Below are 57671 nucleotides of genomic sequence, written 5' to 3' on the forward strand. Positions count from 1 at the left end.
CCTTCTTGTACTTTCATTCTCTATACGCAAGCACTGCTCGCACAGTGCGGCGAAAACAGCAATTGCTTATATTACGGCTTGAGCGCGGGAAAGGCAAGCGCCCATCCACGAACTATCCACGGACGGCGCCCGGAACGGCTGGCAACTCCACCACGCGGGTGACGAGGCGGGCGGCCAGGGCCGGGGAATGGGAGACGAAGATGAGGCCCATAGCGCGCGCCTCGGCCTCGGCGACGAGCGCCTGCCAGATCTGCGCCTGGGTCACGGCGTCCAGCATGGTGGAGACCTCGTCGGCGATGAGGTAGCTCGGGTGCGCGCCGAGGGCCCGGGCGATGCAGAAGCGCTGCAGCTCGCCGCCGGACAGCTCATGGGGATAGCGCGAAAGCCATGCGTCGCGGATGCCCAAAAGCTCCCGCAGACGGCCCAGCTCCTCCTCGCTTGCGCCGCATTCGTCGAGACTCGCCGCCATGCGCATGCGCGGATCCAACGTCAGCTCCGGATGCTGCCCGATGAGCTGCACCGGGCACGGGCCACGCTTCGGCAGCGGGGAGCCATCGACGAGCACCTCGCCCGTCCGGGGCGCCAGATAGCCCGCCAGCACGCGGCAGAGCGTCGTCTTGCCGGTGCCGGAAGGCGCGGCCAGCTGCACGCGCTCGCCGGGGGCAACGGCGAGGGAGACGTCATCGAGAACGGGACGACCGTCGAAGGCGACGGAGAGGTGCCGGCCTTCTAGCATAGCGGACCTCCTTCGGTGGGCACGACAAATCCGTGCTCGGGCAGGGCGTGCCAGAGTTGGCGGGTGAAGGGGTGGCCCAGGGTGTCGGGCGAGGCGAAGGCGGCGACCGAGGTCTCCTCCACCACGGTGCCGTCGCGGAAGACGGCGACGCGATCGGCCACGGTGAGCGCCAGCTCGATGTCGTGGGTGATGAGCATGACGCCGCCGCCGGCGTCGGCAAAGGCGCGGAAATCCGCGAGCGCCGCCTGGGCCAGCGACAGATCGAGGCCGGGCGTGGGCTCGTCGGCGATGATGAGCTTCGGCGCGTCCATGAGCGCGCAGCACAGAAGCACGCGCCGGGCCATGCCGCCGGAGAGCTCGTGGGGGTACAGGCGCGCGACCTCCTCGGCAAGGCCGTAGCGGGCGAACAACTCGGCGCGCCGGGCGCGGCGGCGGGCGGCATCGGCGCGACGGGCCGCACCGCGTCCCCGCGGCATGCCTTCCACTTGGCGCCCCACCCGCATGAGCGGATCGAGGCTTGCCACCGATTGGGGCACAAGGGCAATGCCGCGCCCGCGCTCGGCGGCCAGGGCCGCCGCGTCCATGGGACGGCCGTCGAACCAGATGCGCCCGCGCACGAGCGCGTTGGGCTCGAACAGGCCCAGCACCGCGTCGGCCAGAAGCGTCTTGCCCGAGCCCGAGGCGCCCACCACGGCGACGATCTCCCCCTCGTGCACGGAAAGGCTCAGGGAGCGGATGACCTCCACCTCCCGCTGGAGCGCGTCCAGATAGCGCCCCAGCCGTCCCCGATCTGCGCGCGAATCCCCTTGCGCCCTCGTCGCCGCCGCTTCCTCATCGTACATGAGAAACGACACGGAGAGGTCCTCCACCGTCAGCAGGTGATGGCCGTGCCCGTGGCGCGACGTGGCCGCGTGGGAGTGGTGATGATGCACCGGCTGAGCGCCGTGATCGACGGCCTCGTGGGCGATGGCAGGCTTCTCTTCCATACTCCCCTCCTATTCCTGGGCGTGGGCCGGATCGACGAGCTTGCGCAGGCTCGTTCCCACCACATCGAACAACATGACGCAGACGACAAGCGCCAGCCCCGGGAACACCGCGAGCCACCACAGCCCCGCCGACAGGTAGCCCATGGCCTCGGAGAGGATGATGCCGATGGCCGGCATCTCCGGCGGCAGCCCGAAGCCAAGAAAGGTGATGGCCGCCTCGTGAAGGATGGCGTGGGGAAACAGCAGCACGAGCCCCACGACGAACTGCGGCAGCACATAGGGCACCATGTGCCGTGCGGCGATGGCGAGCCGGCCCGCACCGAGACGGGCGGCGGCCGCGACGAAATCGGAGGATGCGCACTGGAGTATTTCCGCGCGCAGGATGCGGGCGAGGCTCGGCCAGTGCGTGAGGGCCACGCCGATGGTGACGCCCCAGAACCCCTTGCCCAAAGCGTAGGAGATGAGGATGAGCAGCACGATGTGGGGAATGCCCATCATGAGGTCGATGAGCCAGCTGACCGCATGGTCGGCCCAACGGGGGCCCAGCGCCGCCGCGGCCGCCAGCGCGAGCGCGATGAACGAGGAGGCCACAGCCGCCATGAGGCCCACGAGCACGCTGGTGGAAAGGCCGGCCAACGTGCGCAGGAGCATGTCGCGGCCCATCCAGTCGGTGCCGAACGGGTGCGAAAGCGAAGGGGGCAGGCTCTTGGCGGCGAAATCGGTCGCCTGGGCGGCCGGTCCCGCAACAAGGCCGGCCACCACAACGGCAGCCAGCAGCAGCGCCCCGCCCAGGGCGAGTGCGAAGGCACGGCGGCGATTGGGCAGCCGAAGGCGGCGCGGCGCCGAGAGCACGGGGGGTTGGTTGGCAAAAACCGCATCAGTCATCAGCGACCTCCTTCTGCCGACGCACCGGGCGCATACGGGGATCCACCAGGCCGTAGATAAGGTTCGCGGCCAAGTTCCCCGTGAACACGAGCGCCGCCGACACAAGGGCGATGCCGGCGAGCAGGGCCACGTCTCCCCCGAGGCCGGCCGTGACGGCGGCCTGGCCGAGGCCGGGATAGCTGAACACCTCTTCCACGAGCACCGAGCCGCCGAAGATCTCGGCGATCTGGGAGAACTGGAGCGTGATGGCCGGGAGCGCCAGATTGCGCAGGCCGTGGCGGATGAGCGCCTCGCGCCGCGTGAGGCCGCGGGCCCGGGCGAAGCGGACGTAGTCGCTGTTCAGCACATCGATGGCCTTGGCCCGGGTGTGCAGCGCCACGTTGGCCACCCCCACCACCGATAGCGTGATGGCCGGCAGCGCCATGTGATGCAGCGCATCGGCGAAGGTGACATCGGCGGCCGCCACTCCCACGGGCACCGAGAAGCCGAGGGGGAACCACCCGAGCCACACGGAGAACACCATGAGCAAAAGCAGCCCCACCCAAAACGTCGGCGAGGCGGCCAGAACGAAGCAGTAGCCGCGCACGAAGCGATCGAGCAGCCGCCCCTCGCGCAGGGCCGCCGCCACGCCCAGGACGAAACCGAGCACGCCGGAGGCGACCCAGGCGACCCCCATGAGGGCAAGCGAGTTGGCCGCTCGCGAGGCGATGACCTCGGCCACGGGCGCGTTGTAGCGCAGGGACATTCCCAAATCGCCATGCAGAAGGTCGCCGGCCCAAGCGAGGAAGCGCTCGAACATGGGCGTGTCGGCTCCCCAGTAGGCCGCCAGCGCCGCCCGCTTCTCCTCGCTCATGGACATGAGCGCCGCCTGCCCCACGTTGGCCTGCAGAGGATCCACCGGCGAGAGGCTGACCAGCGTGAACGTCACCACCGCCACCGCCACCATCAAAAGCAGGAACCGCCCAAGCTGCGACACGACGTACCTAGCCAAGGCACAACCCCATTACTCTCGCAGCAGCGAGCTTTGGGCGGTGCTCACCAAGCGAGTTCCGCAGATGGCATCGAAGGCGCAGCGAGTACGGGAAAAGGCAATCATGTCGCCTTCGATACCAGCGAGGACTGTCTGGGCGACTGAGCACTGCCCAAAGCTCGCGTCCGACGATGTTCAACATAGTTTTAGCTCCAAGACCACTGGTCGATATTGTTCACCAAAGACCACCCGTGCCCGTGGGGGTGCGGCTTCTGCTCGGCCACAATAAGCCCCTCGCGCTCGAAGTACAAGTGATCCACATTGGCGAGCCACACCCAGGTGGCCGCCCCCTCCGGCGCCACGCCGGTTTCCGTGGTCGCGTCCCATTGGGCTGCCTGGTAGAAGGGATAGGACTCCTCTACGGTACGAGCCGCCTGGGCCGCTTCCAAGTTCGCGTCCACCGTGTCGTTCACGTACTGGGCGTAGTTGCCCCAACCGGCGGAGTAAGTGAGCTCGAACAGCTCCACCGGCGAGTTGGAGCCCCAGCCCCACAGCACCGGGTCGGCGTACTGCCGCAGGTAGATGTCGTCCCAGCTGGCCCCCTTCGGCTCGACAGCGATGCCGAGGGCCGCCGCCTGGTCGGCGAAGTCGTAGGCCAAAGCCTGGCGCGTGGAATCGCCGGCGGCGTAGTACAGGTCGAAAGCGCAGGGCAGCCCGTCCCGGGCGCGCATCCCGTCGTCGCCTCGTGCCCAGCCGGCCGCATCCAGCAGGCGCTCGGCCGCCGCGACGTCGGTTTCCACGCGCATGGCCTCGCTCGACCAGGGCATGCCGTCGCCCACCGAGTAGGCCGCCCGGCCGAAGCCGGCCAGCACGTGCTCGATCATGCGCACGCGATCGATGCCGTAGTTGAGCGCCCGCCGCACGGCGATATCGCTCGTGACGTCGTTGCCGCCAGCGTAGACCATGTCGCCTTCCACGGTCACATCGGTGCCAGCGGGGTTGCAGGGCAGCGAGATGCCGCGGGAGTCCACCGAAGCGCAGTTGAGCAGCGTGTAACCCGCGGGAACCGCCCCGGCCAGCGCCGCCGAGGTGTAGGCCACGTCCGCCGTGCCCGACTGGGCGGCGGCCAGCGACGCGTCCTCTTCCATGAACAGCACCACAACGCGATCCATGAGCGGCTTCTCGCCGTAGTAGTCGGGGTTGGCGCGCAGGATCACCTGCTGACCGCGATCCCACTGCTCCAGCATATAGCGGCCGCTGCCGATGGGATGCTCACCGTAATCGGGCCCGTAGGCATGGGCCGGCACGATGCCCACCACGGCGAGCGTGTACAGAAGCGCATTGTTCGGGCGCTTCATGGCGATCTCGCAGGTTGTGGCGTCAACGGCCCGCGCCTCGTCCACCATGGACAGATCCGCTTCGGCCGCTTCGCCGTTCACGATTCCGTTGATGGTGAAGGCCACGTCCTCGGCCGTGAGCGGCACGCCGTCGGTGAACATCACGTCCTCGCGAATATGGAACGTCCAGGTGAGGCCGTCCTCGGAGCAGCCGTAATCGGTGGCGAGATCGTTCACGAAGGCGAGGTTGTTGTCCGTGGCGATGAGCGTCGATTGGATGAGCGGCTCGTGCACGTGCTCGCCGGCCCCCCACCCCACGAGCGGATCGAAGCCGGCGGCCGGTTCCGAGGAGGGCGTCATGGTGATTACCACCTGGCTTACGCCGTCGGGACCGACACCGGCACCCGCCGCGCCGGCAGCCGCAGGTTCGTTCGCGCCCGAGTCTGCCGCTCCCCGTGCACACCCCGCTAAAAGCGCGACGCTCCCCGCCGCTCCGGCAAGTCCCGCTGCACGCACGAAGTTCCTTCTCGTCAGGGCCATGGCTTCTCCTCCTGTTGGTGTTACGTCTCTTCAATGCGTAACAATACCATAGGCGAGCCACCAGTGTTACGGAATTTCGATTCGTAAGACGAATGGCCGATGCAAAAGGTAAATAGCCGCCATCCCGCTAATGCAGGACGCTGTCGCGGGGCGGGGTTCCGCGCGCAGTTCAATGGAGTGCGCGCATCACCTTCCAAACCGCGGCGATACGGTGCACTCCATTGCTGTTTGAGCACGGAGCCCCGCCCCGCGACAGCGTCCGGAGGGGCGTCTCGGCCGTCAACAGCGGAGAAACTACTGTCCCATCATGTCCTGGATCTTCTTGAGGTCGCTCATGGACATGCCGCCCATGCCGGGAATTCCCAGGCCGCGGCGGCGCTTGCCCTTCTTCCCCTTCTTGCCCTTGCGCGAGGCCTGCTGCTCCATACCGGCGGTGGCCTGCTTCACCATCTTCTTCGTCTCATTGAACTTCTTCATCATCTGGTTCACGTCGGTGACGGTGACGCCAGCGCCCTTGGCAATGCGGGCGCGGCGGCTGCCATTCAGAAGCTCCGGTTTGGCGCGCTCGGCCTTGGTCATGGAGTTGATGATGACCTCCATGGCGTCGAGTGCCCCTTCATCAACCTGACCGGAGCCGAGTGCCTTGTCGCCGCCGGGCAGCGCGCTGATGAGCTTGGAAACGCCGCCCATCTTGCGCACCTGCTTGTTCATCATGAGGAAGTCGTCCAAGGTGAGCTGGCCGCGCATCATGCGCTCGGCCTCCAGCTCCTCCTCTTCGGCCTGCTGCACGCGCACGGCGTTCTCGATGAGCGAGACGACGTCGCCCATGCCGAGGATGCGCTTGGCCATGCGGTCGGGGTGGAAGACCTCCAGGGAATCGGGCTTCTCGCCCGAGGAGATGAACTTGATGGGTTTGCCGGTAACCTCGCGGATGGAAAGGGCGCCGCCGCCGCGGGCGTCGCCGTCCATCTTCGACATGATGACGCCGTCGAAGTCGACCGACTCGGCGAAGGCCTCCACAACGTTCACGACGTCCTGGCCGGTCATGGCATCCACCACCATGAGGATCTGATCGGGGTGCGTGGCGTCCTTGATGGCCTGGGCCTCCTCCATCATGTCGGCGTCCACGTGCAGACGGCCCGCCGTGTCGATGATGACCACGTCGCGCAGGTTGTCGATGGCGTCCTGGATGCCCTCGCGCGCGATGGCCACCGGATCGCGCCCGTCGCCGCGGTAGACCCGCACGCCGATCTCGTCGCCCAAGGTCTGCAGCTGGTCGGCCGCCGCGGGACGGTACACGTCGCCGGCGATGAGCAGCGGCGAGTGATTCTCCTGCTTCAGCCGGTAGGCGAGCTTGGCCGCCGCCGTGGTCTTGCCGGAGCCCTGCAGGCCCACGAGCATGATGACATTGGGGATGCGGCTTGAGAGCACGAGCCGGGAATCGGTGCGGCCGAGTAGCTCGGTCAGCTCGTCGAGCACGATCTTCACGACGTTCTGGGCCGGAGTGAGCGAGTCCAGCACGTCGGCGGACAGGCAGCGCTCCTTGGTGCGGGCGACGAAGTTCTTCACCACTTTGAAGTTGACGTCGGCCTCCAAGAGCGCCAGGCGGATCTCGCGCATGGCGGCGTTGATGTCGTCCTCAGTCAGGCGGCCCTTGCTGCGCAGGCCGGAGAAGATGCCCTGAAGGCGTTCGGAGAGGTTCTCGAGCATGGGGATTCCTTATCTATTCAAACAGGCGCTTCCAGAAGCTTTTCTTTTCGGGCTCGGGAGCCGGCTCGGACTCGGGCTCAGGCTCGCCCTCGGCGTTTTCATCGGCGGCGGCCATGGCGAGCTCGGCCAGCTCGTCGTCGGTGAAGGGGGCATCGTCGAAGACGCCTTCCTCGGCCGCCTCCGCAACGGCCTCGGCGTTGCGGTCGAGCTCCGTCAGCTCGGCGGCCTCAAGACCGGCGGAGGTATCCTCCTCGGTTTCCAGGACGAGGGTGTCGTGGGTGCGGCGGCCCAAAGCGGCTTCCAGCAGATCGGCATTGTCGGGCTCGGCTGCCGCCTCCTCCGCGGCATCGGCGAAGGCCTCTTCCGCATCGCCCTGCGCGTCCACCACGGGCGCTTCGCCATCCTCAATCTCCGCGAGGGCCTCCACGGTCGCGTCCTCGACCGTCTCCCCGGCAGACCCCTCGACCGTCTCCTCGGCCTCGGCCGCGCACGCCGGCGCGCCCTCCAGCACGTCCCGACGGCGCTCGCCGGCCGTGACGGCCGCCTCCTTGGCGTTCTCGCCGCGCAGGCCGTCCTCGTCCGCATCGAAGCGCTCGTCGAAAGTGCCGACGAGCGCCGAGGCGAACTCGCGGGCGTCGAAGTCGCGCAAGTCGTCGATGCCCTCGCCCACGCCGATCTTCACGATGGGCAGCCCCAGCTCGTGGCTCACGGCCAGCGCGATGCCGCCTTTGGCCGTGCCATCGAGCTTCGTGACGATAAGGGCGTCCAAATCGAGCGCGCGGTTGAACTCGCGGGCCTGCTGCAGGCCGTTCTGGCCCGTGGTGGCGTCGATGACGAGCACCGTGTACACCGGCAGCTTCGAGCGCTTGCGCACCACGTTCACTACTTTCTCCAACTCGCGCATCAGATCGGCGGAGGTGTGCAGGCGCCCGGCCGTGTCGATGAGCACGAGCTCGGCACCGGTCGCTTCGGCGCGCTCCAGCGTGTCGTAGCACACGCTCGCCGGATCGGCCCCGCGCTCTCGGGTGACCATCTCCACCCCGGCGCGGCGCGCCCACACCTCAAGCTGCTCGATGGCGGCGGCGCGGAAGGTGTCGGCCGAGCCCAGGATGACCGCGCGACCCGCATCGGTTTCCGCCTTGGCGAGCTTGCCCACGGTGGTGGTCTTGCCCGTGCCGTTGATGCCCACGAACAGCACCACGGCCTCATCGCCACCGAAGATGTCGGCCCCGGGCTCGGTGAAGGCACCGGCGATCTCGTCGTTCAAGAGGTCGAGCACCGCATAGGCGTCGGGCAGCGCCTTACGGGTGGCTTGGTCGCGCAGGTTCTCCACGATGTCGCTGGCCGCCGCCCCGCCCACATCCGACAGGATGAGCGTCTCTTCCAAGCCCTCCCAGAACTCCTCGTCCAAATCGGGTCCACGGTCCAAAAGGACGTTCATCGACTCCTTGAACTTGTCGCGCGAGCGGGAAAGCCCCTCGCTGATGCGATCGAAAAAGCCCATCGGGCACTCCTTCAAAAATCAAAATGACGTTTTCCCCAGTTTACCCCATCGGGGGCCGGGCGAGGCGCACGGCGGCCAGGCGACAAATCACAACCACGAGCTGACGATGGGCACCCAGCCCATGATGAGGATGATGACCACGAGCACCGGCACGCCGAAGCGCATCCACGGGCGCAGCCACCGGGGGAACTTGAGCCCTTCGCCCTCGTTGGCCTCGGCAAGGAAGTTCTTCCAGCCCCAGCCGCGCCGGGACACGCAGAACAGCACGTAGACCAGCGAACCCAAAGGCATGATGTTGCTGGACACAAGGAAGTCCTCCACCGTCTGGATGTCGCCCACTCCCGGCATGACCACATCCGAAAGCACGTTGAACCCGAGCGCACAGGGCAGCGACAGCAGCGGGATGGCAATGAGGTTCACCGTGACGGCCCGCTTGCGCGACCATCCCCATTGGTCCATCGAGAACCTCAGAATGCCCTCGAACACGGCGATGACCGTGGAAAGCGCCGCGAATGACATGAACACGAAGAACAGCGTGCCCCACACCTGTCCTCCCCACATCTGCTCGAACACGCTCGGCAGCGTGATGAACACAAGCCCGGGGCCCGAGTCCGGCGCCACGCCGAAGGCGAAGCAGGCCGGGAAGATGATGAGCCCCGTGGCCAGGGCAACGCCGGTGTCGAGCACGCCGATCGTGGCCGCCTCGCCCATGAGCGAGCGGTGCTTGTCGATGTAGCTGCCGAAAATGGTCATGGAGCCCATGCCGATGGACAGGGTGAAGAAGGCCTGGCCCATGGCCGCGTAGGCCGCCTCGAAGAACATATCCGGGCTGCCGAAGATCTTCGAGAAGTCCGGCAGCAGGTAGAAGGCCACGCCGTCGGCCGCCCCCGGAAGGGTGAGCGCGCGCACCACGAGCACCCCCAAGATGGCGAGCAGGGCGAGCATCATGGCCTTGGTGATGCGCTCCACGCCCTTTTGAACCCCCAGCGAGCAGATGAGGATGGAGACGACGCACACCACTACCATCCAGAAGACGCATTCCACCGGCGAGGCCAGCATGGCATCGAAGACGGCCGAGGTGGCCTGCGAGTCGGCCCCCACGAACTGCCCGGAGGCGAACTTCGGCACGTAGGCGAGCATCCAGCCGGCCACCGTGGTGTAGAACATCATGAGCAGATAACACCCGGCGATGCCCACCCACTTGTACTTGTGCCAGTGAGTGCCCGCCGGCTCCAGCACGTTGAAGGCGCGGGCGATGGAGCGCTGGGAACCGCGGCCCACAGCGAACTCCATGACCATGATGGGCAGGCCCAAGATCACCAGAAAGACCAGGTACATGACGAGGAAGGCCGCGCCTCCGTACTCGCCGGTGATGTAGGGGAAGCGCCAGACGTTGCCGAGGCCTATGGCGCAGCCGGCGGAGATGAGGATGAACCCCAGACGGCTGCCGAATCGCTCACGTTCCAATAACGTCTCCTTTAAACGAGTCGCGCCCCGACGAGCGCAACCGCTGATTTTTCACGAGAGATCATGCTAACAGAACAGAGAAGCCCGCTGCTCGGGGATTTCCAAGCAGCGGGCTTTCCCTTTTCCATCCAAGCGCCCCGAACACTGTGGCCCGGAGCGTCCGGCGCGTTACTTGTCCTCGGCGGCCTTCTTGGCGTCGTCAGCCTTGTCCTTGGCGGCATCGGCGGCATCGGCAGCCTTCTCCTTGGCGGTATCGGCCGCATCCTTGGCCTTTTCGGCGGCGTCGGCGGCGGCGTCCTTGGCCTTGGCGGCGGCATCGGCAGCGGCATCCTTCAGATCGCCGGCCTTCTCGGCGGCAGCATCCTTCAAGTCGGCGGCCTTCTCGGCAGCGGCGTCCTTCAGGTCGCCCGCCTTATCGGCCAAATCGTGGGCGCCGTCCTGGAACGCCTCCTTGATGTCCTCGCCGGCTTCCTTCATCTTATCGATGAAACTCATGGTGAATCTCCCTTCATCGGGTCTTGCGCGTGTATCCACCATACCGTGCCGCAGCCGTCGCCGCCTCGCGATGAGCCCATCCGACGATGACCCCTTGACGACCCGTTAATCTGCGGTCATCTGCGGCAGGCGCCCTACTCTCTCCCCCCCTTATTTGCAGATCGCTGAAAAAAGATGGCGTCCGCAAAGAACGGACGCCATCTGGGAGAGGTCAGTTAAGACGTGCTCCCTCTTGCTTATGCATTCACCTTCTTCGGCAGATACCACACCGACGGGTTCGTGCCCTCCTCGGGCAATAGCTGGAAGCCCTCGGCTGCCTCGGCCTGGGAGCGAAGATCGTCAAGTTCTCCGAATACGCGAGCGCCAGCGGGACAAGCGGCAACACAAGCCTGAACGCGCCCGTCGCCCGCATCGATGCGATCAGCGCAGAACGTGCACTTGTCAACGGTGCCCTTGGGCATCGTGGGATACATAACCTCCTCGTACTCGTTGAGCGTTTCACCAAAATACCCGTTCTCGTCCTCGCGGTAATAACGAGCTCCGTAAGGACAAGCGCTCATGCACGACTTGCAGCCGATGCACTCGTCCTTGTTGATCGCGACAATGCCGTCCTCGCGCTTGAACGAGGCCCCCGTTGGGCACACCTCAACACACGGAGCGTTCTCGCAATGCATGCACAGCATGGGATAGGCCGTCATGCGAACGTCGGGATAGTTGCCGACGTACTCGATCTCCACATGGGCGCGCGTTACCTTGGGCGGTGTCCCATGGGCCTCTTTGCACGCAACGGCGCAGGCATGGCAGCCAATGCACTTCTTAAGATCGATGAGCATTCCATACGTCATAGCTTATCCCTCCTTAGGAAATCTTCTCGACTTTGACGCGAACCGTCTGATCGAGCGCCGAGCAAATGTAGTCAAAACGCTTGGGATCATGGCCTGGCGCGAGGTGGGCGATAGGCGTTCCCTTGCCCTTGCTGCTCGGAATAAACTCCGAATGGGAGCCCCATGATCCGCAGATGACGGCCATGCATTCGGGATGGATCTTCTCCGAAGTCATGAGGATGCCCTCAACGGAGGAATCGTGCTGGCTGACGAGACGAATCTTATCGCCATCGGCAAGCCCCTTTTCCGAAGCCACGGCAGCGTTCATTTCCACAGCGTAAGCGTAAGGGTTGGACTCGTTAACCTCGTCGATATAGGGATTGCCGAGGCCCCACGAGTCGACATTGATGGAATCGGTGTAGTAAATGGGGAACAAGGTGAAATCGGGATCGGTCACCTCCCATTCCGTGCAAGGCTTCCAATCCGGGAACGGCTGATAGTCATCAGTTTCCCAATAGATACCGAGCTCCTCAACGGTCTTTTCAATCTTCTCCTTCGCTTCAAACATGAAATCCCAGTACAACGGAACTTTACCGGGCGCATTGTTAGCCCAAATGTACACCTCATCAACGTCGCGCGGATGCGTGTAGACGCCATGCTCTTTAAACCACTCGAAGTCATGCTCCTCGTCGACGAGACTCTTGGTAACGGAATTCGCGAACGCCTCGAGGTCGAAAGGCTGATCCATGGGAACAGAGTATTCATCCTTAACCCGGTACACCATGTTCATAAGCCCAACGTAATTCGCGGTCATGCCCCTGCGATCGGCAAGATCGCCCATTATCTCGAAAATGGACTTCACGCCGTCCTTCGGCTCGACAACCGGCTGCATGATCGGATATGCCCACGGCACATCCAAGCCGCAGATCACCCGGTGGTTGAAGAACATGTGAGGCAAAGGATCGATTCGCTCGAGATAGTTCGCCTCAGGAAGGAACACATCATACAAGTAGGAGGATTCGTTGAGGAACAGGTCGACGCCCACGATGAAATCGAGATTCTTCAGCATTTCGATCTGCTCGTCATGGTTGCCCCACCATTTGATGGGATTGCAGCCGTAAACAAGCGCGGCCTTGATAGGCTGAGTGCCGTACAAATCGGGATCGCACTGGGCCAGGTTGAAGAAATGCGCGTCCTCTCCGAGCGGCTGGAGGGCGAGCATACTCATATCGGTCGGCTTGTACTCCTCGATCGGCTTGCGCACGCGCTCGTAGTACGAGCCGGGATAGGCCATGAGCAGCGAAACGTCGTTCATGAAGCCGTCTTCCTCCCAAATTGAGGGACGGAATTGAACAACGTTCTCAGGGTCATCGGTAATGCCGTTGCAGGCGGGATCGAATCCGATAAGGCCTCCCACCGAGTTCGCGGCACCCACGATAACATTCAGCATGATGACAGCCCAGCAGGCATGGTAAGCATGCTTGTGCCGCGTCAGACCGGAGAACAGATCGACGCAAACGGGGCGGTAGGGCATAGTCACCCCGCCGACCTCGATGGTCTCGCCGATATGGGCAGCCTCGCCAAACTCTTTGGCGATCTGACGAATAGTAGCGGCGGGAACCGTAGTGATCTCTTCTTGATATTCAGGTGTATAGCGCGAAATATGGGCCTTGTAAAGGGTAAACGCCGTTGTGCAAGCAGCGCCATCAACCTCAAACGTGCCTTCCAGCACTGGCTGCACGCACTCGTCGTAGGGCTTGGCAGTATTGTCGGACGCATCCATGTAGAGCGCCTTGTTCGACTCGGGATGACGCAAGATGCGCTGCGTCTCATCGCTGACGAGAGCCGGGCCGTTCGTGCGGTTCGTTAGATACTCGGCATCGAAGATCCCCAGCTCGTTCACGAGGACGTTCGCCATTGCCAGCGCAGCAGCGGCGTCGGTGCTGGGACGTATCGGCACCCAAAGGTCAGCGGCTTCGGCGCCCGCCGACATATGAGGATCGAAGTTGACGAGACGCATCCCCTCCGCGCGACGCTTGGAGAAAAGCTCGGCCGTCATATTGAAGCCGTGACGCGTGGCAACGCCAGCATTGGTGCCGAACTGAATGAGGTAGTTGCAATACTCGTAATCGGGCTTCGCGTTGCCCGCCCCCGTATAGATGTAGCTTACCTGGTGAACACCGGTGCCGCACAAATCGGCAATGGCATTAGCCGGCTCATAGGCGCCGTAGAGCGCACCGAGCGCCATGCCCTTGACCAAGCTGCCCGTTTGGCTAGCGACCATGGACATGCTCCCAAGAGCTCCGGGATATTCCGCAACTGCCTTCGAGAACGCCTCATCGACAAGATCGTACGCTTCGTCCCAGCTGATCTCGACCCAGCCCGGATCGATGTCGATCCCCTTTTCGGGATTCGTGCGCTTCATGGGTTTGGTGATACGGTTCGGATCGTACTGCTGCATGATGCCTGCGGCGCCTTTTCCACAAATGTGGCCATAGCCGATAGGGCTATCCGGATTGCCCGTCAACTCCACGATCACGCCATCGATAACATGCGCCTTGATCGAGCAGTTGTTGAAGCACATGTTGCAAGTGGTGGGAATCCATTCGCCCGCGTTCGGATCGTAAGCCGTCTTCTCCGGCGAAGTGCTCGCCAGATCAGTCCCCTCCTTCTCTGCCGTGCCCGACGCACATCCCGCCAGTCCCGCAGTGAGAGCCGCAGCGCCGGCTCCTGCCACGAACCCTCGGCGACTGACGTTCAAGCCGTTCTCGCTCATGGTGTACCTCCCTCAAAATATAAGGGATTCCCCTGCCCTCTGCAGAGGACATTCCCCTGGCACCCTCAAATGCCTATTGTCAGGGTACACTACTCAACTATGACAATCAATAACTTAGACTATCCTATTTAGGAAATAATGCATTTCTTTTCGAGACGATGCGCCTTCTCGCAGTTGAATGCGAGAAACTGCGGTGTTTGCACACGCCGTAAATCAAACATCGCACAGGACGCATCCAGTCCGTAACTCTGACACCGACGAAATTAGATCGGAACTGAACAACCGTGAGTTATTTCAAGAAACCATCGATGTTGTTGAAAGCCTCGCCGAAGGCACTTGGGGCGATAACAAGGCCGCCCTTTTCTTTCACCGACTCGTAAATAAGGTTCATCGTACGCAACTGAAGCGCCTTGTCATTACGCTCGTAAACAGCCGCCGCCTCTACAAACATCTCAGAGATGTCCTTTTCCACCTCGGCGAGAAGCAAACGCGAGTTACGCTCTCGCTCAGCCTGGGCCTCTTTAGATAAAGCATCCTGTAATTCTGACGGAACAGCGATATCGCGAATCTCCACCGAAACAACCGTGATGCCCCACGCACGCGTTTTCTCCTCGAGAATCTCTTTCACTTCGTTGTCCAATTGCTCGCGGCGCGTCGCCACCTCGGCGAGATTGATGCGACCCACCGCATCGCGCAGGGCGGTTTGAGCAGCCCACCATACCGCTGATGAATAATCTTCCACCTCCACGCAGGCGTCTTTGGGATCCCAAACCATCCAGAACAGCACCGCATCGATGCCCAGCGGCACAAGGTCGGCCGTCACAGCCTCCTCGGCCGAAAACGGTGTGGTGATAATGCGCTGGTCAACTCGCGCAGCCACTGATTCGACAATAGGAACAACCACATATAATCCTGGTCCATCGATGCGATTGAACTTCCCTAGGCGCAGAACCACGACACGCTCCCACTGCGGAGCGATGCGAACGGTACTCGAGGCCACCAGGCCCACTGCTACGCCGCCCAAAAGGGCCACGGGCAGCGATGCGTTCCACACAAGGAACGCGAACAGACCGCCGGAAGTCAAGAAGAGCGCTATAGCGAACAGGTAAACGCTGTTACGCGACGTCTTTTTCGCCGTCGGCGCCGCCATAGACCCCGTCAATGCCTTAACGCGCGCAGGAACCTGCTCGGCCTCTCGCGCCTGCTTCGCCTTACTTCTCACCCTTCTCCCCCTTGAACTGGTGCTAGGCTACTCCACCGAGCAGAATGAGCTGCTCGGACACAAGATCATGGATATCCTCCGCCGACATCCCTGCCGTGAGCGCCTGCTGGACAAAATCAACGGCGAGCGCTTCCACGTCGCCATCAACAACCGAAAGATGAGCGTTCTTGAGGTCGGAGACGTATGTTCCGCGGCCACGTTGGGTGTAGATGTAGCCATCGCGCTCAAGATCCTGGTACACCTTGTTCACAGTATTGTAATTGACTCCCAGCTGCACTGATAGCTCTCGAACCGATGGCAGTCTCTCACCTCGCTCGAACTTGCCTGACGATATCAAGTACACCAACCGCTTGCGAATTTGAATCCAGATAGGGACGACGCTCTTCTCGTTAATGCGAAAGTCGCTAATAGGATCGGCTTCCGCCTGTGCTGATATATTCGATGCTGTCTCCGCCATGCTCATGGTATCGTCCTTCTCTAAGTGATAGCGTCATAGTATCACAGAGGACGACGACAGCAAAGCACCCTCTCGGCCTCTATGGCGCCGAAGGAGAAAGCCCCGCTAGTTCCAAAAGCCCAGTGCGCTCATGAACACAAGATTGAATCTTTCGGTAGCCATGAGAAGCGCCACTCGAAGGCACAAACCTCCCACCAACGCACAAGCACTCCCTAGCACCACAGCCACCGGCGCGGGCAGACGGCGACAGACAGCATCAACGGAGAAAGGCGCAACAAGCCCCATCATCACTACCCCAGCCCAAAACAGCGGTGCTATGTTCCCGCTCATCAGCGACTGAGCCGAGGTGCCCGCTGGCCCATCCGAGGCAAAGCAGCTGGCAAGAAAACCCGCTAAAACAAGTGCTTCGACGACGACGAAGACCATATCGAGCGGCAGCAGCGCATTGGTAGCCAGCTCCATGCCAGGCGAAGCCAAGCGGAAAAACGCCGTCACTATGAGCGCCGCGAGCCCGCACGCCAACGCTGAAGCCACGAAAAGCACGGGAACCCATCCTGTGTGAAGAAAGGGGAGCGAAGGATACATGGCGAGAAAGATGCCAGAATACACCACCACGAACAATGCCATTCCCATGGCCACCAAACTGCAGGCAAACTCGCACACACGCAGAACAACCTTCCCTGGAGCAAGCTCGTATTCATAGCCATCCCCTTCGCCGTCAGCAAGTGACCCCAGGACCAATGCGAGCGTGGCCATCACGCAAAATACCAGAATAGCCCACGCACCCATGGAAAGAAGACTGGAGGTCGAAGCAAGAAAGAGGTGAAACACCCGATCGGGCACACCCAAGTCGAGAAAAAGAAAAAGCGCGCTCACCGCCACAAGCACCGGACCGAGGATCAAACCGGCATCGGTAACAGCGCTCACACGCTCAAACCATCCTCCCGCTGCACGAGGACGAAAGCGCAGAACCATATCGACGACGGCACCGATAAGAAACGCGCCGGCCCCCGTGCCAGCGAGAAACAGATACAGCGCGATGTAAATGCTTACCATACTCGATTTCCCTTCCCCCTCGCAGCTCCCTCAACAACCCCATCCCTCAGCGTCTTCCGGCCAGCACGAACTCCAGGGAGGCGGTGGTCGCGTCGGCGCTCTTCAGCGTGACGGCGACGCGCTGACCCAGCCGGTAGACCTTCCCCGACTCGTCGCCCACAAGCGTGTAGCGCACCGGGTCGAAGACGAAGTACTCGTCGCCCAAGGCCCGCACGGGAAGGATGCCCTCGGCCGTGCAATCGAGGCGCACGTAGAGCCCCCAGGCCGCCACGCCGGAGATCACGGCCGAGAAGGACTGGCCCACGAACGCGGCCAGGTACTCGACCATCTTCAGCTCCTGGGACTCGCGAGCCGCCGCCTCGGCCACCCGCTCCATGGCCGAGGAGTGCTCGGCGATCCAGGGAAGCGCCGCCACCTCCTGGTCGAATTTCTCCGGACGGCGCTCGAGCGCGGCGCGCAGCATACGGTGCACCACCAAATCGGGGTAGCGGCGGATGGGGCTCGTGAAATGGCAGTACGCCTCGCTGGCAAGCCCGTAATGACCCTGGTTCTCGGGCCGGTAGTCGGCCCTTTTCATGGCCCGCAGCAGAAGCGAGCTGACGAGCTCCCCCTCGCTGCGGAGCGCGCTTGCCGCCAAAATCTCTTGGATGACCTTCGGATCCCCCGCCACCAGACGCGCCTCCATGGGCTTTTCGAACCAATCGAACTCCTGGAACACGGGTATGAGCGAGCCCAAGGCATCGGAGGCCGGAGGTTCGTGGACGCGGTACAGGCAGGGAAAGCCGCGCCGCTCCAGGTAGCCGGCCACCGTCTCGTTGGCCAGGATCATGGCCTCCTCCACCAGGCGCGTGGCTTCGGTCTTGCGGCGCAGCGCGATGTCGGTCGGCCGTCCCTCCGCATCGAGGACCACCTTGGCCTCGGTCGTGGCGAAGTCGATGCCGCCGGCCCGGGCGCGGGCCGCCTCCCGGGCGCGGGCGAGCCGCGAGCATTCCACGAGCCGCCAGGCAATATCGCCTCCGGCGGCGATGGCGGCCTTGTAGTCGATGAGGATGTCGTCGGCCTCGCCGTAGGAAAGGCGCGCGTCCGAGCGGATGAGAGCCGGGTACAGCGAGAAGCGCACGAGCTCTCCCTCATCGTTCAGGAACAGGTCGGCCGTCATGGAGCGCCGCTCGGCGCCGGGCGCGAGCGAGCACAGCTCGTCGGAAAGGGCCGGGGGCAGCATGGGGATGACGCGGTCGGCCAGATACACGCTCGTGGCACGCCGACGCGCGTCCAAATCGACCGAGGAGCCCCAGGGCACGTAGTGGCTCACGTCGGCGATGTGCACGCCGAGCCGCCACAGCCCCTCTTCCTCCAAATAATCCAAGGACAGCGCATCGTCGAAATCTTTGGCGTCGGCCGGATCGATGGTGAAGGTGAAGCGGTCGCGCAAGTCGCGGTAGCCGGCGGCCAGGGCCCCTCCCGCGTCCAAGGTCGCCGCGGACGCGTCGGCCAGGGCCCCTTCCGAGAACACCGTCTCCAGCTTGTGGCGGCCGACGATGAGGTCGATGCCGGCCCCCGGCGCGTCGGAGGTATCGGCGAGCACCTCTTCCACAAAGCCCGTGGCGGCGCTGCGGCGCGTCGGGAACTGGGCGATGCGCACCCGCACGAGCGCCCCGTCGGGCACCTCGGGCGACTCGGCGCGCATGGTGAACACGTCGTAGGGAATGCGCGGATCGGCGGGAACCACCACTCCGAAGGGCTCGGCCACCTCGTAGCGCCCCACCAGCGTGTCGTGGGCCCGATCGACGACCGAAAGTACCCGGGCGGCGGGACGACCCGTCATATCCCCGTCGTCATCCGCGACTCGCCGCCCCTTCGATGCCCCGGCCCGCAGAGGCGCGATTTCCACCAGATCGCCGTCGAACGCGCCGGCGAGGCCCGAGGCGGGGATGAAGTACTCCCCCTCGGCCGTCTGCACGAAACCGAAGCCGCCGGCGCTCACGGTGAGAACGCCCCGGGGATTCGCCTTGGGGCGGCGGCGCGTGTGCTTCCTGTTGCGGCTCACCCTATCTCCCTTCCCTTATGAGACGCGAAGGCGTCCGTGCGCGTTGCGCGGCCGATCCTAGGCCGCCGGAATGAGCGAGCGGGCGATGTCGATGCCGGTGGCCAGCTGGGAGTCCGCTCCATCCTCCCCCTCGCCGTTTACCACCCCCACCTGGGGCGCGATGCCCACGTTGTCGATGGGCTCGCCTTGGGGCGTGAGGTAGTAGGCGGCGGTGTAGCGCACGGCCCCGCCGAAGTCCAGCTCGCGCACCACCTGCACCGAGCCCTTGCCCATGCTCGTCTCCCCCACCACGTCGGCCCGCTCGTTGTCCTGCAGCGACGCGGCGAGCACCTCGGCGGCGGCGGCCGTGTAGCGGTTCACCACCACGACAAGCGGCACGTCCTTGTACGGCGCGTCGCCCGCGGCCGATTTGGTGGTGGCCGGCCCGTCGTTGCCCTGAATCTGCACGAGGACGCCGGAGTTCACGAACAGGCTCGCGATATCGACGGCCTGGGTGAGGTATCCGCCGGCGTTGTCCCGCAGATCGAGCACGATGGCCCCGGCCCCCTGCTCGACGAGCGATTTCGTCGCCTGATCCACCAATTCCGCGGCATTGCTCGAGATCTGGCGCACCTTCACGACGCCCACGCCGTCGGAAAGCGCGGTGGTGAGGTTCGCCTCCTCGTAGACCTTGCAGGTGAGCGTCGTGGTGAACTGCTCGCCGGTCTGGGCGTCCAGGCTCGCCGGGCGCATCCAGGTCACCGACACCGTCGCGCCCTCGTCTTTGGCCAGCGCGTTCACCACCTCGGTCATCGACCAGGCCGATACGTCCTCGCTGTCGATGGAGGTGAGGAAGTCGCCCTGTTGCACGCCTTTAGCCTCGGCCTCGGAGCCCTCGAAGACATCCGACACGTAGGCGCGCCCGTTGTAGTCGGCGAACACCACCCCGATGCCGGCGTAGCTGCGCTCGGTGGTCTCCTTGATGTAGGTGTTGTACAGATCGGGGTTGTAGTAGGTGGCATAGGGGTCGCCTGTGGACTTCATCAAGTCGTCGAGCATGGAATAGGTGGCCGATGTAAGGTCGATCTCGTCCATGGAGTACGTGGAGAGGATGTCCTCCACATCGCCCACCCGGGCCGAGACGGACTCGAAGGTGTTGTTGGCCGCCGCGGCCGCAAGCGCCTCCCGCTCGCCATCGGAAACCGGGATGCCCCAGCTCGCCACCAGTTCGGTCTGGCTGCGCAGGGCGAAGCCCCCGACGAAGGAGACGGCGACGAGGATGACCGCGAGGAACACGCGGAGCAGCCCGTGGCTCGTCGCCTGATCAACCCGCCGCTCGCTGCGGGCCCGGGGGTTGGGGGTGAGATGCCGCCCGTTGCGTTCTTTGGCCATGGCCGCTCCTTGCACGTGACTCCGTCAATCTGAAAAGCGCGACCCCCTCGGCTCATCAGTGCCGCGGGGGTCGCGCCGACGTTCCAAACCTTTAAGACAAGATTCTACACCTTCAGGTACCGCCTCATGGCGAAAGCGGAGCCGAGAAGGCCGATTACGAGACCGGCTACCACCAGCACGATGTAGATCATGATGTAGGTGTTGCCCGAGACGTCCAGCGAGAGGAAGGACAGGGCGCTTTGCAGCTTCGGGATGCCGTACATGCGCAGCACCTGCAGGACGCCCACGGCCAGAAGCGAGCCGATAAGGGCGTGCAGGGCGCCCTCCATGAGGAAGGGCCCGCGGATGAACCCGTTGGACGCGCCCACCAGGCGCATGATGGCGATCTCCTTGCGCCGGGCCATGATGGCCAGGCGGATGGTGTTGTTGATGAACACGAGCGCGATGAACACGAGCAGCAGCACCAGGGCCACGCCCAAATAGCGCACGTACTTGGTCACCGAGAACAGGCGGTCCACCGTCTTCTGGCCGTACTTCAGCGAATCGGCCGGGTTGTCGGGCTCGTCGCAGATGGAGCGGAACGTCTCGTCGGCCTCGATGGCGGCGGCGATCTCGTCGACCTTCTGCGGGTCGGCGAGGCTCACGTCGATGGAGGCGGGCAGCGGGTTCGTTCCGTCCAGCTGCTCGATGATCTCGGGGTTGGTGGTCATGGAGTTGCTGAAGTTCTCCAGCGCCTGCTCCTTGGTGGTGAAGCCGACGCTTTCCACGCCGTCCATGCCCTGGATCATCGCGGTGACGGCGTCGATGGACTCCTGCGGCGCATCGTCGGCCACGTAGGCGGTGATGGAGACCTCGTCCTCGATGGAGGACACAAGGCGCTCCACAATGGTGCCGCCCACGAGGAACACGCCGATGATGAGCAGCGACAGGAAGATGGTGATGATGGAGCCGAGCGTCGTGGAGAGGTTGCGCGCGAAGCCCTGGAGCGACTCCTTGAAGAAGTAGAAGAGACTAGACATCGAAGCCGTACACCCCCCGGTCCTGGTCGCGGGTGAGATGCCCGCGGTCGAGCGCGATGACGCGACGGCGCATGTTGTCGACCATCTCGCGGTCGTGAGTGGCCACGAGCACCGTGGTGCCCGTGCGGTTGATGCGCTCGAGCAGATCCATAATGCCGCGGGAGGTCTGCGGATCCAGATTTCCCGTGGGCTCGTCGCAGATGAGCAGAGGCGGCCGGTTCACGATGGCGCGCGCAATGGAGACGCGCTGCTGCTGGCCGCCGGAAAGCTGATCGGGATAGCTGTTCAGCTTGTCGGAGAGGCCCACGAGGCGCAGCACCTCGGGCACTTGCGTCTTGATGACGTGCCGGCTCTTGCCGATAACCTCCAGGGCGAAGGCGACGTTCTCGAAGACCGTCTTGTTCGGCAGGAGCTTGAAGTCCTGGAACACGCAGCCGATGTTGCGCCGCAGGTAGGGCACGCGCCAGTTGCGCATGGTGGTCAGATCCTCGTCAGCCACGTAGATCTTGCCCGAGGTGGGCTTGATCTCGCGGGTGAGCAGGCGGATGAAGGTGGATTTGCCAGATCCGGAGTGGCCCACGAGGAAGATGAACTCGCCGGCGAAGATCTGCAGGGTCACATCGCTTAAGGCGGGCTTCTTCGGCTGGGCCGGGTAGGTCTTGGTCACATGGTCGAAGGTGATGACCGGCGCGCCCATGGGGGCGGCCATCTCGTCCACTTCGAGCATGGGCAAAGCCTGGGACAGCTGGGAGGTCATCGACGCCTTCTGGGCGTGGCCGGGCTGGGGCGCCGCCGCGCGGGCGCGCGGGTTGTTGCCCTGGGCCGGCGCGCCGGCGTGACGGCCGGCATGACCAGGAATTCCCTGGTTCCGTTCGTTCGTCACAGCTTGCTCCGTTCAGGTTGTTCGTTACTGAGACTGAAGTATTTTAGCAAAGGCCCGCGCGCTCACGAACCTTTTTCACAGCTTCAACAATGGCCGTAGCGTCAATGTTGAAATAGTCGAGCAGTTCCTCGAACTCGCCGGACTTGCCGAAACGGTCGCGCACGGCCACGCATTCCACGCACACGGGGTCGGCGCCGGCCAGAAGCTCGCAGACCGCCGAGCCCAAGCCTCCGATGACGGAATGCTCCTCGGCCGTCACGACGCAACGGGTCTTCGCCACCGATTCGAGAATGGTCGCCCCATCGAGCGGCTTCACCGAGAACGCGTCGATGACCTCGGCGGAGATGCCGTCGGCGGCCAGCGCGTCGGCGGCGGCGAGCGCCTCGCGGATTTCCACGCCGTTGGCCACGATGGTGACATCGCTCCCCTCGCGCAGCACGTAGGCGCGCCCGATTTCCAGCTCCACCTCGTCGTCGTAGACGCAGGGCACGGCGGCGCGGCCCATGCGCACGTAGACGGGGCCCGGCGTGGCGGCAGCGAGGCGCAGGGCGGCGCGGGCGGCGGCGTAGTCGGCGGGCACGAGCACGCGCATGCCGGGAAGGCCGCGCATGAGGGAGACGTCCTCGAGCATCTGGTGCGAGCCGCCGTCGGGGCCCACGGAGATGCCCGCATGGGTGGGGGCGATCTTCACGTTCAGGTTCGAGTAGCACACGGTGTTGCGGATCTGGTCGTAGGCGCGCCCGGTGCCGAACACGGCGAAGGAGCCCGTGAACGCGATGTTGCCGGCCAGCGAGAGGCCCGCGGCCACGTCGATCATGTTCTGCTCGGCGATGCCGCAGTTGAACAGGCGCCCGGCGTATCCCGCGTCGGCGAGCTTCTTGGTGGTGGTCGAGCCGGTCAGGTCGGCGTCCACGGCCACGACGGGCACGCCCTCGGCGGCGAGCTCCGCGAGCGTGGCGCCGTACGCGGCACGCGTGGCCTTCTTCTGGGCAGCGGTCTCGGTGTTTGCGAGTTTCACCATGACGGGCCTCCTATTCCGCGTCGGCGGACAGCTCCGCCAGAGCCTTCTCAAGTTCCTCGGGCTTCGGCGCCTTGCCGTGCCAGCCGGCCTGGTTCTCCATGAAGGAGACGCCCTTGCCCTTCACCGTGCGCGCGATCACGCACACCGGACGGGCCGTATCAGCCGCCTCGGCCTTGATGCGGCCGAAAAGCTCGACGAGCGCGGGGATGTCGTGCCCGCAGACGCGCTGCACGTCCCAGCCGAAGGCGGCGAACTTCTCGCCCAAATCCCCCGGATCGCACACGTCGTGGATGCAGCCGTCGATCTGCAGCTCGTTGTTGTCGATGATGGCCACGAGGCGCCCGAGCTTCTGATGGGCGGCGAACATGGCCGCCTCCCACACCTGGCCCTCCTCGCACTCGCCGTCGCCGAGCACCGTGAAGACGAGGCCGTCCTCGCCGGTCAGGCGCAGCCCCGCCGCCAGGCCCGCGGCCACGGAAAGTCCCTGGCCGAGCGAGCCGGTGGACACCTCCACGCCGGGCAGCAGGTTGGAATCGGGATGCCCCTGCAGGCGCGTGCCGAGCTTGCGCAGGGTGTGCAGCTCGTCGGTCGGGAAGAAGCCGGCGTGGGCCAGCGTCGCGTAGAGCGCCGGCGCCGCATGCCCCTTGGCCAGGATGAACCGGTCGCGGCCGGGCTTGTGCGGGTCGGCCGGGTTGTAGTCCATGACGCCGCCGAAGTACAGCGCCGTGAGGATATCGGTGCAGGAGAGCGACCCGCCCGGGTGCCCGCTGCCCGCTTCCGTGATCATGGTCAGAATATCCTTGCGAATGTCGGTGGCCTTCGCCTGCAAGGCGGCAGTATCCATAAGCTTCCCTTTCCCGTCCGGCTTTCGACTGCCGCTATTGTAGCGCAAGCCAACGGGCCGTACCTCTGTCTGCCGCTTCTCGCACATTTTCCCCGCCGAGCGCGCAAGAATGGTTCACCTGTCAAGAACACAGCTTGCTTGTCAAAGACAGAGGCACTCCAGAGAGATGCTCCTACCAGTATTGGGCGCGACGACGGAACGCCCACAGCACTAAAAGCAGTACAAACAAAGCGAAAGAGTCGCAGAGCATCAGAGGAATCGCTCCCTGCACGACGAAATCCCCCGTTTGGGCCAACTTTTCATCACTCATGGCGCGTGCACTTCCTTTTGCCAAGCCATCGTCACTCGAGCTTGAGTCGCCTGTCCCCGAAGACGTTCCGGCGTTTTCTGGATTCCCGCCATCGACCTTGGCGTCATCGTCCCCGCTTCCGGAATCCCCCGGCTTCGATCCCGTATTCCCGTCAGACCCATTATCAGGATTGTCGGCGCCGCTTGGCGGGTTGTTGCCGGAGCTGCCAGGATTGTCGGGGTCATCGGGATCTTTCGGATTGTCGGGACTCTCCGGATCATCGGGATCATCCGGGTTATCGGGGTTGTCGGGATCATCCGGGTTGTCGGGGTTGTCAGGATCATCCGGATTGTCGGGGTTGTCGGGATCATCCGGATTGTCGGTAGTCGCAGCCAGCACCGTTAGATCGCACTGAGCCTTAACGCCCCCGACCTCAGCCGTAATGATGGCCCGCCCCGCATCATGCACGGTCACCTGACCATCGGAGTCAACTACGGCAACCGACGGATCCGACGAACTCCAAACGACTTTCTCCTCCGCCCACACTGCCGGCGTTACCGTTGCCTCAAGTCTAAAACGAGATGCGCCGACCGACAGCGTTTTAGTTGTCTCACTGAGCCGAATCTGCAAAGGATCCGCTGTAGTGACATAGGTTCCTGCGACACACAGTGGAATCGTGCTGGGAGAAAAGGCCTCCCCCGCCGCGTTGTACCACGTCTTATCGGGAAGCTGGCTCTGTACCGTGCACCTCTCCCCCACTCTCACCAAATTAAGCGAAGAACAATCATCGAACATTCCCGCCATCTTGGTATTAGGAATGCGGGTACTGTTGAAAGAAGACAGGTCAAGCGAGGCAAGTTTTGGACAGTTTGAGAACATGCTGGACATGTTGGCGACGCTCGACGTGTCGAGTCCCGACACGTCGAGGGAGGCGAGCGAGGAGCAGCCGGAGAACATTGAGGACATGTTGGCGACGCTCGACGTGTCGAGTCCCGACACGTCGAGGGAGGCGAGCGAGGAGCAGCCGGAGAACATTGAGGACATGTTGGCGACGCTCGACGTGTCGAGTCCCGACACGTCGAGGGAGGCGAGCGAGGAGCAGCCGGAGAACATTCCTGACATGTAGGTGACGCTCGACGTGTCGAGCCCCGAGACGTCGAGGGAGGCGAGCGAGGAGCAGCCGGAGAACATTCCTGACATGTAGGTGACGCTCGACGTGTCGAGCCCCGAGACGTCGAGGGAGGCGAGCGAGGAGCAGTAGGAGAACATGTCGGACATGTAGGTGACGCTCGACGTGTCGAGCCCCGAGACGTCGAGGGAGGCGAGCGAGCGGCAGCTGCTGAACATGCCGGACATGTCGGTGACGCTCGACGTGTCGAGCCCCGAGACGTCGAGGGAGGCGAGCGAGGAGCAGTAGGAGAACATGTCGGACATGTAGGTGACGCTCGACGTGTCGAGCCCCGAGACGTCGAGGGAGGCGAGCGAGGAGCAGTTGCGGAACATGCCGGACGTGTCGGTGACGCTCGACGTGTCGAGCCCCGAGACGTCGAGGGAGGCAAGCGAGAAGCAGTTGGAGAACATGCGGCGCACACTAGAGCCGCAAACTACGGTTCCCTCAACGGTAAAACTGAGGGGATCTGAATCAATCCACGGCCATTTAACATCACCGTACGGGTCCATCTCCAACTCGCTCGCAGAAGGCAAGTATCCTATGGACAAACCGTCCGCAGGACGCAACACGAAGTCGCTACCGTTCTCCGTTCCCCATTCGCAAGATCCAATCTCTTCCCAACCATCAGAGGCTCTCGCGGCATTTCCCACTTGAGACTCCGCCGACGTCTCCTCTATCGCAAACGACCTCTCTGTTTTTTCGAACCCCTCACCAGGTCCACTTTCGAGGCGCTCTTCTTCGGCCCAAGCTGCAGGCACAAGAGCACCCGCAAGCAAAATGGAAAGACCAAGCGACAAAAACATTTTCATCATACGCCTCATTTCGCATCCCCCGCCCAGCGTACATCGGCGTTCCACTCTGACCAATTCTCAAGGTCGTAGCGCAACCCCGAAACCTCCTGGTTGGCTTCAATCTCTTCCTGCGCCTCTTCGTATTCTTGCCTACTGAGCCTCGTCCATTTCATCTCTCGAAACCTTCCGCCCAGCTTTTCGAGGACTATGCTATCGAGGGGACAGTCGCACTCATCGGCCGAGATGATAGGCAGCCTTTCCAGATACTTGTCGCTTGCACCGAACAGCTGAAGCATCACCAGATACTTCAGGGTCATATTCACGAGCTTCTGGACAGAGCCGAACAGCTGCCCCTCATCGAGAACGACCTTCTGACCATTCCGCTCGACCCCAAGCAGAAGCTGATCGATAAGACTACGAGAGCCGAGAGGCTCCCCCTCAGGCCATTGGACAAGTATTTCGTAAAGGCGCGCGGCAATGACGTTAGGTTCCCTTTTCGCCGGAGACACCCAAGGCTCGTTCCCGTAGTTGCTGTACGGGACAACATGTTGTCGGGCCAGCACAACATCACGATGTGCGCGCCATACCGCATCCCATACCAAGTTGCTTGCCTTGAGGCCCTCTGGCAACTTGTTCTTCGCGCGCGGCAACGCCCCCTGCACAAGGAACTTCTCGAAATCGCTTTTCTCAATGGCCGACATACTTGCCTACGCCTCCTTTCGACGGAGGACGGTGCAGTTCAAGCCAGAAACGCAAGTCTTAGCGCAGGCCTCGTTTATTCGGTTGTAGTTGGAAAATGTCGAAAGCAGAAAGCCCGCTTCATTAGTTGCTTTTAGCGCAGCCGCATAGAGGAGAACCCCCCCCCCAGCAGCTTACAACTATGTAACAGATTCAACATAGTCTCAGAATACCACAATCCGCTCAGCTGAAAAGGCAAAATGTCGACTACTGCGCAAGCAAGATCGATTTGGAGTTGGCGGTTGATTCGCGAGCCGCCAGGGGTGATGCCCGACGACGAAAGAACCTATCTTCTAGTCTTCTCATAGGCCATTAGTATCTTATCCTATTGTGACGTCCATTTATCTTACCTCTTGCTTGCAAGCGTCTTCGATTCAATAGCAAGCCAGTAGGCAGCCTTACCGTCGATCACAGAAAAGCTCGTCAAAAGCCCTGCGCCTCTGAAACCCCAAAGCATCTGGTCGACGTCATCGATAGACACGGCTGCGATGGGCTACCTCAACAACAAGAACCAAAAGCTCCCCGTCGCGGATATCGCAGATGACGCGGTAATCGCCCACGCGATAGCGCCAAAGCCCCGATAGCGGCCCTGTGAGACCCTTCCCCTGAGAGCGCGGGTCGTCAAGGCAGGCCACCTCGTCCAGTGCATCGAAAATGCGATTGGCAATCTGCTTGTCGAGCTTTTTCAGACCCTTGACGGCACGAGGCAAGTACTCGACGCTATAGGCCACAAGCAGCCCTCGCCTCATCGGCGGTGAGCGCCTCCAGCCGACCGGCGCGGTACTCTTCCAAATCGTGAAGAACTCCGTAGACCTCCTCGAGCTCATCGATAGAGTCCTCGAGGGCCTTGTTCACATAAAAGGATCGCGATCGCCCCGTAGCGCGCGCCAAGGCCGCATAGCGATCCTGGATTTCCTGAGAGGGGCGAACCGTCATTGTCGCCGTCATGCCCGGCCTCCTTGTCGCGCCAAAACCATTGTGTTCATTGTGTTCATTGTGTTCAGTATAACACATGACAAACGGAGGCCGTACCGCAGACCAAAGCGCTACTGATTGGCTACTCTCCACGTATGATACCCGATGACGAAAGGCTCCAGGGCGCCGCCGAGGACGGCGTCCACATTTCCCGTCTCAACGCCGCTTCTCAGGTCCTTCACGAGCTGGTACGGGAAGAGCACGTAGTTGCGAATCTGGCTGCCGAAGGAGTTGTCCCGCCGCTCGCCGCGCAGCTCGTCCAGCTCCTCCTGCCGTTTGCGCTCCTCCAGCTCGTAGAGCTTGGCGCGCAGCACGCGGAAGGCCGCTTCCTTGTTCTGCAGCTGGCTCTTCTCGTTCTGGCAGGTGACCACGATGCCCGTGGGCTCGTGGGTGAGGCGCACGGCGGAATCGGTGGTGTTCACGCACTGGCCGCCGGGGCCGCTGGAGCGGTACACGTCCACCCGCACGTCGGCGGGGTTTAAGTCCACCTCGATGTCGTCGGCGATGACCGGCAGCACCTCCACCGAGGCGAAGGTGGTCTGGCGGCGCTTCTTGGCGTCGGTGGGGCTGATGCGCACGAGGCGGTGGATGCCGATCTCGCTGCGCAGCATGCCGTAGGCGTAGCGGCCCTCGATCTGGATCGTGGCCCGATCGAGCCCTATGCCCTCGCCGAGCACGAGATCGAGCACCGTCACCTTCCAGCCCTTGTCCTCGGCGTAGTGGACGTACATCTGGTAGAGCATGCGGGTCCAGTCCTGGGCCTCGAGGCCGCCCTGGCCGGGGTTCACCGTGAGGATGGCGTCGCCCTCGTCGAACTCGCCGGAGAACCAGGACTCGATCTCCAGCTGATCGAGCAGCGCCGCAAGCTCGGCGGCGGTGCGCTCGGCCTCCTCGGCGAAGGCCGCATCGTCGCCGGCCAGCTCGCACGCCGCCGACGCATCATCGAGAAGCCCGCAGGCCCGCTCGTAGTCCTCGATGGTGGCGCGAAGCCCCGCCGCCTTCTTCGAGACCGCCTGGGCCGCCGCCGCGTCGTTCCAAAAGTCCGGACGGGCCGTCTGCTCGTCCAGCGCGGCCAGCTCGTCGCGCTTCTCCTCGATACGCAAGAACGAGAAGGCATCGGACAGCCGACCCTGCGCCTTCTCGATCTCCTTCTGAATATCTCTCAGTTCCATGCCTTGATCTAAATCTCCTTGAAACTCACCGGGGGCGGGCTGCGGGATACCGCTCAGTCGCTCAGACAGTCCTCGCTGGTATCGAAGGCGTCAAGGCTACTGCTCCCCTTCGCTTACCGCCTTCGATACCATCTGCGGAACTCGCTTGGTGAGCGGCACCCCGCATCCCGCTTCGCTCAACCTTAGTTGAGTGTGCGTCAAAGGTTCTGGCCGTGGCACTTCTTGAACTTCTTGCCGGAACCGCAGGGGCAGGGATCGTTGCGCCCCACGTTGGCGTAGGGGTCTTCCTTGTCTTTGACGTAGGTCTGGGGCTTGCCGGCGGCAGGGCGCGGGGGCGCGGCGGGAACACCGGAGGCGGCGCGGGCCGCGGCGGCGTGGCGACCGCGGATGCTCGACTCCTCCAGAGCCTGTTCCGGCGCCGAGTAGCTCATCTTGCGGGCCAGCGGGTCCTCCTGCTCCGCCAGGGCCGCAGGGGCCGGGCGGCCGGCACCGGCGGGGGCGCCCTCCGGCGCGGGCTTCGCGGCGATCTCCAGGCGCAGCAACGTGCGCAGGTAGTCGTCGTACATCGAGCTCGTCAGATTCTGGAAGGCGTTGTAGGCCTCGTTCTTGTATTCCACGAGCGGGTCGCGCTGGCCGAAAGCGCGCAGACCGATACCGGTCTTCAGGTAGTCCATCTCCTGCAGATGCGCCATCCAGCGCGTGTCGATGATGCGCAGCATCACCTGGGCGGAGAGGTTCTCCATGAGGTCGTGGCCCAGCTGCTCGCTCTTCTGCTCGTAAATCCAGGTGAGGAAGTCGTTCAAAGCCTCGGCGACGTTTTCCGCCTCGTCCTCGTGATCGACCTTCGCCACGGAGAAATCGTTGCAGCCGGTCATGTTCGCGGCCCACAGGTCGATGGCGCGCACATCCCAATCGTCGCTGGCGGAATTCCCGGGGCAGCACTCCCCCACGATGGCGTCCACCGCGTCGCGGATGATGCCGGGAATGCGCTCGGTCATGGACTTGCCGTCCAGGATGGCGTTGCGCTCCTCGTAGATGGCCTTGCGCTGGAGGTTCATGACGTCGTCGTATTCCAGCACGTTCTTACGGGCGGCGAAGTGCATGGACTCCACCTGGCGCTGGGCGCTCTCGATGGATTTCGACACCATGCCGGCCTGGATGGGCATGTCGTCCTCTTGATTGGTCTTCTCCATCATATGCGCGATGGAGTCCATCTTCGAGCCGCCGAACAGACGCATCAGATCGTCTTCCAGGGAGAGGTAGAACTGGGTCACGCCCGGGTCGCCCTGACGGCCGGAACGGCCGCGCAGCTGGTTGTCGATGCGGCGGGATTCGTGGCGCTCGGTGCCGATGACGCAGAGTCCTCCGGCGGCGAGCACCTGCTCCTGCTCCGCGTCGCAGATCTCGCGGGCGCGGGTGAGGGCGTCGGCGCGGTCGGCCGCCGATGGGATGGGGCCGCGCGCCTCCTCGTCGCCCTCTTGGGCGTCCACGTCGAACCCGCGCTCGCGCAGCAGGTCCTCGGCGAGCATGTCCGGCTCGCCGCCCAAGCGGATGTCGGTACCGCGGCCGGCCATGTTGGTGGCGATGGTGACGGCGCCGAGACGGCCGGCCTGGGCCACGATATGCGCCTCGCGCTCGTGGTGCTTGGCGTTCAGCGTCTCGTGCTTGATACCGCGCTTGTCCAGAAGCCGCGAGAGCTTCTCGGAGTTCTCGATGGACACGGTGCCGATCAGGCACGGCTGGCCCTTCGCGTGGCGCGCGGCGATGTCGTCGGCCACGGCGTTGAACTTGCCGTCGATGGTGCGGTACACCAGATCGTTCTCGTCGACGCGGATGACCGGCCTATTGGGAGGAATGGCCATGACCGGCAGCTTGTAGATCTGGCGGAACTCCGCGTCCTCGGTCATGGCGGTACCGGTCATGCCGGAGAGCTTGTCGTAGAGGCGGAAGTAGTTCTGCAGCGTGATGGTGGCCAACGTCTGGTTCTCCTCGCGCACGAGCACGTGCTCTTTGGCCTCGAGCGCCTGGTGCAGGCCCTCGGAGTAGCGGCGCCCCTCCATGATGCGGCCGGTGAACTCGTCGACGATCTTCACCTCGCCGTCCATGACGACGTAGTCCACGTCGCGGTGGAAGAGGAACTGGGCCTTCAGCGCCTGCTGCAGGTGGTTCGCCAGCTGGCCGGACGGGTCGGCGTAGATGTTCTCGATACCGAGCATGACCTCGATCTTCTCAAGGCCGCTCTCCGTGGCGTTGATGGTACGCTTGGCCTCGTCCATGTCGAAGTCGACGCCCTCTTTGAGGCCGGGCATGACCCGGGCGAACTTCTTGTAGGTGTCGGCGGCCTGGGTGCCGGCGCCGGAGATGATGAGCGGGGTGCGGGCCTCATCGATCAGGATGGAGTCCACCTCGTCGACGATGGCGAAGTGGTGCCCGCGCTGCACCCGCGAGCTGCCGCGCGTGACCATGTTGTCGCGCAGGTAGTCGAAGCCGAACTCGGAGTTGGTACCGTAGGTGACGTCGGCCTCGTAGGCGGGCTTCTTCGCCGCCGGCGGCATGCCGTTCTGAATGAGGCCGGTCTTCATGCCGAGGAAGCGGTAGATCTGGCCCATCCACTCGCAGTCGCGCCGGGCCAGATAGTCGTTGACGGTCACGATGTGCACGTTGTGCCCGGGAATGGCGTTCAAATAGCCGGCCAGGGTGGACACGAGCGTCTTGCCCTCGCCGGTCTTCATCTCGGCGATCTGTCCCTCGTTCAGGGCCATGCCGCCGATGAGCTGCACGTCGAAGTGGCGAAGCCCGATGGTGCGCACGGAAGCCTCGCGTACGGCGGCGAAGGCCTCGGGGAGCAAATCGTCCAGGCTCTCGCCGGCGGCGTAGCGCTCGCGGAACTCCTGCGTCTTAGCGGCCAGCTCCTCATCGGAAAGCGCCTGGAACTCCGGTTCCAGCGCGTTGATCTTATCGACTTTGGCCTGGTAGCGCTTCAGCTGCTTGCCCTCGCCCATCGTGAGCAGTTTGGAGAGAAATCCCATAGGTTGCGTCTTCTTTCTGTGGTCGGCGAGCGGTCATGGGGTCGGCGATCGCCTCCCCTTCAACAACTCCCGTCGCCTTCGTTGGGCGGCCGCACGGGCCGCCTCGGTGCAAATCTGCTCCACTCTACCACAGAGCGCAGGTGGCGCGCCCAATTTCACAGGGTTTGCAAGGCGGCGAGACCCCCTTCTGTGCCCGGTTGCGCCCGGTTGCGCCCGCTTGCGCCCGGTTGCGCCCGGCTGCGCCCGGTTGCGCCCGGCTGCGCCCGCTTGCGCCCGGTTGTGCCGTCCAGTGCCGTCCCGCACCATCCTGCACCGTCCCGCACCGTCGCACCCGGCCCCTTTCGCGGCGCAGCCCCGTCGCACTCCAAGCCCCTTCGCACCCCAGCGCCATCGCACCCCAGCGCCATCGCACCCCGGCCCCTTCACACTCCAGTCCCTTCGCGCTCCAGCGCCATCGCACCCCGGCCCTTCGCACTCCTGCACCGTCACACCCCGGCCCTTCGCGTCACTTCTTCAATCGTTGCCACTGCTTTTCCCGACGGCATCTCCCTCGAAAGCCCACTCTCATACAGCCTTACAGTCTTCGCGGAAATCGCTGGAAATCGACCACCGGCCAATCTCTCCTAACCAGATGCTTCTTTTTTTCGAGTTGTTAGAGTTTAGAGCCAATTCACATCACTCTACCCCGTAGTGGTTTTGAGATTGATAGACGTGTTAAGATATTTTTTAAATACTTTAGCATATACAGTCGTTCAGATTTCAGATTTATGCGAGCGCCAGCTCCGCAAACGTCTAACAACTCAAAATTTTTTGCCTCAAACCAAACCAGACATTGTCTCAGGTATGGCAAATGAACAAAGTCATGGCGTTAGTGCATTTGGTTCAGCCCCGCATCTCGGCCTTTCGCCTCGGCCGTCCGCTTCGCCCCACCTCCTCACACGCACTTGCGTAGTTCGCTGCGAAGCCTCATATGGCGATCGAGTTGCTTTCCGTTCAGCCGCTTGAAATCACAACCAGCTGCGCGAAATGCATGCAGAATTGTCTCTTGGAATTCGAAAACATTCTCAAGCTGACTCGCCGTGATTGATCTTATCTCCAATCCCTGAGCAGCCAGCGCGCTCCTGCGACGCGAATCACGGGAAAGGCGCAAGCTGCTCCCATGGAACTGCGAGCTATCGTATTCAAGTGCCACACCGCGCTCGGGCCATAGCACATCGCACACCAACGACGAGCCATGGGCAATGCGCTCCGCCTCTCGCCTCAACTTGACCGGCTCATTAAGACGCGCACCCCTCATGCCGAATCCGCCGTAATTACGCGGCGCAGTCGCTATGATCGCCAAGGACGTCTCAGCTGGCGAAGCCGACTTTGCCAGAACGTATCGCGCAGCCGTCTTCGCCGCCGCCGACCCTTTGAAGCCACGCAAATGGCTGCAGAAGGCAACCAGCCGATTCGGCGAGCAGAGCGGATGTCGCACAAGATACTCGCTGGCCTCGACAGGATAGCAACCGCATAGCTCATAGCCCAATGACAGAAGCGCGCCAAAGGGAAGCAACGATGCCATCTGGGCAAAAACGAGCTCCGGAGCACAAACGTACACACCCCGCGCGATTTTCAAGAAAGACCCTTTCGGATATGTTGCCGAGCTGTGGTGATACGTCAACCCGTCCGCAGTACGCACCCCGGGCTTGCGATGTCCGAGCACATGGAGAACTTTTCCGGCACCACTCGAACTATCAGCGATTCCAGACTCTTCCGAGCGCTTCGACGAATGCGTCTCCGACAAGACAACGCGACAAGCGCCAAGCAGCTCAGCGAGTTCTTCCGGCACACCATCCTCTAGCGCACCATCAATGATTTCGACAACGGTGCGTTTTGCTGAGGACGAATCCACCAGAACGGCCGATGACGGAAAGATCCGAAAAGGCAGATCATCGGTCTGCATCGTCTTACGGCAATGGAAAAGATGCAAGGCAATGCCATTGCGAGCGGACCACAACCTCCAGAATTCCAAAGCAGTCTCATGACTTAAGCAGATGCACCGCATTTCCCCTCCTTTACTTAGTAGTGTATTACTGTATGCTATATCACAATCGAGCGAAATATACCAGAGGGAAATTCGTCTGCGAAAGATGCGGTAGTCGAGCAATTGGTCACAGAGGCAAACTCAGGACAAGGACAAACGGAGGCCCACTCCGTCCGGGATCAAAGCACACAAGGGCAAGCGGAAGCCCATGCCATCTGGGCTCAAAGCATTTCAATCAGTAAACTAAAATGGCGCAAGATTTTCGAGTTGTTAGAGTTTCGCAGACAGCAGCCCCACCCCCTACGGTATCTCATTTTCCACATCACATCTCTGACCTGGGGGTATTCACCATGCTCGAACGCATTGATGAACGTCATGGCGACCTACCTCGGCATAGCGCCGAACAAAAGCCTAACAACTCGAAATTATCGTCCGAGAATTTGGCAAAGGTTGGCAGGAGCAAGACCGCCAGAGGCAAAATAGCCAACAGCGGGATCGGGGAGGCCCGGGCGCGGGTTGCAGGCAGATAGGCCAGAAGGATCCGGGCGCAAGCTGCAGGCAGGAGAAACCGGGGAGACCCGGGCGCAAACTGCAGACTGAGGGGGCCAGGCCAAACGCAAGCTGCAGGCAAGTGCGAAGCAGCCCGGACAGAGCGGCGGAAAAACGGGGAGGGCCCGCCATAGCAGGTCCTCCCCGAAAGTACGTCAACAACGACGAAGCGTCCCGCGAGACCCAAGCATCATGGCGGCACCTCTCCCGACGAGACATCGCCGCCCACCAATGCGAGACTCACAAGGCCCGGGCATCGGGCCGCCCCCTCCCCCAGAAACATGATGGCGGAGACTTCGGCCCATGCAAGCGAGCACCCCGCAACGCCCCGGTAAATGCCGCGGAAGAGACTAGTACTCCTCCAGATCGGCGGGGTTCACGCGGCCGCGGAAGGTGCGGTAGATGACCACGTGGTACACGAGAACGAGCGGAAGCCCGATGCACAGGATGATGGTCATCCAGGTGAGCGACAGCTCCGACGATGCGGCGTTGGCCAAGGTGATGGCCGGCCCCACGGAATCGGCCGTGGCGTTCACGAGCACGGGGAACATGGAACAGGCCAGAAGCGCCACGAGCGCGATCATGGACGCGGACTGAGCCAGAAACGCCTTCAGGTCGTCCCCGGACGTCTTGCCCACGACGAGCGAGGCCAGCAGCCCCACCACCACCAGCGCCGCGAACAGCCACCGCAGGATGCCCAAGTTCGGATCCATCTCGGGCCCGACAAGAACGAGGGCGTACACGGACACCACGGCGAACAGAACAAGCGCGATCACTTGCAGGGGCAGGCGCAGCCGTGCGGCGCGGGCCTGAAGGCAAGAGGGCAGCGGCGCCTTCAGCGCGGCCCAGCAGGCGCCGGCGGCCAAAAACATCGCCAGGCCCAAAAGCCCCGTCAGCAGCGTGAAAGGCGTGATGAGGCCGATCAGAGGCACGCCGGCGTAATCGCCCGCGGCGTCCATGGGGATGCCGGCGAAGATGTTGCCCACCGCCACGCCGAGCAGCAGCGCCGGAAGCAGCGAGCCCACAAAGAAGCACGCGTCCCAGAGCTTTCCCCAGGACGGATCGCCAGCACGGAACTCGAAGGACACGGCGCGCACGATAAGGCCGAACAGCACCAGCATGACGGCCAGGTAGAACCCGGAGAACGTCGTGGCATAGGCGTCCGGGAAGGCGGCGAACAGCGCACCTCCCGCCGTGAGCAGCCACACCTCGTTGCCGTCCCACACAGGACCGATGGCCCGGCGCAGCACCGCGCGCTCCTCGTCGTTTTTCGCGATGAAGGGCGACAGCACGCCGATGCCCAGATCGAACCCGTCAAGCACGAAATAGCCCGCGATGAGCACGAAGATGAGGAAGAACCACAGCACGCTTAAGAACTCCATCATGGCTACTCACCTTCCTTCCCGCTATCGCCCGCGGCGGCGACGGCCTCCGCAACGACGACATCGCCCTCGGCGTCGGCAGCGACCACGACGACTGCGGCCGCATCGGCGGCAGCAGCGCCCTCGGCAACCGGCCCTTCCTTGATGAAGCGGCCGATGACCCGCGCCCACCCGATGAGCAGCACCAGATACACGAGCACGAACAGGCCCAGCGTCAGCCACAGCTCCGGCGCCGACACCGACATGGAGATGCCGTCGGCCGTCAGCAGCGACACGCCGTCGGGGCCGGTGACCGACGGGTACACCACCCAGGGCTGGCGCCCCACCTCGGCGGTGATCCAGCCCGTCTGAATGGCGATGAACGGCCAGATGGGCGAAAGCACCGCCGCCCACTGCAACCAGCGCATCTTCGCGATGCGGCCGCCCTTGAAGGTGAACACGAGCACGAGAATGCTCGTCAGCATGATGAGCCCGTACATGGCCACCATGAGGTGGTAGCTCTGGAACACGAGCCCCACGGGCATGTCCTCCACCACCATGTCGCCGTACTCCTCGGTTTGGGCGAGCTCGTTTAAGCCCGGATACTCCGTCTCGAAGTTGCCCGTGGCCAGAAAGCTCGTGCCGCCGGGAATGGCGAAGGGAGCGATGACCTCCTGGTTGTCCTCATCCACAATGCCCACGGCGTACAGCGGGGGCACCTCGGAATCGTACATGCCCTCCATCATGGCGAGCTTGGTGGGCTGCTCGTTCCACACCACCACGGCGGAGGAATGGGCGAACACGATCATGGCGCAGGAGGTCACGATGCCCACCACGGCGGCGATGCGCATGGTCTTCATGGCGAACTCGGCGTTGCGGCCCTTAAGCATATACCAGCCGGCCACGGCCATGGCCACGAACGCGCCCATGATGAGCAGCGCGTCCACGGTGTGGGTATAGCGGGCGAAGATGGACGGGTTGAAGGCCGCCGAGAAGAAGTCGGTGATGACGGCCTCGGTGCCGTCGGCGTTGAGCTCCGCGCCGGCCGGCGTCTGCATCCAGGAGTTCGCGATGAGGATCCACAGCGCCGACAGGCACGACCCGGCCCACACGAGCCACGAGGACACCATGTAGAACTTCGGGCTCACCCTCTCGCGCCCGAACAGGAGCACGCCCAGAAAGACCGACTCCAGGAAAAAGGCGAACAGCGCCTCGGCGGCCAAAGGAGCTCCGAAGATATCGCCCACGAACCGCGAGTAGTTCGCCCAATTGGTGCCGAAGGAGAACTCCATGGTGATGCCCGTGGCCACTCCGATGGCGAAAGTCGCGGTGAACACCTTCACCCAGAATTTCGTCGCCGCAGCGTCCTCGGGTTTGCGCGAGCGGTAATAGCGGGTCTCGTTGATGGCCAGAATGAGCCCGAGTCCGATGGACAGCGGCACGAACAGGAAGTGGTACGCCACCGTCAGCGCGAATTGAATGCGCGAGAGCACCGCCACATCAGCGAAAGCCTCCATTGCACACCCCCTTTCTCTGCGCGCCCGCGGCCGAGATGCGGCCGCCCCTGGGCGCAATCGAATACGTTCCCATCCCTAAGCGGAACGGTCAGGTTCCATAGTACTCCTTCTTTGAGGAAGGCAGCGTGTCAACCTGGTGTCACTTCCTGCTCGTTTCGCCGCCTCGCCCGCCTCACCCCTAGGCGAAAGACAACTCGCCTTCCAACAGCTGCCGGTAGAGCGCGGCCAGCGCCGGCGAGGGATCGAGTCCCAGCGTTCGCGACAAGCGGTCGCGGCAGGCGAAGAACGTCTGTACGGCGGCCGAGCGCTGATCGGTGGCCATCTGCGCGCGCATGAGAGCCGCCGCCGCGTCCTCGCGCCCCGCATCGCGCTGAAAGGCCTCCCGAGCGAGCCACAGCGCCCCCTGGAGCTCCCCCCGGACAAGAAGACGCCGCGAAGCCGCCACCAGGCCGTCCACGAACTCCGCGTCGAGGCGATCGCGGAAGACGACGATGGCCTCGCACTTGCGCTCGGTGGGCAGAAGCACGCTGCCGAAGGAGCCTTGGATCGTGGCTATGGCCCTCTCCCAGGCCATATCGTCGGCAGGGCCGAACAGCAGGCAGCGAATCAGCTCCTCGAACTCGTCTAGGTCGCTCTCGAACAAATCGGGATCGAGCCGGCAGCCATAGCGGCTGCGGATGAGGTAGGGGCACGACCCCTGCTGGGAAAGGAGGGATCGCAGATCTCCCCACACGCGGTAGAAGCTCTTCGCCCCCGTGCGCTTGTCGGCGGCGGGCCACAACATGGAGACGATCTGGTCGCGTCCCAGCTCGCGCCCGCGGTGCAGGGCGAGCAGCGCCAGCAGAAGACGGGTCTTCGGGCGGCCCTCGAACTGATAGGTGATGTCGCGCCGCCCCAAAGCGACTTCCATGGTGCCGAACAACTTCAGGCGCAGCGGCTCCACGGACACCTCGGGCGCGACGGCCATCGCCGTCCGGGGCGCGCTGGGCACCGGCAAACTGCGCCCGCGCTCGGGATCCTCGACGACAGGAGCTCCAGAAGACTTCTCGCGACGCGATCGGGCCGCCCCCTTCTCGACATGGGCCGCAAATAATGCGGCGGCCACAGGAGCGGACAGCCGCGGCAGGCCGAGGCCCTCGAGCACCTCCCCCGCCCGCTCCAGGGCGGCGGCCGCCCGGTAGGCTCCGAAGCCGAGGCTCCAGCCGCGCTCCACCAGCGCGTCCAGGGCGCGATGGCTGCAAGCGACGAGCCGCACCAGCTCGGGTCGGCCGGCAATGGCCGTATCGGCGCCGGCGCCCAGCGCCCCGGTCGCCTCCAGGCCCTCCAGCGCCGCCGCGGCGCCGAGCAGCCGGCGCTCCACGTCGATGCGCGAGCCGCTTCCCCAGTCCAGCGCTTCGCCGACCCGGGACGCCCAGACCGCCAGAACGTCGTCGCCGCGGCCCAGCGCCAGTACTCCATGCGCCACCACGACCAGCTCGGCCAGACCGTCCTCGCGCTCGACTCCCCCGGCGCCATCCAGTTCAGCCAGACAGGAGGCGACCGTCTCCTCCATGGCCCGGCGCGTAGCCGCGTTGCCCACCTCCCAGGCCGCCAATGCCGCGGAGAGGACCGTTCGCGGCGTGCTCCTCTCCGAGACAAGGCTGCGCTGGGCGAACTGAACGGCCCGCGCGCGATCGCCCCGCTGCGCCCAGGCCCAGGCGATCATGGCGTTGATGTCCGCACGGGCTGCCATTTGGGTGCGGGTCGCCGAGTCGTAGAGCTCGCACACCTCGACGGCCGCGCCGCCCCACAGGGCCGCCCAGCCGTTCGCCGCCAGCCACCGGCCGTGGGCCCGCCGGCGCGCCAGCAGCGTCATCGCGCTCACGGCGCGCCCGCATTCCCCACGCTCCATCAAGCGCTCCGCCAAAACTTCCATCGCCTCCTCCCTACCGGCGAACCCGCAGGTCTCGGCGAGCGCCTGAAGACGCGCCCGCCCGTGATCCCTCACCTCCCCAAGGGACACGGAAAGCGCGGCGAAGCTCTCTTCGCCAGCGGAAATGCCCACAAGAGGGCAACGCGCGGCGAGAGCATCCCAGGCCTTCTCGGCCCGGCGCGCCCCGAGCAGCGCGCGCACGTCGTCTATCGTGCCCCTTCCGAGCACCGTCATGGCCCACAGGGCAAGCTCCTCTTCCGGAGTGCATCCCGCCCGGCTCGCGCCGAGTACCAGCTGGATCGGCGTCGCAGACCCCCATCGCAGGGCGGCAATGCGCTCGGCCAACCCTAAGGGGCGCCGATCCGTCACCCCTTCGGGCTCCTCCTCCAAATCCTCCCGCGCTACCAGCATCTCCGCGGCCCCGATGACGACGCGCCTGCCGAACAGCTCCATCGGCGCATCGGCCCGCGTTGTCGTGGCGATCACCTCGCAGTTCGCATCCGCCAAGCGCTCCACAACCTCCGCAAAGGCCTCGGCGCGATCATCGGTAAGGAGCGGAAGATCGGTCACCACCATCAGCGCGGCGTGCTCGTCGGCTTCAAGCACCGCCTCGGCCAGCACCCCCGCATCCAAATCCCGCAAAAAGCAGGGCGACGAGCCGCGCAGCCAGAATACGTGCTCGAACTGGAACATCACAGATGCGTACTCAAATGCGAGCGTCGCCTTCCCGAACCCGGGCGGCGCAACGATAAGACGCAGGGCACCGCGATCCTCGAGGAGCCGCGACAGAAGGCGCGGTCGGCTCCTCAGACGGTCGGGAACCACTCCGTGGGGGCGCCTCCCCTCGCAAGCGCTCTGCTGGATGAAACGGGTCATGGGCATCTCCTTCTTCTTTCGGCCCTCGCTAACAACAGGTCGCACCGTACGAGGCCCCGACTGTCCGGGCAACCAGCAAGGAACATAAGGCCGCCGATCCCCTTCCATTGCCGCCCGGACAAATCGCCCGCAACATACAGGCAGCCTCGCAAAAGGCACCCGCAAGCACAAGGAACGCGCGAGGAAGGCCCGCGGCAGGCGTCTCCAGTCATCTGCGGAAAAGCTCCAGCGCCATTCGCGCTCCATGCAAGCGACAAGCAGTCGAACGGCACCCGCGCGACGGGCTCTCGCCGTCCTCTCGCGCCACCGGCAGAAAGCCGCCAGCGCCCGTTGCCGCCCCAGGAGGGACGGCGCCGACAAGAAACAGGGACGCCGCCACGGTTTCTCCACGGTTCGCGCGAGAGCATTCCCGCGAAACCGTGGGGGTCGGCGCGGGCGTCAGGCGAGAGCACTTCCGCGAAACCGCGGCGGTCGGCGCGGGCACAAGAAAAGACCCCTCCGCCGTTGCGGAGGGGTCTCTCTTCTCGGAATGCGCGCCTCGCGCCCCTTGCCTTTCTGCGCGCTGCCGCGCCGGCCCAATCGCCCGTCGGACGCCCTCGGAGCTTTAAGCCTCGTCGCCCTGGGCCGCCTCGCGGCCGAGCAGCTTGGCGATGCGATCGGAGTACTGCAGGTTCTCAAGTCCCGCCTCAGCGGCCAGGTCGATCACCGGCGCGTCGTTCCACAGCGCCTCCAGGCGGTAGTACTCGCGGGTCTCGGGCATAAACACGTGCACGACGATGTTGCCGTAATCCAGAAGCGACCAGCTTCCGTCGGCGGACATCTCGCGGTGGGTGGGCTTGATGGACGCCTCCTCGCGCAGCTTGTCCTCGATCTCGTCGATGATGGCGTCCACCTGGCGGGAATTGGCGGCGGTGGCGATAACGAAGTAGTCGGTCACGCCGATGAGATCGCGCACTTCCTGCACCATGATGTCGGTGGCCTTCTTCTCGTCGGCGGCCTTGGCGGCGATGAGCGCGCACTCGCGCGAGAAGGCGGCCTGCCGCTCTACAGCATCGGTCATAGCTATCCTCACTTTCGGGAACATCAGATTTTGCTTGCATACCTTAGCACAAGTCCCCCGGGAAGAGGCCCGGGAGGGGGCGCGCGGAGACCTCTGAGCGCCCCCTTCCGGAGCTCTTCCCTCCATTGCCTTTGTCGTGTTAAGGCCTACCGTAGGGAATGGGGTCGGGGTTGGCCTCGGCGCGGTAGACTTCCTGCTCGGGCATATAGAAGTTCCAAATTTCCGTGGTCTTGGAATAGATGGGGTGGCGGCGCTCCATGATGAGCTGAACCCAATAGGCGTACACCTCTAAGAACAGCTCGCGCAGCTCGATCTCGCCTATCTTCTCGCGCAGCTTTTCCACGACCTTGCCCTTGCGCCCCGGCTCCAGCGCATCGGCGATATAGACGATCATGTCCAAGTCGCTCATGCCCGCATCGCCCAGCGTATGGCGCTCGACGGCGGTGAGCACCTCGGGCGGCAGCTCCGGGAAGGCGCGCCCCAAGGCCACGGCGGCGGTGAGGCCATGCAGGACGCGGGGCATGGCGACAAGCTCGGCGTCCAGTTCCATCCCCAGCTCGTCGGCCCGCGCGAGAATGCCCGGGTCGTCATAGCCCTTGTCCCAGTCATGCAGAAGGCCGGCCACCCGGGCCGCCGTCTCGTCGGCGCCGTAGACGCGAGCCAGCTTTTCGGCCGTCTCGGACACGCCGAGGCTGTGCTTGAAGCGACGCGGGCCCACCCGCTTCTCCAGCTCGTCACGGCGCGCCTCGTAGAATGCATCGCTACGCCACCCGTCCACCATCGGTCTCCCTTCGGTACAACGACTCCTCTTCAATGATCTTTCGCACGGCCTCAGGCACCAGATAGCGGATGGTGCGCCCCGCGTACACGCGCCGCCGCAGCGCACTCGAGGAAATGTCGAGGCCCGGCACGGCGAAGGGACGCACATCGAATCCGTGCTCGCGCAGATCGCGCAAGGCCTGCTCCCCCAGTTCAAAACCGGGCCGTGTGGCCGCCGCGAACGCCGCGAGGTGTGCCAGTTCGGCGCTCTTTCGCCATCGGGGCAGCGTGAGGGCCGCGTCGGCGCCGACGATGAAGACGAGCTCCACCCCCGACAGCTCCTCGCGCAGCTCGCGCAACGTATCCACGGCGTAGGTGACGCCGGGGCGCTCTACCTCCAGGGCGCTCACGGCGAAGGCGCGGTTTCCGGCCACGGCGGCGGCCACCATGGCCAGCCGCACCTCGCCGGCGGTCACAAGACGATCCTGCTTGAAGGCGGGACGGCCCGTGGGCACGAACAGCACCGCATCGAGGTTCGCAGCCTCGAGGGCCTCCTCGGCACAGGCGAGATGCCCCAGGTGAGGGGGGTCGAAGGTGCCCCCCATGATACCCAGCCGCGCGAGCGCGCCCGCCCGTGCCCGCTGCGCCAGCGCGTCCACGGCGCCGTCCATCGCCCTTAGGCCCTCACCTGGCCCGCGCCGCGCAACACGTACTTGTAAGAGGTGAGCGCGTCGGCGGCAAAGGGCCCGCGGGCGTGGATCTTCTGGGTGGAGATGCCGATCTCGGCGCCGAGGCCGAACTGGCCGCCGTCGGTGAAGGCCGTGGAGGCGTTGGCGTACACCGCCGCCGCGTCCACCTGGGCGAGGAAGGCGTCCTGGGCCGCCTCGTCGGAGGCGACGATGGCCTCGGAGTGCTTCGTGCCGTAGCGGTTCACGTGGTCGATGGCCTCTTGCAACCCTTCCACGCACTTCACCGCCAGCTCGGGCCCCAGATACTCGGTCTCCCAGTCGGCCTCGCAGGCGAGCACGACGTCGGGTGCGTCGCCGGCCACGGAAAGCCCGGCCGCCTCGGCGATGGCGAGTACGCGCGTATCGCCGTGGACGAGCACGCCGGCCTCCTTCATGTCCGTGAGAATGGGCGGCAGCACCGCATCGGCCACCGCCGCATCCACCAGAAGGGTCTCGGCGGCGTTGCACACCCCGAATCGGCGGCACTTCGCGTTCTTGATGATATCGCGGGCCATATCGGGGTCGGCAGAGGCATGCACGTAGACGTGGCAATTGCCCGTGCCCGTCTCGATGACCGGTACGCGGGCATGCTCCACGCAATGGCGGATAAGCCCCGCGCCGCCGCGGGGGATGAGCACGTCCACCAGGCCGTGCAATCCCATGAGCACATCAGTGGCCGCCCGGTCGGTGGTGGTCACGGCGCAGATAGAGCCCTCCGGCAGCCCCGCTTCCACGGCAGCCGCGGCCAGCACGTCGGCGATGACCTCGTTGGAGCGGGCCGCAAGGCTGCCGCCCCGCAGGATGCACGCGTTGCCGGACTTCACGCAGACCCCGGCGGCGTCGGCGGTCACGTTGGGCCGGGCCTCGTAGACCATGGCCACCACGCCGAGGGGCACCGACACGCGCCGAAGCTCGATGCCGTTGTAGAGGGTCGATTCCAGCGACACGACGCCGAGCGGATCGGGCAGCGCCGCCACCTCCTCCAAAGCGTCGGCCATAGCAAAGACGCGAGACTCGTCCAGCATGAGCCGGTCCAGCAGCGCCTCGGTGGTGCCGGCCGCCCGGGCCGCCTCCATGTCCTCGCCGTTGGCCTCCACGATGGCCGGCGCCTGCGCCCGCAGGGCCGCCGCCATGGCGAGCAGCGCCCCGTTGCGCTCCTCGGTCGTCGCCTGAGCCAACTTCACGCTCGCCGCTTTTGCGAATTTCGCCAGCTCGCGCACTTCCTCTTCCAAAGTCATGGGCCTCTCCTATTCGAATAGAACCAGTTCGTCGCGATGGATGACGGGGCGGTCGGCCAGCACGGCCAGGATGGCGTTGCTCGCCACCTCCTCGCGGCTGCGCCCGCAGGCCAGCTTCAGAAGGTCGCTCGCCGCCGCGGCACGGCCCCGCGCGAACACGTGCCCCGTCTCGTCGGCCACGTCCACGATGTCATCCAACCCGAAGTCGCCCTCCACGGCGCGAATGCCCACGGAAAGGAGCGACTTGCCGCGCATCACCAGAGCATCGCGGGCCCCCTCGTCCACGACGACGGTGCCGTGCACGGAGTCCCCGAGCGCGATCCACAGCTTCTTGGCCGTGATCTCGTGGGGGCGATCCGGCGCCGTGAACAGCGTGCCGACTGCCTCTCCGGCAGCGGCCTGAACGATGCAGTCCGCGCGCCTCCCCTGGCAGATGACCATGGGAATGCCTGCGGCCATGAGCACCCGGGCCGCCTTGATCTTCGTGATCATGCCGCCGCTTCCCACGCCGGACACCGCGCCCCCGGCCGCAGCCAGAATGTCGCGGCCGACGCGATCCACGACGGGAATGAGCGTGGCCGCCGGATCGATCTGCGGGTTCGCCGTGTACAGCCCGTCGATATCCGAGAGGATCACCATGAGGTCGGCGTCGATGAGGCAGGCCACGAGCGCCGCCAAGGTATCGTTGTCGCCGAAGCGGATCTGCTCGACGGACACCGTGTCGTTCTCGTTCACGATGGGCACCACGGACAGCTCCAGAAGCCGGTCAAGCGTATCCCGCGCGTGCAGGTAGGCCGAGCGGTCCGCCGTGTCGCGCCGGGTGAGCAGCACCACGCTCGTCAGCATGTCCTGCGCCCCGAAGGCCTCGGCATAGGCCGTGGAAAGGGCGCTCTGCCCCACGGAGGCCGCCGCCTGCAGGCTCGGCATGTCCGTCGGGCGCTTGGCGATGCCCAGTGCCTCCAGGCCGCAGGCAATGGCCGCCGACGTGACGATGACCACGTCCCATCCGGCCGCGCGAACCCGCGCCACCTGATCGGCCAGATCGTTCAGAAACCCGTAGTCGATGGAACTCTCGGAGGTGGTGAGGGTGGCCGAGCCGATCTTCACCACCAGGCGCTTGCGCCTGTGCGTCGCGTCACTCATCAGATATCCAGCTCCTGGTAGACGTCCACAGCACCGGCCGTGGGAGATTCGAAAGCAAACGAGAAGCCGAGGATGCGCACCTCGTCCCCGTCGCGGGCGCCGGCCTTCTCGAGGGCCGTATCGACCCCCATGCGCTTGAAGCGGTGCTGGAAGAAGGCCACGGCCTCCTCGTTCTCCCAGTCGGTCTGCACCACCATGCGCTCCACCTGCACGCCGGAAACGCGCCAGGCGCCGGGGCCCTCGGAGATGATGTCGAAGCGCTTCTCGCGGGCCTCGCGGCGCAACTCCCACACGTGGTCGTACTGCATGTCGGAGGCCGCCTGCTCGCGGGCCGCCTCGCGCAGGGCGTGCACCTTGGTGGCGATGGCGGCCTTCAGCGAGTCCACGCCGGCGCCCGTCAGCGCGCTTATGCGGTAGAGCTTCGGATCGATGGGGCTTTCCACGAACTCGTTGCCCCCGGCCGCGGCAATGGAGTCCTCGCGCACCCGGGCGGCCAGCGCCTCGCAGGCCTCCTCGGTGCCGGGCACGTCGATCTTGTTGGCCACGACGATGCGGGGCCGCGCCGCCAGCTCGTCGGCGTACAGGGCCAACTCGTTCTTGATGATCTCGTAGTCCTCCAAAGGATCGCGGCCCTCCCAGTCGCCGGTCAAATCGACGACCTGCACGATGAGGGCCGTGCGCTCGATATGGCGCAGGAACTCGTGTCCCAGCCCGCGGCCCTCGGAGGCCCCTTCGATGAGCCCCGGGATATCGGCCACGACGAAGGAGAGGTCGCCCGAGGTGGCCACGCCGAGGTTGGGAACGAGCGTGGTGAACGGGTAGTCGGCGATCTTCGGCCGCGCGGCGCTCATCTTCGCGATGAGCGAGCTTTTGCCCGCCGACGGCATGCCCACCAAGGCCGCATCGGCCATGAGCTTCATTTCCAGCTCGATCCAGCGCTCCTCGGCCGGCTCGCCCAGCTCGGCGAAGGCCGGGGCGCGACGCGTGGAGGTGACGAAGTGGATGTTGCCGCGGCCGCCCATGCCGCCGCGCGCCACGGTGACCGACTCGCCGTCGTGGGTCAGATCGGCGATCATCTCGCCCACTTCCCCCCCTTCCTCGAAATACTCGCGCACGACGGTGCCCACGGGCACCTTCAGCACGAGATCCTCGCCGGTAGCGCCGTGCATGCGGCTGCCGCGGCCATGGGTACCGCGCTCGGCCTTGAAGTGGTGCTTGAAGCGGTACTCGATGAGCGAGGAGACCGAGGCGTCGGCCACAACGATGACGTTGCCGCCGTGACCGCCGTCGCCGCCGTCGGGGCCGCCCTTGGGCACGTGGGCCTCGCGCCGGAACGACATGCACCCGGCGCCGCCGTTGCCGCCCTTCACATTGATGCGAACCTTATCGATGAACATAGGAGCCTTTCCTTACTAGTCAGTGTGCAGATTATCGCACACTCTGCCCAGAATTCCTCTCGGGCGGTGGCGGGAGGAGGCGCTCGCCGCCCGCTGATCGCTTTATCCCCTTCCGAACGCGGCAAAAGAAATAGCGGGAGGAACGCACACAAGTCGGTACCATCCCCGCATCGTTGCTGCTGACATGGAAGCTATTTCTTAACGGCCGCGTTCTCCAGGGGGCGATCAGAGGTCGTCGAGCGCCTCCTCCCGCCACCGCTGCGCGCGCTTTCTTGCTGAATACAACAATGCCCCCTGAAACTTCAGAGGGCATTGGGTTACCGTTGATGTTACGCAGTCGTTGAGACTTAAAGCGTTTAGGCGGTCTGCTCGGCCGGGATGACGTGAATCTTACGCTTCTGGCCGCGCGTGAACTTCAGCGTGCCATCGCACAGGGCGAACAGGGTGTCGTCCTTGCCACGGCCCACGTTCTCACCGGGATGGAAGTGGGTGCCGCGCTGGCGGACGATGATGTTGCCGGTCTTCACAGCCTCGCCGGCGAACTTCTTCACGCCCAGTCGCTGCGCGTGAGAGTCGCGACCGTTACGGGTAGAGCCCAAGCCTTTCTTGTGTGCCATGAGAGATTCCTCCTTAACCCGTTACTCGGCCTTGGCCGTACCGACGGATTCGATCTTCACGCGGGTCAGGTTCTGACGATGACCGCGCAGCTTCTTGTAGTTCTTGCGCTTCTTGAACTTGAAGACCAGCGCCTTGTCGCCCTTGAACTGCTCGAGCACGGTGGCCACGACCTTGGTCTTGGCGGCCTTCTCGGGGTCGGCCTCCACCTTGTCGCCGTCTACCACGCAGATGGCCTCAAGTTCCACCTTGTCGCCAGGCTCGACGTTGAGCTTCTCGATGTTGATCTTGTCTCCGGGGGCGACTTTGTACTGCTTGCCGCCCGTTTTCACGATTGCGTACATGTAAGTTTCTCCTTGAATGTGACTAAACGCAAGGCGATATCTTACCCGACACCCCCGCGCGAGTCAATGATTTTCTCCCGCAAAAACCCGCCGTTCACCGAGCATCTACATATGCAGGAAACGACGGAGTTGCCTTGCGACCCTCGCCGAGCTTCTTTCCTCACCCAGCAGCCCATCGACCCATCGCGCGCAACTACCGAGCCGCGAGCTTTTCACTTGGAAAATGTGCTTTTTTGTTCAGGCCTCTGACCTGGGAAATCTGGAGTTATACCAGGTCAAACTAGGTGTTTCCCGAAAACATAAAAGCACATTTTCCAAATTTCGCGAGCCAAAATAGCACGTTTTCCAGATTTGGACCAAAATGGCACATTTTCCAAAACGAGGAAGAGCCAGGCGGAACACACGAGGAGGGCGCCCCGCGCAGGGGACGCCCTCCCGGAAGGATGACAGCCGGCAGGCTGTTATCGGTACATCCTAGGCTGCTCCAGGCAGAATGAGCATCGCAGCGGTGAGGATCACCATGCAGACGATGCCGAGGACCACGAACAGCTTCGCGCCGAACTTGAGCCAAGTCGAGTACTCGATCTTAGCGAGGGCCAAGCCGCCCATGATGGCGCCGGAGGTCGGCGTGAACAGGTTCACAAGGCCGTTGCCGGCGGAGTAGATCATGACCATGGTCTCGACCGAGAAGTTCAGCTGGCTGGCCAGACCGCCCATGATGGGCATGGACACGGTGGCCATGCCGGAGGAGGACGGGATCAGGAAGGACAGGACGATGTAGAGCAGGAAGGACAGCGGTGCGAAGATGATCGCCGACATGCCCGCGAGCGCGTTGGCCGCGTTGTTCAGGATCCACATGTCCAGACCGGTGGAGGCCATGAGCACGGTGATGGAGCGGGCCAGCGCGATGATGAGCACGACCGACATCATGTCGGCGGCGCCGTTGATGAACGCCTTCACGAAGCGGCTCTCGGACACGCCGCCGATGACGCCGATGATGAGCGCCATGAGAAGGAACCACGTGGAGGCCTCGTCGAAGTACCACTGGCCCAGAGGAATGCCGGTGAGGAAGCTCGACCAAGCCGGAGTGACCTCCTCCTCGGAGACCGAGGTGGCCTCGAAGGGAGCGGCAACCTCGGTGGTGGTGCCGTTGGCCTCGTCGTAGGCGGCAATGACCTCATCGCCCGCAACCGTCGTCGTCACTTCCTCGTAGGACTGGCCGGCCACAAAGCCGTCGAAGCCCAGGTCTTCCCAGGGAATGAACGACACGATCATGATGACGAAGGTGAGCGCGAACACGATGAGGGTGGCCTTCTGGCGACCGGTCATCTTCGGAGCCATCTCCTGACCGTCAGCAGCCTCGGCCTCGGAGTCGGTCATGCCCCACTCGTTCATCATATCCTGCTGCTCCTGCAACGACAGGAAGGTGGAGCCCTTGTCGGCCTTCACCTTCTTGGCGTAGCGCATCACGAAGATGATGGAGATGATCGTCGTCGTGAGCCAGAGAATAGCGCCGAGCGCGATGATGATGCCCTGGTTGACGGCAATGCCGATACCGGAGAGCGCATCGACGGCCACGCCCACGGCGAACGGGTTCACAGTCGAGCCCAAAACGCCGCAGCCGGCGCCCAAAAGGACGACCGCCGCGCCGGTCAGGCTGTCGAAGCCGGCGGCCACCATGGTGGCGGCGAGCAGCAGGTAGAAGGGCACCGTTTCCTCGCACATGCCGTAGGTGGTGCCGCCGATGGAGAAGATGAACATCAAAATGGGGATGAGCACGAGCTCGTTGCCCTTGAGCTTGTGCACCAGCGCGGCGATGCCGGCGTCGAGCGCGCCGGTCTCGGTGACGATGCCGAGGAAGCCGCCGAGGATCATGACGAACAGGCACACGCCGATGGCGTCCTGGAAGCCGAAGACCGGCGCGGTGAGCACGCCGGAGAGCGTGGCGCCCTCGATGCCCTCGACGCCGCAGGCGGCCATGATAACGGTAATGACCGCAAGCGCCACCAGGATGATCAGCAAAATAGTGAACGAAGAGAGGCTCGCGCGCTTCTTCTTTTTAGTATCAGCCATGGGAGTTTCTCCTTAAGGGAGAGGCGGCCGATAAGGGAGATCGGCCGCCATTTGGACAGGAAGAGAGCCTAGATAGCCTCGCGCCAGGCCGGCATGGACATGCAGCGCGGGCCGCCACGGCCGCGGGAGAGCTCGGCCGACGGCATAACCAGGCAGTTGATGCCGTTCTTGTACAGCACGTCGTTGGTGACGTTGTTGCGCTGGTACACGACCACGGTGCCGGGGCGCACGCAGAGCGTGTTGGAGCCGTCGTTCCACTGCTCGCGCTCGGCCGCGATGCGGTCGCCGCCGCCGCAGGGGATGAGCTTCACGGGCTGGCCGACGTACTCGGTCAGGATGGACTCCAGATCCTCGTCGCGCTCGCGGATCTTGGTGCCGCCGTTGCCGTCCGGGGTGATCTCGAAGACGGTCAGCGGGCCCATGATGCCGGGATGGATGGTGAACTTGTCGTAGTCGATCTGGGTGAACACCGTGTCCAGATGCATGAAGGCGCGGGACACCGGGATGTTGAACGCCAGGATGGTGTCGATGGTGGACGTCTCGTCGCTGAACACGTTGTGGGCCAGCTGATCGATGGCGTCGGGCTCGGTGCGCTGGGAGATGCCGATGGCCAGCACGTGCTCGTTGATGTTCAGCACGTCGCCGCCCTCGATGTGGAAGGTGTTCTCGCGGCTGTAGTACTGCGGCACGTCCTTGAAATCCGGATGATAGTTGAAGATGTAGTCGCCGTAGATGGTCTCGCGGTTGCGCGTCTGGCTGTACATGCGGTTGATGCCCACGCCGTTGCCGATCATGTTGAACGGATCGCGGGTGAAGTACAGGTTCGGCATCGGGGCGCACACGAGCTTCGTGCGGTCGGACACCATGTCCACGAGCAGGTTGGTGTGCTGCTGCGGCAGCTCCTGCAGGTTGATGCCCGCCATGGTCTTCATGACCATGTCCTTGGTGCCGGCGTACTCGCTATTGATGTAATCCTTGATGATCTGGGTGTACAGGTCGGTGCGGATGCCCGCCTCGTAGATCCACTGGTCGAGGAACTTCTCGCGCAGGGCCGGGTCGGTGTCCAGGGCCTCGGCCATAAGGTCCTCCAGATAGACGACCTCCACGCCCTCCTCGCGCAGAATGCCCGCGAAGGCGTCGTGCTCGGCCTGAGCGACCTCCAAGAACGGGATGTCGTCGAACAGCAGCTCCTCCAGCGTGTTCGGGGTGAGGTTCAAAAGCTCGTTCCCCGGGCGATGAAGGATAACCTTCTTGAGGTTGCCGATCTCGCTCTTGACGTTTACTCCTTGCATGTGACTCTCCGATCTGGCGCGTCCGCGCCACTCGATTGCCGGCTGCCGCGGTTTCCCTCCACGGCCACGCGAGTCCCGAAGGAACTGGCTCGCGATTTCATGAATCCAATGTGCAGGAACTATGAAGTTTGCGAAAGGTCTAAACCAGTTGCAGCTCGGCCCCATCAGCCAAACGCTTTCCTACGGGTTTCTTCTACAACCAACCTAAACCGCAGGTCACTTACGCTTTTTAAAAACTCTGATTATTGACTTTTCGTCAGGTAATTAAGCGCTGTTACCGTTTCGTAAGCTTTCTGCTCAAGAGTTTTCGCCCGGGCGCGTCTCCACAACTCTCCTTCGAGCGACGCATTCGGGGAACGCAGAGCGCCATCCAGGCCCCCATCGCTCTCGACGGCTTCCCCCGGCCCTCGAAATTCCCCGCGAAGCGATATAATGAGCTTAAAAAGAGGGCCTGATGCAGGCTGGCTGGAACGAAGGGGTCTATGGGACTGGCAATTTTCTACGAGACACTCTTGGTTATTCTCGTCTCGGCACTGACGGCGGCGGTTTGCCTTTCCTCGTATCTGGTAACGAAGCGGAAGACGATGCTGTTCGCCTGCATCGCGTTCATGTTCTACTTCTTCGACGTGGCCTCCATCCTGCAGGACGACTATGCGGCGCGCGAGCTGGCCTCGGGGCTGACCCAGGAGTACTATTTCATCCGCTCGCTTTACACGATGGTCACTGGAGCCGGCTTTCTCGGCGCCTTCTGGTTCATGGTCTGCGAGTACATCGGCGAATGCCGTCGCAGCATCCGCATCACGCCCATCGTCGTTTATGCCGCCCTCTCGCTGATCCTGCTCGCCATCTCCGGCGAGAGCAAGGTGCTGAGGTTCTGCTATTACAGCTGCCGCGCCGCCTTCATGTTCTGGATCCTGGCCTATGGCGCCGTTCACTACCTGCGTACGAAAGACCAGGTCGAGCGGCAACGACTTGGGCGCTACAAGAACCATTGCATCGCTCTCGCCCTGCTCGGAATGGTCATGGTGGCCGAGGACGCGCTGTTCTTCCTCGTGCTTTCCACCGACACGCTCACAATAGGACCGTTCACGTTCTCGGCGGAGCGAAACTACGCCGAGAACGTACTCATGATGGTCTGTGCGGCCATGACCTGCTGGTTCGCCCTTCGTCAGCTGGATATTCACTCCAACAAGGCGCCCGTGGTGGACGACACCCTCCGCTATCGTCAGACAGCCGAGGATCTGCTCGTCTACGCCAAGCGCCACCAGCTGACGGCCCGCGAGCAGGAGGTGCTCGACTACATCCTGCGCGATCAGGACAACCAGAACATCGCCTCGGCGATGTCGCTCTCCCCGTCCACCGTGAAGGTGCACGTGCACAATATCCTGCAAAAGACGGGGCATACCAACCGCCAGGAGCTCATCCAGGATTTCTGGAAGACGGTGTAAGGGACTCCTCTGACTGGGAGGTCGGGAGGAGGTATCCCCAGCCCGCTGCGCGCTTTATCCCCCTGCGAACGCGGCAAAAGAAATAGCGGAAGGAACGCACATAGGCCGGTACCATCCCCGCATCGCTGCTGCTGAAGTGGAAGCTATTTCTTAACGGCCGCGTTCTCCAGGGGGCGCGCAGAGGTCTGGGGATACCTCCTCCCGACCTCCCGGCGCATGGCTTACTCGGCTGACTCGATCGACTCGCTAGTGCGCTTCGGCCCAGGTGGGGCCCCAGCTGACGTCGGCGATGAGGGGCACCTTCAGGCTGACGACGCCTTCCATGACCTCTTTCACCATGGCGGCCAGCCGCTCCACTTCCCCAGCCGGCACCGAGAAGTCCAGCTCGTCGTGCACCTGGATCATGAGCTGGGCCTCAAAGTCCTCGGCCAGAAGACGGCGCTGCACCTCGTTCATGGCCATCTTGATGATGTCGGCGGCGCTCCCCTGCATGGGATGGTTCATGGCCGTGCGCTCGCCGAAGGCCCGCTGCTGGCCGTTGGAGCTCTTCAGCTCGGGAATGTGGCGCTTGCGGCCGAGCATGGTCTCGGCGAAGCCGCGCTCGCGGGCCTCGGCGACGGTCTCGTCCAAGTAAGTGCGCACGCCGGGGTACGCCTCGAAGTAGCGGTCGATCATCTCGCGGGCCTCGGCCACGGGGATGTCCAGCGTCTGGGAGAGTCCGAAGGCCTGCTGGCCGTAGACGATGCCGAAGTTCACCGCCTTGGCGCGGCTGCGCAGCTCCGGTGTCACCGCCTCCACCGGCAGACCGAAGACGCGAGAGGCCGTGGAGGCGTGGAAATCCGCCCCGGAGTTGAACGCCGCTACCAAGTGCTCGTCGCCGGACAGATGCGCGAGCAGGCGCAGCTCGATCTGCGAGTAGTCCGCCGACAGGAACAGCTCGCCCGCCCGCAGCGGCACGAAGCAACTGCGGATCTGGCGGCCGAACTCGGTGCGCACGGGAATGTTCTGCAGGTTCGGGTCGGATGACGACAGGCGCCCGGTCGTGGTGACCGTCTCGTTGAACCGGGTGTGCACGCGACCGTCGGCGGCCCGCATACGGGGCAGGGCGTCGATGTAGGTGTTCTTGATCTTCGAGAACTCGCGGTAGCGCAGGATGAGGTCGGGCAACGGATGGATGGCCGACAGCTCCGTGAGCACCTTGGCGTCGGTGGAGTACCCGCGCTGGTTCTTCTTCACCGGGGGCAGCTCCAGCACCTCGAAGAGGATGTGGGCCAGCTGCTTGGGGGAACTCAAGTTGAAGGGCTCCCCGGCCAGCTCGTAAATCTGGGCCGTGAGACCGTCCACCTCGGCCTGGGCCTCGCGCCCCAGCGCCTCCAGGCGCTCCACGTCGATGGCGGCGCCCACGCGCTCCATGACGGCGAGCACCCCCACGAGCGGCAAGTCGATGTCGGCGTAAGCGTCCCAGCTGCCGTCCTTCTTCAGCGCCTCCTCCAAGAGCCCCTTCAGCAGTCGGGCCGCCGTAGCGCGGATGGCCGCCCGCTCGGCATCGGTTTCGGCCTCGGGCAGCGTGGAGGCGGCCAGGGCCTCCATGAGCGAGTCGTAGGTGTAGGCGGAAAGCGACGAGTTCAGCACGTAGCCCGCCACGGACAGGTCGAAGCCGTCGGCAGAGAGCACCTCCCCATCACTCACGAGAGCCGGCTCGGCGGTGTCGGCCGGGTACACCCGATGCAGCTCCGCCTTCACATCCAGGGCCACGAACGAGCCTTCCCGAACCACCTGGGCGAGCAGCGCCAGCGCGTCGTCTCCCACCGCGACGACCGTTGCCTCGTCGGTGGCGAACGCGCCGGTCGCCCCCTCGTCGAACAACGACACCTGCTCCGGATCGACGAAGGCGACGCCGATGGTCTCCCCCGCCTTCACGGCCCGAGCGACCTCGGCCGCGCCGGCGTCCCCCTCGAGCACCGGCGCCACTTCCAACTTCGCCTCGCGCGAGGGCGGCTCGGCATCGATCATGGCCAGCACCCGGGCCAAGGGGCTCGCCAGCTGGTACTTGCCGAACGCCTCCTCCACGTCCGCCGCGTCGAAGGCGGGAAAGCTCACCGCCTCCAAGTCGAGGGGGAAGTCCAGATCGGTCACGATGGTCGCGATCTCCCGGGACAGAAACGCCGTCTCGCGGTTGTTCTCGATGTTCTCCTTCTGCTTGCCCTTGAGCTCCCCCACGTGCTCGTAGATGCCCTCCATCGACCCGTAGGTCTGCAGAAGCTTCGTGGCGGTCTTGGGCCCGATGCCGGGCACGCCGGGGATGTTGTCGGAGCTGTCGCCCATAAGCCCCAGGTAGTCGATGAACTGGGCGGGCGTCACGCCGTAGCGCTCCTCCACCTCGGCCGGCCCGTTGATGGTCACGTCCGTGATGCCCTTCTTCGTGGTCACGATGCGCGTCAACTCGCTCGCCAGCTGGTAGGCGTCCTTGTCGCCGGTGACGAGCAAGGTCTCGTATCCCAGCGCCTCGTCGCGGGCGGCAATGGTGCCCAGAATGTCGTCGCCCTCCCAGCCGGGCACCTTCACCACGGGGATGGCCATGGACTCGAGCAGCTCCTGAATGACGGGGAACTGCACGTGCAGCTCCTCGTCCATGGGCGGCCGCTGCGCCTTGTACTGGGCCATGGCCTCGATGCGGTGCACCGGCTTGCCGGCGTCGAAGGCGCACACCACCGCGTCCGGCGAGGCCATCTCGATGAACTTGCAGAGCATGGTGAGGAAGCCGAAGACGGCGTTGGTGGGGGTGCCGTCCTTGGCGGTCATGGGCGTCTGCACCGCATGATAGGCACGATGCATGAGCGAGTTTCCGTCGATAACGGCAATCTTTTTTGACATTTCGAGCCTTTCGGGTCTTAGGCGTTCCACAAATAGCCGACGCCGCGCACCGTCTCCAGGCGCTGAGCGAGCTCCGGGCCGAGCTTGGCGCGCACCCGGCGCACGTGCACATCCACGGTGCGGCTGCCGCCGTAGTAGTCGAAGCCCCACACGCGGCGCAGCAGCGCGTCGCGAGAGTAGGTGCGGCCCGGATGGGTGACGAGGAAGGCGAGCAGGGCGTATTCCAAATAGGTGAGGTCCACCGGCTCGCCGCCGACCTTCACCTGGTAGGTGGCAAGGTTCACGGTCATGTTGTCCACGGTGATGTAGTCGGCCGAGCTGCCCTCGTTGCCGGGCCACAGCAGCTGTCGAATGCGGGTGGCGCACTCGGCGGCGCTCGCCCCGTGCACGACGAAGTCGGCCTTGCAGGACACCGGCAGACGGAACTGGGCCAGCTGGTCCTCGTTCACGATGACGAGCATGGCAGTGGCACCTTCCTCGGCAAGCGCCGCCTCCACCGAGGCCACCGTGCCCAGAGCGTCGCCCCGGGCCTCGTAGATGACCAGATCGTGGCTCGGGTGCGCCGCAAGCAGCTTCTTGAACTGCACCGACGAGCCCGCAGCCACGTCCACGTCCAGCTTCGAGAGCACCTGCTGGAACTTATGGGCATTGTCGAGGCTGTCGGCGATGAAGATAACCGTTTTGCGCTGCATGCTACAACACCGCCAAATTGCGCTCGAGCTCCCACGCGGTCACGATGCCCTGGTAGGCCTCCCATTCCTCGCGCTTGGTGCGCACGAGGTAATCGTGGATGTGCTCGCCCAAGGTCTCGCGCATCAGCTTGCTCTCCGCGAAGCGCTCCACGGCCTCGCCGAGGGATTCCGGCAGCGTCTCGATGCCCCGGGCGCGATGCTCGTAGCGGGTGCAGCCGATGGGCGCGGCCTCGTCGGCCGGGGGCATAAGCTCAAGCCCCTCTTCGATGCCCGCAAGCCCCGCGGCCAGCATGACGGCGAAGGCGAGATAGGGGTTCGCCGCCGGGTCGGGGCTGCGCAGCTCCACCCGGCAGGCCGACTCGCTGTTCGGGCGATAGCCCGGGATGCGCACCAAGGTCGAGCGGTTTCGCGCGCCCCAGCTGATGCAGGTGGGCGCCTCCCCTCCCGGCTGCAGGCGCTTGTAGGAGTTCACGTACTGGTTCGTGACCAGCGTGTACTCCGGCGCGTACTTCAGAAGGCCGGCGATGTAGCTCTTCGCCGTGGCCGACAGGTTGTACCCGGACGGATCGTCCGGGTCGAAGAACACGTTGTTGCCGGAGCGATCCATGAGACTCTGGTGCACGTGCATGCCGTTGCCGGGAGCATCCGCCATGGGCTTGGGCATGAACGAGGCGTACACCCCGTGCTTCATGGCGATTTCCTTCACCACCTGCTTGTAGGTCATAACGGCGTCGGCCATGGAGAGCGCGTCGGCGTAGCGCAAGTCGATCTCGTGCTGGGAAGGGCCCTTCTCGTGGTGGGAGTACTCCACGGGAATGCCCATCTTCTCCAAAGTGAGCACCGTGTCGCGGCGCAGATCGGAGGCGGAATCGAGCGACGTCAGGTCGAAGTAGCTGCCATGATCGAGCACGTCGGTGCCCTCGGCGTCCTTGAAGTAGAAGTACTCCAGCTCGGGCCCTACGATAAACGAGTAGCCGTCCTCGGCGGCGCGGCGCACCACCCGCTCCAGCACATGGCGCGAATCTCCCGCGTAGGGCTCCCCCTCCGGCGTGCGGATGTCGCAGATCATGCGGGCCACGGCGTTGGCTTGGGGACGCCAGGGCAAGATCTCGAAGGTGGAAGGGTCGGGAAAGGCCAGCATGTCCGACTCCTGCGCCGCCGAGAAGCCCTCGATGCAGCTGGCGTCGAAGCCCATGCCCTCCTCGAAGGCGCTCTCCAGCTCGCCGGGCACCACCGCGAAGGACTTCATGTTGCCCAAGACGTCGGTGAACCAGAAGCGAACGAAGTGAACATCCCTGCTCTCAACCGTTTTCAGGACGAAGTCCTGCTCCGGATTCGCAACCATATCTACTCCCATCGGTCGCGTTGCGTTCAACTCCCTAGCATTATAAAACCGCGCCCGCTCCCCTTTGCGGGAATTCACAGGACGGCAAAAGAAAAGGCCCGCCGCAC

44 protein-coding genes are annotated in these 57671 nt (G+C 64.1%); 1 reads left to right on the forward strand and 43 read right to left on the reverse strand.

What is annotated here, in order from left to right; all coding sequences use genetic code 11:
* Window positions 1–112: 112 nt before the first annotated feature.
* From AEQU_RS06455 to arcA, 40 genes are all read right to left on the reverse strand, one after another.
* Window positions 113–736, reverse strand: a complete 624-nt coding sequence (locus AEQU_RS06455; RefSeq protein WP_022740123.1) for an ABC transporter ATP-binding protein — start codon at window positions 734–736, stop codon at window positions 113–115.
* Window positions 730–1722 carry an ATP-binding cassette domain-containing protein gene (locus tag AEQU_RS06460; protein WP_022740124.1) on the reverse strand — a complete coding sequence of 331 codons (993 nt, stop codon included), beginning with the start codon at window positions 1720–1722 and terminating at the stop codon, window positions 730–732. The genes AEQU_RS06455 and AEQU_RS06460 overlap by 7 nt, the downstream gene beginning before the upstream one ends.
* 9 nt (window positions 1723–1731) lie before the next feature.
* Window positions 1732–2607, reverse strand: a complete 876-nt coding sequence (locus AEQU_RS06465) for an ABC transporter permease (RefSeq protein ID WP_022740125.1) — start codon at window positions 2605–2607, stop codon at window positions 1732–1734.
* On the reverse strand, window positions 2600–3598 hold the full coding sequence (locus tag AEQU_RS06470; protein ID WP_041714566.1) for an ABC transporter permease: 999 nt from the start codon (window positions 3596–3598) through the stop codon (window positions 2600–2602). The genes AEQU_RS06465 and AEQU_RS06470 overlap by 8 nt, the downstream gene beginning before the upstream one ends.
* Window positions 3599–3783: 185 nt before the next feature.
* The gene (locus AEQU_RS06475) at window positions 3784–5454 is read right to left on the reverse strand and encodes an ABC transporter substrate-binding protein (protein ID WP_022740127.1); all 1671 of its coding nucleotides are present in this window, start codon (window positions 5452–5454) and stop codon (window positions 3784–3786) included.
* A gap of 294 nt (window positions 5455–5748) precedes the next feature.
* On the reverse strand, window positions 5749–7164 hold the full coding sequence (gene ffh, locus AEQU_RS06480) for a signal recognition particle protein (RefSeq protein ID WP_022740128.1): 1416 nt from the start codon (window positions 7162–7164) through the stop codon (window positions 5749–5751).
* 13 nt (window positions 7165–7177) lie between these two features.
* The gene (gene ftsY / locus AEQU_RS12910; RefSeq protein ID WP_022740129.1) at window positions 7178–8668 is read right to left on the reverse strand and encodes a signal recognition particle-docking protein FtsY; all 1491 of its coding nucleotides are present in this window, start codon (window positions 8666–8668) and stop codon (window positions 7178–7180) included.
* An 87-nt stretch (window positions 8669–8755) separates the two neighbouring features.
* Window positions 8756–10135, reverse strand: a complete 1380-nt coding sequence (locus tag AEQU_RS06490; protein ID WP_022740130.1) for a sodium-dependent transporter — start codon at window positions 10133–10135, stop codon at window positions 8756–8758.
* 168 nt (window positions 10136–10303) lie between these two features.
* On the reverse strand, window positions 10304–10630 hold the full coding sequence (locus tag AEQU_RS06495; RefSeq protein WP_022740131.1) for a hypothetical protein: 327 nt from the start codon (window positions 10628–10630) through the stop codon (window positions 10304–10306).
* Window positions 10631–10866: 236 nt separating this feature from the next.
* Window positions 10867–11475 (reverse strand): 4Fe-4S dicluster domain-containing protein, encoded by a 609-nt coding sequence (locus AEQU_RS06500; RefSeq protein WP_022740132.1) that lies wholly within the window; start codon window positions 11473–11475, stop codon window positions 10867–10869.
* 13 nt (window positions 11476–11488) lie between these two features.
* Window positions 11489–14230, reverse strand: a complete 2742-nt coding sequence (locus AEQU_RS06505) for a molybdopterin-dependent oxidoreductase (protein WP_022740133.1) — start codon at window positions 14228–14230, stop codon at window positions 11489–11491.
* Between the two features lie 289 nt (window positions 14231–14519).
* Window positions 14520–15452, reverse strand: coding sequence for a slipin family protein (locus AEQU_RS06510; protein WP_041714568.1), 933 nt, complete (start codon window positions 15450–15452; stop codon window positions 14520–14522).
* A 22-nt stretch (window positions 15453–15474) separates the two neighbouring features.
* Window positions 15475–15915, reverse strand: coding sequence for a GntR family transcriptional regulator (locus AEQU_RS06515; RefSeq protein WP_231699607.1), 441 nt, complete (start codon window positions 15913–15915; stop codon window positions 15475–15477).
* A gap of 99 nt (window positions 15916–16014) precedes the next feature.
* A complete protein-coding gene (gene nrfD / locus AEQU_RS06520; RefSeq protein WP_022740136.1) occupies window positions 16015–16965 on the reverse strand; it encodes an NrfD/PsrC family molybdoenzyme membrane anchor subunit in 951 nt (316 codons plus the stop codon).
* 46 nt (window positions 16966–17011) lie between these two features.
* Entirely contained in the window at window positions 17012–19012 is a 2001-nt protein-coding gene (locus tag AEQU_RS06525) for a ribonuclease R family protein (protein ID WP_022740137.1), read from the reverse strand.
* Window positions 19013–19069: 57 nt separating this feature from the next.
* Complete coding sequence (locus tag AEQU_RS06530) at window positions 19070–20383, reverse strand: S41 family peptidase (protein ID WP_022740138.1); 1314 nt, start codon at window positions 20381–20383, stop codon at window positions 19070–19072.
* A gap of 104 nt (window positions 20384–20487) precedes the next feature.
* Window positions 20488–21402, reverse strand: a complete 915-nt coding sequence (ftsX, locus tag AEQU_RS06535) for a permease-like cell division protein FtsX (protein WP_022740139.1) — start codon at window positions 21400–21402, stop codon at window positions 20488–20490.
* Window positions 21395–22159 carry a cell division ATP-binding protein FtsE gene (gene ftsE / locus AEQU_RS06540; protein WP_231699616.1) on the reverse strand — a complete coding sequence of 255 codons (765 nt, stop codon included), beginning with the start codon at window positions 22157–22159 and terminating at the stop codon, window positions 21395–21397. The genes ftsX and ftsE overlap by 8 nt, the downstream gene beginning before the upstream one ends.
* Before the next feature lie 169 nt (window positions 22160–22328).
* Window positions 22329–23306: a transketolase family protein gene (locus AEQU_RS06545; RefSeq protein WP_022740141.1), complete on the reverse strand. Its 978-nt coding sequence runs from the start codon at window positions 23304–23306 to the stop codon at window positions 22329–22331.
* A 10-nt stretch (window positions 23307–23316) separates the two neighbouring features.
* Window positions 23317–24150, reverse strand: a complete 834-nt coding sequence (locus tag AEQU_RS06550; RefSeq protein WP_022740142.1) for a transketolase — start codon at window positions 24148–24150, stop codon at window positions 23317–23319.
* Between the two features lie 172 nt (window positions 24151–24322).
* Window positions 24323–26020 (reverse strand): BspA family leucine-rich repeat surface protein, encoded by a 1698-nt coding sequence (locus tag AEQU_RS11905; protein ID WP_244874844.1) that lies wholly within the window; start codon window positions 26018–26020, stop codon window positions 24323–24325.
* A 407-nt stretch (window positions 26021–26427) separates the two neighbouring features.
* A complete protein-coding gene (locus AEQU_RS06565) occupies window positions 26428–27102 on the reverse strand; it encodes a hypothetical protein (protein WP_022740144.1) in 675 nt (224 codons plus the stop codon).
* A 504-nt stretch (window positions 27103–27606) separates the two neighbouring features.
* Window positions 27607–27870 (reverse strand): type II toxin-antitoxin system RelE family toxin, encoded by a 264-nt coding sequence (locus AEQU_RS06570; protein WP_022740145.1) that lies wholly within the window; start codon window positions 27868–27870, stop codon window positions 27607–27609.
* Complete coding sequence (gene relB, locus AEQU_RS06575) at window positions 27860–28087, reverse strand: type II toxin-antitoxin system RelB family antitoxin (protein ID WP_022740146.1); 228 nt, start codon at window positions 28085–28087, stop codon at window positions 27860–27862. Before relB ends, AEQU_RS06570 begins: the two co-directional genes overlap by 11 nt.
* A 98-nt stretch (window positions 28088–28185) precedes the next feature.
* Window positions 28186–29286: a peptide chain release factor 2 gene (gene prfB / locus AEQU_RS06580; RefSeq protein WP_022740147.1), complete on the reverse strand. Its 1101-nt coding sequence runs from the start codon at window positions 29284–29286 to the stop codon at window positions 28186–28188.
* Window positions 29287–29483: 197 nt separating this feature from the next.
* Window positions 29484–32315 (reverse strand): preprotein translocase subunit SecA, encoded by a 2832-nt coding sequence (gene secA / locus AEQU_RS06585; protein ID WP_022740148.1) that lies wholly within the window; start codon window positions 32313–32315, stop codon window positions 29484–29486.
* Window positions 32316–33249: 934 nt separating this feature from the next.
* Window positions 33250–34362 (reverse strand): hypothetical protein, encoded by a 1113-nt coding sequence (locus AEQU_RS06590; protein WP_022740150.1) that lies wholly within the window; start codon window positions 34360–34362, stop codon window positions 33250–33252.
* Window positions 34363–35240: 878 nt separating this feature from the next.
* Window positions 35241–36272, reverse strand: coding sequence for a cytochrome d ubiquinol oxidase subunit II (cydB, locus tag AEQU_RS06595; RefSeq protein WP_041715197.1), 1032 nt, complete (start codon window positions 36270–36272; stop codon window positions 35241–35243).
* Window positions 36273–36277: 5 nt separating this feature from the next.
* Window positions 36278–37768, reverse strand: coding sequence for a cytochrome ubiquinol oxidase subunit I (locus tag AEQU_RS06600; RefSeq protein WP_022740152.1), 1491 nt, complete (start codon window positions 37766–37768; stop codon window positions 36278–36280).
* Window positions 37769–37946: 178 nt separating this feature from the next.
* On the reverse strand, window positions 37947–40556 hold the full coding sequence (locus AEQU_RS06605) for an AfsR/SARP family transcriptional regulator (protein WP_022740153.1): 2610 nt from the start codon (window positions 40554–40556) through the stop codon (window positions 37947–37949).
* A gap of 604 nt (window positions 40557–41160) precedes the next feature.
* Complete coding sequence (rsfS, locus tag AEQU_RS06610) at window positions 41161–41616, reverse strand: ribosome silencing factor (RefSeq protein WP_041714572.1); 456 nt, start codon at window positions 41614–41616, stop codon at window positions 41161–41163.
* A gap of 139 nt (window positions 41617–41755) precedes the next feature.
* The gene (yqeK, locus tag AEQU_RS06615) at window positions 41756–42397 is read right to left on the reverse strand and encodes a bis(5'-nucleosyl)-tetraphosphatase (symmetrical) YqeK (RefSeq protein ID WP_022740155.1); all 642 of its coding nucleotides are present in this window, start codon (window positions 42395–42397) and stop codon (window positions 41756–41758) included.
* Complete coding sequence (nadD, locus tag AEQU_RS06620) at window positions 42378–43046, reverse strand: nicotinate-nucleotide adenylyltransferase (protein WP_022740156.1); 669 nt, start codon at window positions 43044–43046, stop codon at window positions 42378–42380. Before nadD ends, yqeK begins: the two co-directional genes overlap by 20 nt.
* Before the next feature lie 5 nt (window positions 43047–43051).
* Entirely contained in the window at window positions 43052–44341 is a 1290-nt protein-coding gene (locus tag AEQU_RS06625; RefSeq protein ID WP_022740157.1) for a glutamate-5-semialdehyde dehydrogenase, read from the reverse strand.
* A gap of 9 nt (window positions 44342–44350) precedes the next feature.
* The gene (gene proB, locus AEQU_RS06630) at window positions 44351–45484 is read right to left on the reverse strand and encodes a glutamate 5-kinase (RefSeq protein WP_022740158.1); all 1134 of its coding nucleotides are present in this window, start codon (window positions 45482–45484) and stop codon (window positions 44351–44353) included.
* Complete coding sequence (gene obgE / locus AEQU_RS06635; RefSeq protein WP_022740159.1) at window positions 45484–46881, reverse strand: GTPase ObgE; 1398 nt, start codon at window positions 46879–46881, stop codon at window positions 45484–45486. The genes proB and obgE overlap by 1 nt, the downstream gene beginning before the upstream one ends.
* 356 nt (window positions 46882–47237) lie before the next feature.
* On the reverse strand, window positions 47238–47498 hold the full coding sequence (gene rpmA / locus AEQU_RS06640; RefSeq protein ID WP_022740161.1) for a 50S ribosomal protein L27: 261 nt from the start codon (window positions 47496–47498) through the stop codon (window positions 47238–47240).
* 21 nt (window positions 47499–47519) lie between these two features.
* A complete protein-coding gene (rplU, locus tag AEQU_RS06645) occupies window positions 47520–47840 on the reverse strand; it encodes a 50S ribosomal protein L21 (RefSeq protein ID WP_022740162.1) in 321 nt (106 codons plus the stop codon).
* 474 nt (window positions 47841–48314) lie between these two features.
* On the reverse strand, window positions 48315–49913 hold the full coding sequence (locus AEQU_RS06650) for a YfcC family protein (protein ID WP_022740163.1): 1599 nt from the start codon (window positions 49911–49913) through the stop codon (window positions 48315–48317).
* A 68-nt stretch (window positions 49914–49981) separates the two neighbouring features.
* Window positions 49982–51205 (reverse strand): arginine deiminase, encoded by a 1224-nt coding sequence (gene arcA / locus AEQU_RS06655; protein WP_022740164.1) that lies wholly within the window; start codon window positions 51203–51205, stop codon window positions 49982–49984.
* A gap of 482 nt (window positions 51206–51687) precedes the next feature.
* Here arcA and AEQU_RS06660 point away from each other — a divergent pair, with 482 nt between their 5' ends.
* Window positions 51688–52653, forward strand: coding sequence for a helix-turn-helix transcriptional regulator (locus AEQU_RS06660; protein ID WP_022740166.1), 966 nt, complete (start codon window positions 51688–51690; stop codon window positions 52651–52653).
* A gap of 246 nt (window positions 52654–52899) precedes the next feature.
* On the opposite strand, the gene polA is transcribed toward AEQU_RS06660, so the two are convergent.
* Genes polA through AEQU_RS06675 form a run of 3 tightly spaced genes read right to left on the reverse strand, consistent with a single transcriptional unit; the run spans window position 52900 to window position 57564 of the window.
* On the reverse strand, window positions 52900–55527 hold the full coding sequence (gene polA, locus AEQU_RS06665; protein ID WP_022740167.1) for a DNA polymerase I: 2628 nt from the start codon (window positions 55525–55527) through the stop codon (window positions 52900–52902).
* A 17-nt stretch (window positions 55528–55544) separates the two neighbouring features.
* Window positions 55545–56219 (reverse strand): winged helix family transcriptional regulator, encoded by a 675-nt coding sequence (locus tag AEQU_RS06670; RefSeq protein WP_022740168.1) that lies wholly within the window; start codon window positions 56217–56219, stop codon window positions 55545–55547.
* A 1-nt stretch (window position 56220) separates the two neighbouring features.
* Window positions 56221–57564: a glutamine synthetase family protein gene (locus AEQU_RS06675; protein ID WP_022740169.1), complete on the reverse strand. Its 1344-nt coding sequence runs from the start codon at window positions 57562–57564 to the stop codon at window positions 56221–56223.
* Window positions 57565–57671 lie beyond the last annotated feature (107 nt).

Source organism: Adlercreutzia equolifaciens DSM 19450 (genome assembly GCF_000478885.1).
GTDB classification, from domain to species: Bacteria; Actinomycetota; Coriobacteriia; order Coriobacteriales; family Eggerthellaceae; genus Adlercreutzia; species Adlercreutzia equolifaciens.

Bases quoted from the DNA above. Each gene is read 5' to 3' on its own strand.
- yqeK (WP_022740155.1), bottom strand. From the start codon at position 42,397: ATGGTGGACGGGTGGCGTAGCGATGCATTCTACGAGGCGCGCCGTGAC.
- secA (WP_022740148.1), bottom strand. From the start codon at position 32,315: ATGGGATTTCTCTCCAAACTGCTCACGATGGGCGAGGGCAAGCAGCTG.
- ftsX (WP_022740139.1), bottom strand. From the start codon at position 21,402: ATGTCTAGTCTCTTCTACTTCTTCAAGGAGTCGCTCCAGGGCTTCGCG.
- AEQU_RS06545 (WP_022740141.1), bottom strand. From the start codon at position 23,306: ATGGTGAAACTCGCAAACACCGAGACCGCTGCCCAGAAGAAGGCCACG.
- AEQU_RS06550 (WP_022740142.1), bottom strand. From the start codon at position 24,150: ATGGATACTGCCGCCTTGCAGGCGAAGGCCACCGACATTCGCAAGGAT.
- AEQU_RS06590 (WP_022740150.1), bottom strand. From the start codon at position 34,362: ATGCGGTGCATCTGCTTAAGTCATGAGACTGCTTTGGAATTCTGGAGG.
- nrfD (WP_022740136.1), bottom strand. From the start codon at position 16,965: ATGGTAAGCATTTACATCGCGCTGTATCTGTTTCTCGCTGGCACGGGG.
- nadD (WP_022740156.1), bottom strand. From the start codon at position 43,046: ATGGACGGCGCCGTGGACGCGCTGGCGCAGCGGGCACGGGCGGGCGCG.
- rplU (WP_022740162.1), bottom strand. From the start codon at position 47,840: ATGTACGCAATCGTGAAAACGGGCGGCAAGCAGTACAAAGTCGCCCCC.
- AEQU_RS06605 (WP_022740153.1), bottom strand. From the start codon at position 40,556: ATGACCCGTTTCATCCAGCAGAGCGCTTGCGAGGGGAGGCGCCCCCAC.
- AEQU_RS06650 (WP_022740163.1), bottom strand. From the start codon at position 49,913: ATGGCTGATACTAAAAAGAAGAAGCGCGCGAGCCTCTCTTCGTTCACT.
- polA (WP_022740167.1), bottom strand. From the start codon at position 55,527: ATGTCAAAAAAGATTGCCGTTATCGACGGAAACTCGCTCATGCATCGT.
- relB (WP_022740146.1), bottom strand. From the start codon at position 28,087: ATGACGGCGACAATGACGGTTCGCCCCTCTCAGGAAATCCAGGATCGC.
- AEQU_RS06460 (WP_022740124.1), bottom strand. From the start codon at position 1,722: ATGGAAGAGAAGCCTGCCATCGCCCACGAGGCCGTCGATCACGGCGCT.
- rpmA (WP_022740161.1), bottom strand. From the start codon at position 47,498: ATGGCACACAAGAAAGGCTTGGGCTCTACCCGTAACGGTCGCGACTCT.
- rsfS (WP_041714572.1), bottom strand. From the start codon at position 41,616: ATGACCGATGCTGTAGAGCGGCAGGCCGCCTTCTCGCGCGAGTGCGCG.
- prfB (WP_022740147.1), bottom strand. From the start codon at position 29,286: ATGGAACTGAGAGATATTCAGAAGGAGATCGAGAAGGCGCAGGGTCGG.
- obgE (WP_022740159.1), bottom strand. From the start codon at position 46,881: ATGTTCATCGATAAGGTTCGCATCAATGTGAAGGGCGGCAACGGCGGC.
- ftsE (WP_231699616.1), bottom strand. From the start codon at position 22,159: ATGACCTCCCAGCTGTCCCAGGCTTTGCCCATGCTCGAAGTGGACGAG.
- ftsY (WP_022740129.1), bottom strand. From the start codon at position 8,668: ATGGGCTTTTTCGATCGCATCAGCGAGGGGCTTTCCCGCTCGCGCGAC.
- AEQU_RS06495 (WP_022740131.1), bottom strand. From the start codon at position 10,630: ATGAGTTTCATCGATAAGATGAAGGAAGCCGGCGAGGACATCAAGGAG.
- AEQU_RS06455 (WP_022740123.1), bottom strand. From the start codon at position 736: ATGCTAGAAGGCCGGCACCTCTCCGTCGCCTTCGACGGTCGTCCCGTT.
- cydB (WP_041715197.1), bottom strand. From the start codon at position 36,272: ATGGAGTTCTTAAGCGTGCTGTGGTTCTTCCTCATCTTCGTGCTCATC.
- AEQU_RS06530 (WP_022740138.1), bottom strand. From the start codon at position 20,383: ATGGCCAAAGAACGCAACGGGCGGCATCTCACCCCCAACCCCCGGGCC.
- AEQU_RS06500 (WP_022740132.1), bottom strand. From the start codon at position 11,475: ATGACGTATGGAATGCTCATCGATCTTAAGAAGTGCATTGGCTGCCAT.
- AEQU_RS06465 (WP_022740125.1), bottom strand. From the start codon at position 2,607: ATGACTGATGCGGTTTTTGCCAACCAACCCCCCGTGCTCTCGGCGCCG.
- AEQU_RS06625 (WP_022740157.1), bottom strand. From the start codon at position 44,341: ATGACTTTGGAAGAGGAAGTGCGCGAGCTGGCGAAATTCGCAAAAGCG.
- AEQU_RS06565 (WP_022740144.1), bottom strand. From the start codon at position 27,102: ATGTCGGCCATTGAGAAAAGCGATTTCGAGAAGTTCCTTGTGCAGGGG.
- AEQU_RS06675 (WP_022740169.1), bottom strand. From the start codon at position 57,564: ATGGTTGCGAATCCGGAGCAGGACTTCGTCCTGAAAACGGTTGAGAGC.
- ffh (WP_022740128.1), bottom strand. From the start codon at position 7,164: ATGCTCGAGAACCTCTCCGAACGCCTTCAGGGCATCTTCTCCGGCCTG.
- AEQU_RS06660 (WP_022740166.1), top strand. From the start codon at position 51,688: ATGGGACTGGCAATTTTCTACGAGACACTCTTGGTTATTCTCGTCTCG.
- AEQU_RS06515 (WP_231699607.1), bottom strand. From the start codon at position 15,915: ATGAGCATGGCGGAGACAGCATCGAATATATCAGCACAGGCGGAAGCC.
- AEQU_RS06505 (WP_022740133.1), bottom strand. From the start codon at position 14,230: ATGAGCGAGAACGGCTTGAACGTCAGTCGCCGAGGGTTCGTGGCAGGA.
- AEQU_RS06600 (WP_022740152.1), bottom strand. From the start codon at position 37,768: ATGGAGGCTTTCGCTGATGTGGCGGTGCTCTCGCGCATTCAATTCGCG.
- arcA (WP_022740164.1), bottom strand. From the start codon at position 51,205: ATGCAAGGAGTAAACGTCAAGAGCGAGATCGGCAACCTCAAGAAGGTT.
- AEQU_RS06475 (WP_022740127.1), bottom strand. From the start codon at position 5,454: ATGGCCCTGACGAGAAGGAACTTCGTGCGTGCAGCGGGACTTGCCGGA.
- proB (WP_022740158.1), bottom strand. From the start codon at position 45,484: ATGAGTGACGCGACGCACAGGCGCAAGCGCCTGGTGGTGAAGATCGGC.
- AEQU_RS06670 (WP_022740168.1), bottom strand. From the start codon at position 56,219: ATGCAGCGCAAAACGGTTATCTTCATCGCCGACAGCCTCGACAATGCC.
- AEQU_RS11905 (WP_244874844.1), bottom strand. From the start codon at position 26,020: ATGTTCTCCAACTGCTTCTCGCTTGCCTCCCTCGACGTCTCGGGGCTC.